Origin of the sequence: Nitrosospira sp. NRS527 (assembly GCF_018406445.1) — a bacterium.
Lineage (GTDB): Bacteria > Pseudomonadota > Gammaproteobacteria > Burkholderiales > Nitrosomonadaceae > Nitrosospira > Nitrosospira briensis.
The window spans coordinates 2,421,374-2,479,044 of the sequence record NZ_AP024515.1; the positions used below are offsets into that span (position 1 = coordinate 2,421,374).

The 57,671-nt window shown below is 52.4% G+C and carries 56 protein-coding genes, 1 tRNA gene and 1 other RNA gene (2 of these 58 running past the window's edge); 26 read left to right on the forward strand and 32 right to left on the reverse strand.

Going from position 1 to position 57,671, the window contains the following annotated elements:
- Positions 1-789, forward strand: partial view of a PA4780 family RIO1-like protein kinase gene (locus KJS40_RS10915; protein ID WP_213537719.1) — the 3' portion only. It extends 69 nt beyond the left edge of the window; the window shows 789 of its 858 coding nt (coding positions 70-858); the start codon falls outside the window, past its left edge; it ends in the stop codon at positions 787-789.
- A 319-nt stretch (positions 790-1,108) separates the two neighbouring features.
- On the opposite strand, the gene KJS40_RS10920 is transcribed toward KJS40_RS10915, so the two are convergent.
- The gene (locus tag KJS40_RS10920; protein ID WP_213537721.1) at positions 1,109-1,381 is read right to left on the reverse strand and encodes a hypothetical protein; all 273 of its coding nucleotides are present in this window, start codon (positions 1,379-1,381) and stop codon (positions 1,109-1,111) included.
- Positions 1,382-1,608: 227 nt separating this feature from the next.
- Here KJS40_RS10920 and KJS40_RS10925 point away from each other — a divergent pair, with 227 nt between their 5' ends.
- From KJS40_RS10925 to KJS40_RS10935, 3 genes are all read left to right on the forward strand, one after another.
- The gene (locus tag KJS40_RS10925; RefSeq protein WP_213537723.1) at positions 1,609-2,262 is read left to right on the forward strand and encodes a hypothetical protein; all 654 of its coding nucleotides are present in this window, start codon (positions 1,609-1,611) and stop codon (positions 2,260-2,262) included.
- Between the two features lie 83 nt (positions 2,263-2,345).
- Positions 2,346-2,852: an RES family NAD+ phosphorylase gene (locus KJS40_RS10930; RefSeq protein WP_213537725.1), complete on the forward strand. Its 507-nt coding sequence runs from the start codon at positions 2,346-2,348 to the stop codon at positions 2,850-2,852.
- A gap of 31 nt (positions 2,853-2,883) precedes the next feature.
- Positions 2,884-3,318 carry a GFA family protein gene (locus tag KJS40_RS10935; protein WP_213537727.1) on the forward strand — a complete coding sequence of 145 codons (435 nt, stop codon included), beginning with the start codon at positions 2,884-2,886 and terminating at the stop codon, positions 3,316-3,318.
- 95 nt (positions 3,319-3,413) lie between these two features.
- Here KJS40_RS10935 and KJS40_RS10940 read toward each other — a convergent pair whose 3' ends face one another.
- From KJS40_RS10940 to KJS40_RS10990, 11 genes are all read right to left on the reverse strand, one after another.
- Complete coding sequence (locus KJS40_RS10940; protein ID WP_244859558.1) at positions 3,414-4,868, reverse strand: putative sulfate exporter family transporter; 1,455 nt, start codon at positions 4,866-4,868, stop codon at positions 3,414-3,416.
- A 33-nt stretch (positions 4,869-4,901) separates the two neighbouring features.
- Positions 4,902-5,168, reverse strand: a complete 267-nt coding sequence (locus KJS40_RS10945; RefSeq protein ID WP_213537729.1) for a DUF5395 domain-containing protein — start codon at positions 5,166-5,168, stop codon at positions 4,902-4,904.
- Positions 5,169-5,172: 4 nt separating this feature from the next.
- Positions 5,173-5,376 (reverse strand): hypothetical protein, encoded by a 204-nt coding sequence (locus tag KJS40_RS10950; protein WP_213537731.1) that lies wholly within the window; start codon positions 5,374-5,376, stop codon positions 5,173-5,175.
- A 404-nt stretch (positions 5,377-5,780) separates the two neighbouring features.
- Complete coding sequence (locus tag KJS40_RS10955) at positions 5,781-6,359, reverse strand: methylated-DNA--[protein]-cysteine S-methyltransferase (protein WP_348529522.1); 579 nt, start codon at positions 6,357-6,359, stop codon at positions 5,781-5,783.
- Positions 6,360-6,641: 282 nt separating this feature from the next.
- Positions 6,642-8,129 (reverse strand): DVUA0089 family protein, encoded by a 1,488-nt coding sequence (locus KJS40_RS10960; protein WP_213537736.1) that lies wholly within the window; start codon positions 8,127-8,129, stop codon positions 6,642-6,644.
- A gap of 1 nt (position 8,130) precedes the next feature.
- A complete protein-coding gene (locus KJS40_RS10965) occupies positions 8,131-8,394 on the reverse strand; it encodes a tyrosinase family oxidase copper chaperone (protein WP_213537738.1) in 264 nt (87 codons plus the stop codon).
- A gap of 281 nt (positions 8,395-8,675) precedes the next feature.
- Positions 8,676-9,176 carry a methylated-DNA--[protein]-cysteine S-methyltransferase gene (locus tag KJS40_RS10970; RefSeq protein WP_213537740.1) on the reverse strand — a complete coding sequence of 167 codons (501 nt, stop codon included), beginning with the start codon at positions 9,174-9,176 and terminating at the stop codon, positions 8,676-8,678.
- 114 nt (positions 9,177-9,290) lie between these two features.
- The gene (locus KJS40_RS10975) at positions 9,291-10,895 is read right to left on the reverse strand and encodes an efflux transporter outer membrane subunit (RefSeq protein ID WP_244859559.1); all 1,605 of its coding nucleotides are present in this window, start codon (positions 10,893-10,895) and stop codon (positions 9,291-9,293) included.
- A gap of 283 nt (positions 10,896-11,178) precedes the next feature.
- Complete coding sequence (locus tag KJS40_RS10980; RefSeq protein WP_213537742.1) at positions 11,179-12,279, reverse strand: biotin/lipoyl-binding protein; 1,101 nt, start codon at positions 12,277-12,279, stop codon at positions 11,179-11,181.
- A complete protein-coding gene (locus tag KJS40_RS10985; protein WP_213537744.1) occupies positions 12,276-12,971 on the reverse strand; it encodes an ABC transporter ATP-binding protein in 696 nt (231 codons plus the stop codon). Before KJS40_RS10985 ends, KJS40_RS10980 begins: the two co-directional genes overlap by 4 nt.
- Positions 12,972-12,974: 3 nt before the next feature.
- A complete protein-coding gene (locus KJS40_RS10990; RefSeq protein WP_213537745.1) occupies positions 12,975-13,157 on the reverse strand; it encodes a hypothetical protein in 183 nt (60 codons plus the stop codon).
- Between the two features lie 88 nt (positions 13,158-13,245).
- On the opposite strand from KJS40_RS10990, the gene KJS40_RS10995 reads away from it, so the two are divergent.
- Positions 13,246-14,387 (forward strand): IS3 family transposase gene (locus KJS40_RS10995; protein WP_213537444.1). Its coding sequence is split into 2 segments (ribosomal slippage): positions 13,246-13,498 and positions 13,498-14,387, totalling 1,143 coding nucleotides; the frame shifts between segments, so codons are not numbered across the junction.
- Positions 14,388-14,445: 58 nt separating this feature from the next.
- Here the strand turns inward: KJS40_RS10995 and KJS40_RS11000 are convergent.
- Entirely contained in the window at positions 14,446-15,402 is a 957-nt protein-coding gene (locus KJS40_RS11000) for an ABC transporter permease (protein ID WP_213537747.1), read from the reverse strand.
- 280 nt (positions 15,403-15,682) lie between these two features.
- On the opposite strand from KJS40_RS11000, the gene KJS40_RS11005 reads away from it, so the two are divergent.
- Positions 15,683-16,732, forward strand: coding sequence for an isoaspartyl peptidase/L-asparaginase (locus tag KJS40_RS11005; RefSeq protein WP_244859562.1), 1,050 nt, complete (start codon positions 15,683-15,685; stop codon positions 16,730-16,732).
- Positions 16,733-16,838: 106 nt separating this feature from the next.
- On the opposite strand, the gene KJS40_RS11010 is transcribed toward KJS40_RS11005, so the two are convergent.
- Entirely contained in the window at positions 16,839-18,185 is a 1,347-nt protein-coding gene (locus KJS40_RS11010; RefSeq protein ID WP_213537749.1) for a cytochrome P450, read from the reverse strand.
- Positions 18,186-18,508: 323 nt separating this feature from the next.
- Here KJS40_RS11010 and KJS40_RS11015 point away from each other — a divergent pair, with 323 nt between their 5' ends.
- Positions 18,509-19,192 carry a zinc metallopeptidase gene (locus KJS40_RS11015; RefSeq protein ID WP_213537751.1) on the forward strand — a complete coding sequence of 228 codons (684 nt, stop codon included), beginning with the start codon at positions 18,509-18,511 and terminating at the stop codon, positions 19,190-19,192.
- Positions 19,193-19,702: 510 nt separating this feature from the next.
- Here KJS40_RS11015 and KJS40_RS11020 read toward each other — a convergent pair.
- Positions 19,703-20,263, reverse strand: a complete 561-nt coding sequence (locus tag KJS40_RS11020; protein WP_213537753.1) for a hypothetical protein — start codon at positions 20,261-20,263, stop codon at positions 19,703-19,705.
- Between the two features lie 613 nt (positions 20,264-20,876).
- On the opposite strand from KJS40_RS11020, the gene KJS40_RS11025 reads away from it, so the two are divergent.
- A protein-coding gene (locus tag KJS40_RS11025; protein ID WP_213537444.1) for an IS3 family transposase occupies positions 20,877-22,018 on the forward strand; the annotation gives its coding sequence in 2 pieces (ribosomal slippage) (positions 20,877-21,129 and positions 21,129-22,018; 1,143 coding nt in all).
- A 31-nt stretch (positions 22,019-22,049) separates the two neighbouring features.
- On the opposite strand, the gene KJS40_RS11030 is transcribed toward KJS40_RS11025, so the two are convergent.
- The gene (locus tag KJS40_RS11030; protein WP_213537755.1) at positions 22,050-23,225 is read right to left on the reverse strand and encodes a hypothetical protein; all 1,176 of its coding nucleotides are present in this window, start codon (positions 23,223-23,225) and stop codon (positions 22,050-22,052) included.
- Positions 23,226-23,448: 223 nt separating this feature from the next.
- Between KJS40_RS11030 and KJS40_RS15400 the strand changes: the two genes are divergently transcribed.
- Positions 23,449-23,655, forward strand: a complete 207-nt coding sequence (locus tag KJS40_RS15400) for a hypothetical protein (protein ID WP_244859563.1) — start codon at positions 23,449-23,451, stop codon at positions 23,653-23,655.
- A 32-nt stretch (positions 23,656-23,687) separates the two neighbouring features.
- A complete protein-coding gene (locus KJS40_RS11040; protein ID WP_213537759.1) occupies positions 23,688-24,146 on the forward strand; it encodes a hypothetical protein in 459 nt (152 codons plus the stop codon).
- 117 nt (positions 24,147-24,263) lie between these two features.
- Here the strand turns inward: KJS40_RS11040 and KJS40_RS11045 are convergent, their stop codons facing one another.
- Positions 24,264-25,148, reverse strand: a complete 885-nt coding sequence (locus tag KJS40_RS11045; RefSeq protein WP_213537761.1) for a DUF72 domain-containing protein — start codon at positions 25,146-25,148, stop codon at positions 24,264-24,266.
- A gap of 131 nt (positions 25,149-25,279) precedes the next feature.
- Here KJS40_RS11045 and KJS40_RS11050 point away from each other — a divergent pair, with 131 nt between their 5' ends.
- Positions 25,280-25,789: a site-specific integrase gene (locus tag KJS40_RS11050; RefSeq protein ID WP_348529523.1), complete on the forward strand. Its 510-nt coding sequence runs from the start codon at positions 25,280-25,282 to the stop codon at positions 25,787-25,789.
- A 133-nt stretch (positions 25,790-25,922) separates the two neighbouring features.
- Here KJS40_RS11050 and ssrA read toward each other — a convergent pair.
- From ssrA to KJS40_RS11075, 5 genes are all read right to left on the reverse strand, one after another.
- Positions 25,923-26,284: a transfer-messenger RNA gene (gene ssrA / locus KJS40_RS11055) on the reverse strand.
- Between the two features lie 137 nt (positions 26,285-26,421).
- Positions 26,422-27,069, reverse strand: coding sequence for an HAD-IA family hydrolase (locus tag KJS40_RS11060; RefSeq protein ID WP_213537764.1), 648 nt, complete (start codon positions 27,067-27,069; stop codon positions 26,422-26,424).
- A 132-nt stretch (positions 27,070-27,201) separates the two neighbouring features.
- Positions 27,202-27,921, reverse strand: a complete 720-nt coding sequence (gene ubiG, locus KJS40_RS11065; protein WP_213537766.1) for a bifunctional 2-polyprenyl-6-hydroxyphenol methylase/3-demethylubiquinol 3-O-methyltransferase UbiG — start codon at positions 27,919-27,921, stop codon at positions 27,202-27,204.
- 202 nt (positions 27,922-28,123) lie between these two features.
- On the reverse strand, positions 28,124-29,458 hold the full coding sequence (locus KJS40_RS11070) for a TRZ/ATZ family hydrolase (protein ID WP_213537769.1): 1,335 nt from the start codon (positions 29,456-29,458) through the stop codon (positions 28,124-28,126).
- 68 nt (positions 29,459-29,526) lie between these two features.
- Positions 29,527-30,195 carry an OmpA family protein gene (locus KJS40_RS11075; RefSeq protein WP_213537771.1) on the reverse strand — a complete coding sequence of 223 codons (669 nt, stop codon included), beginning with the start codon at positions 30,193-30,195 and terminating at the stop codon, positions 29,527-29,529.
- Between the two features lie 304 nt (positions 30,196-30,499).
- On the opposite strand from KJS40_RS11075, the gene gyrA reads away from it, so the two are divergent.
- The 8 genes from gyrA (at position 30,500) to KJS40_RS11115 (ending at position 40,380) form a co-directional block, all read left to right on the forward strand.
- Positions 30,500-33,067, forward strand: a complete 2,568-nt coding sequence (gene gyrA / locus KJS40_RS11080; RefSeq protein WP_213537773.1) for a DNA gyrase subunit A — start codon at positions 30,500-30,502, stop codon at positions 33,065-33,067.
- 277 nt (positions 33,068-33,344) lie between these two features.
- Positions 33,345-34,439 carry a 3-phosphoserine/phosphohydroxythreonine transaminase gene (gene serC / locus KJS40_RS11085; RefSeq protein ID WP_213537775.1) on the forward strand — a complete coding sequence of 365 codons (1,095 nt, stop codon included), beginning with the start codon at positions 33,345-33,347 and terminating at the stop codon, positions 34,437-34,439.
- Positions 34,432-35,631: a 3-phosphoglycerate dehydrogenase family protein gene (locus tag KJS40_RS11090; protein WP_025041176.1), complete on the forward strand. Its 1,200-nt coding sequence runs from the start codon at positions 34,432-34,434 to the stop codon at positions 35,629-35,631. Before serC ends, KJS40_RS11090 begins: the two co-directional genes overlap by 8 nt.
- Before the next feature lie 28 nt (positions 35,632-35,659).
- On the forward strand, positions 35,660-36,727 hold the full coding sequence (gene pheA / locus KJS40_RS11095; RefSeq protein ID WP_213537777.1) for a prephenate dehydratase: 1,068 nt from the start codon (positions 35,660-35,662) through the stop codon (positions 36,725-36,727).
- Between the two features lie 110 nt (positions 36,728-36,837).
- On the forward strand, positions 36,838-38,031 hold the full coding sequence (gene hisC / locus KJS40_RS11100) for a histidinol-phosphate transaminase (protein WP_213537779.1): 1,194 nt from the start codon (positions 36,838-36,840) through the stop codon (positions 38,029-38,031).
- Positions 38,028-39,044 carry a 3-deoxy-7-phosphoheptulonate synthase gene (gene aroF, locus KJS40_RS11105; protein WP_213537781.1) on the forward strand — a complete coding sequence of 339 codons (1,017 nt, stop codon included), beginning with the start codon at positions 38,028-38,030 and terminating at the stop codon, positions 39,042-39,044. Before hisC ends, aroF begins: the two co-directional genes overlap by 4 nt.
- 34 nt (positions 39,045-39,078) lie before the next feature.
- Entirely contained in the window at positions 39,079-39,978 is a 900-nt protein-coding gene (locus tag KJS40_RS11110) for a prephenate dehydrogenase/arogenate dehydrogenase family protein (protein ID WP_213537783.1), read from the forward strand.
- A 48-nt stretch (positions 39,979-40,026) separates the two neighbouring features.
- Positions 40,027-40,380: a nuclear transport factor 2 family protein gene (locus KJS40_RS11115; RefSeq protein WP_244859564.1), complete on the forward strand. Its 354-nt coding sequence runs from the start codon at positions 40,027-40,029 to the stop codon at positions 40,378-40,380.
- Between the two features lie 124 nt (positions 40,381-40,504).
- On the opposite strand, the gene lpxA is transcribed toward KJS40_RS11115, so the two are convergent.
- A complete protein-coding gene (lpxA, locus tag KJS40_RS11120) occupies positions 40,505-41,287 on the reverse strand; it encodes an acyl-ACP--UDP-N-acetylglucosamine O-acyltransferase (protein WP_213539823.1) in 783 nt (260 codons plus the stop codon).
- 258 nt (positions 41,288-41,545) lie between these two features.
- Here lpxA and KJS40_RS11125 point away from each other — a divergent pair, with 258 nt between their 5' ends.
- From KJS40_RS11125 to KJS40_RS11145, 5 genes are read left to right on the forward strand one after another with little or no spacing between them, the layout of a single operon-like run.
- A complete protein-coding gene (locus tag KJS40_RS11125) occupies positions 41,546-42,964 on the forward strand; it encodes an ABC transporter ATP-binding protein (protein ID WP_213537785.1) in 1,419 nt (472 codons plus the stop codon).
- Positions 42,965-42,972: 8 nt separating this feature from the next.
- Positions 42,973-43,842 carry a hypothetical protein gene (locus tag KJS40_RS11130; RefSeq protein ID WP_213537787.1) on the forward strand — a complete coding sequence of 290 codons (870 nt, stop codon included), beginning with the start codon at positions 42,973-42,975 and terminating at the stop codon, positions 43,840-43,842.
- A gap of 7 nt (positions 43,843-43,849) precedes the next feature.
- Positions 43,850-45,715, forward strand: a complete 1,866-nt coding sequence (locus KJS40_RS11135) for a glycosyltransferase (RefSeq protein ID WP_213537788.1) — start codon at positions 43,850-43,852, stop codon at positions 45,713-45,715.
- On the forward strand, positions 45,712-46,713 hold the full coding sequence (locus KJS40_RS11140) for a Gfo/Idh/MocA family oxidoreductase (protein WP_213537790.1): 1,002 nt from the start codon (positions 45,712-45,714) through the stop codon (positions 46,711-46,713). Before KJS40_RS11135 ends, KJS40_RS11140 begins: the two co-directional genes overlap by 4 nt.
- Positions 46,713-47,870 carry a DegT/DnrJ/EryC1/StrS family aminotransferase gene (locus KJS40_RS11145; RefSeq protein ID WP_213537792.1) on the forward strand — a complete coding sequence of 386 codons (1,158 nt, stop codon included), beginning with the start codon at positions 46,713-46,715 and terminating at the stop codon, positions 47,868-47,870. Before KJS40_RS11140 ends, KJS40_RS11145 begins: the two co-directional genes overlap by 1 nt.
- Positions 47,871-48,016: 146 nt before the next feature.
- On the opposite strand, the gene KJS40_RS11150 is transcribed toward KJS40_RS11145, so the two are convergent.
- Positions 48,017-48,304, reverse strand: a complete 288-nt coding sequence (locus KJS40_RS11150) for an encapsulin-associated ferritin-like protein (protein ID WP_213537793.1) — start codon at positions 48,302-48,304, stop codon at positions 48,017-48,019.
- Positions 48,305-48,725: 421 nt separating this feature from the next.
- Between KJS40_RS11150 and KJS40_RS11155 the strand changes: the two genes are divergently transcribed.
- Entirely contained in the window at positions 48,726-48,911 is a 186-nt protein-coding gene (locus KJS40_RS11155; RefSeq protein ID WP_213537795.1) for a CsbD family protein, read from the forward strand.
- Positions 48,912-49,210: 299 nt separating this feature from the next.
- Here KJS40_RS11155 and KJS40_RS11160 read toward each other — a convergent pair whose 3' ends face one another.
- The 3 genes from KJS40_RS11160 to KJS40_RS11170 form a co-directional block, all read right to left on the reverse strand.
- Positions 49,211-50,326 (reverse strand): Fic/DOC family N-terminal domain-containing protein, encoded by a 1,116-nt coding sequence (locus KJS40_RS11160; RefSeq protein WP_213537797.1) that lies wholly within the window; start codon positions 50,324-50,326, stop codon positions 49,211-49,213.
- Between the two features lie 242 nt (positions 50,327-50,568).
- On the reverse strand, positions 50,569-51,585 hold the full coding sequence (locus KJS40_RS11165; protein WP_244859566.1) for a restriction endonuclease: 1,017 nt from the start codon (positions 51,583-51,585) through the stop codon (positions 50,569-50,571).
- 126 nt (positions 51,586-51,711) lie between these two features.
- Positions 51,712-51,799 (reverse strand) — tRNA-Ser (locus KJS40_RS11170).
- Between the two features lie 208 nt (positions 51,800-52,007).
- Here KJS40_RS11170 and KJS40_RS11175 point away from each other — a divergent pair.
- Positions 52,008-52,703, forward strand: a complete 696-nt coding sequence (locus tag KJS40_RS11175; RefSeq protein ID WP_213537799.1) for a Bax inhibitor-1/YccA family protein — start codon at positions 52,008-52,010, stop codon at positions 52,701-52,703.
- 94 nt (positions 52,704-52,797) lie between these two features.
- Here the strand turns inward: KJS40_RS11175 and rlmD are convergent, their stop codons facing one another.
- The 5 genes from rlmD to KJS40_RS11200 form a co-directional block, all read right to left on the reverse strand.
- Positions 52,798-54,123 carry a 23S rRNA (uracil(1939)-C(5))-methyltransferase RlmD gene (gene rlmD / locus KJS40_RS11180; RefSeq protein ID WP_213537801.1) on the reverse strand — a complete coding sequence of 442 codons (1,326 nt, stop codon included), beginning with the start codon at positions 54,121-54,123 and terminating at the stop codon, positions 52,798-52,800.
- Positions 54,124-54,181: 58 nt separating this feature from the next.
- On the reverse strand, positions 54,182-54,955 hold the full coding sequence (locus KJS40_RS11185) for a 3'-5' exonuclease (RefSeq protein ID WP_213537802.1): 774 nt from the start codon (positions 54,953-54,955) through the stop codon (positions 54,182-54,184).
- Positions 54,956-55,016: 61 nt separating this feature from the next.
- The gene (locus KJS40_RS11190; RefSeq protein WP_090460363.1) at positions 55,017-55,439 is read right to left on the reverse strand and encodes a YdbL family protein; all 423 of its coding nucleotides are present in this window, start codon (positions 55,437-55,439) and stop codon (positions 55,017-55,019) included.
- A 10-nt stretch (positions 55,440-55,449) separates the two neighbouring features.
- Positions 55,450-55,701, reverse strand: coding sequence for a hypothetical protein (locus tag KJS40_RS11195; protein WP_213537804.1), 252 nt, complete (start codon positions 55,699-55,701; stop codon positions 55,450-55,452).
- Positions 55,702-55,707: 6 nt separating this feature from the next.
- Positions 55,708-57,671, reverse strand: the 3' portion of a protein-coding gene (locus KJS40_RS11200) for a hypothetical protein (protein WP_213537806.1). 88 nt of this gene lie beyond the right edge of the window; the window shows 1,964 of its 2,052 coding nt (coding positions 89-2,052); its start codon lies beyond the right edge, outside the window; it ends in the stop codon at positions 55,708-55,710.

The following is a 57,671-nucleotide window of genomic DNA, read 5'->3' on the forward strand; positions in this document are numbered from 1 at the left end:
ATGAGCGGCAAAGAGGCCATCATCTACGTGGTTAAGTGTGGTGGAGATATACGCTGTGCAAAGGTATACAAGGAGGCGCATCAACGCAGCTTCCGGCAAGCCGCGTCCTACAAGGAAGGCCGCAAGGTGAAGAATAGTCGGCAAGCGCGTGCCATGGAGAAAGGTTCGCGATACGGGCGCAAGATGCAGGAAGAAGTGTGGCAAAACGCCGAGGTCGATGCGTTATACCGTCTTGGCGCCGCCGGCGTGCGGGTGCCACAGCCTTATGGCTGTTTTGAAGGCGTGCTGCTAATGGAACTGGTGACGGACGCGGAAGGTAACGCGGCACCCCGCCTCCACGATGTGGAGCTCAATGAAGAATTGGCGCTGGACTATCATGCAAAACTACTCTACCAGGTTGTTCTCATGCTGTGTGCCGGGGTCATTCATGGCGACCTGTCTGAATATAATATCCTGATCGACCGCGACGGGCCCGTCATTATCGACCTGCCTCAGGCTGTTGATGCAGCAGGTAATAATAATGCCAGCGCGATGCTTGAGCGCGACGTCGCCAACCTGACGACATTTTTTAGCACCTTTGCGCCTCAGCTTGCCACTACCCAGTACGGCAAGGAAATCTGGGCTCTGTATCAGTCCGGGTTGCTTCGCCCCGACACGCCACTGACGGGCCGTATCGAGGTTGATAATCGACCTGCGGACGTTCGCGAAGTCTTGCGAGAGATCGAGCAGGTTAAAAAGGAAGAGGAGACGCGGCTTCGGTTTCTGCAAGAGAGGACGATGTCAAAATAGTGCTAACCTATCTCGATTTTTCGTCTTCCACGGACGTGCCGCACGCTACCAAGCTGGTCAGCAGGGAACCCGCATCGGGAATTTGAGCCGAACGTCGCCGTCTACGATTGTGGAATAGCCAAGCATACTCTGTCAGGGCGTTATCCCGACAAATCCCATTACGGCTTATCGAGCAAGCCATCGGCACTCCTTCAGCCTGTTCTGGAAGGCGAGACCGGTGTAGTGACTAACCCCGTCTCGCCGATGGGTTAAGCTCCCCCCGAAGGTTCCCTGTTGCGATTCCCGATCTTAAAAACTCATCAAGAAACCGTGGACACTATTATTGCTTATATGGCTTCTTGTCCATTACTTCCTGATCTCTGTATTCGTATTTCTCTCCCGGCGATAAATCCTTGGGAAACTGTTCTTTCATGACCTCAGAGGTTGAGCTTGGCTGCTTCCCATACTTGTCTCCATCCTTCTTATCTTGAGAAGAGCTTGGTTTAGCCATTGTTTCCTTCTTCTTGTCAGATCCATCCGATCCAGCGATTGCGCTGAAGCTGCAAACAGCCGTGAAGGCGGTGAGAATAACGGTCGATATAAGTTTTTTCATTTCAAGCTCCCAAGAGGTAGTTGCGGTGATAGATAAAAATATGTGCTTCAACATGCCTGTGTAGAAACAATTACAAACAATACGCATACCCCTCGGTGTTATCGGTACGCTACCGCACGGTAGCGGATTGTGGCGGCACAATTGTCAAGCTCAATTGAAAATTGCTTGACGAACTTGACGAACTTGATCGGTGGTGTAAACTGATATTTCGTCAGGAGGAAATCAACATGTCAACCAAAACCATGCGACAAGGACAGGAAAGCCTCGATCAGATAGTGAGCGATTTGTTCCCTAAGGAAGCGACCAAATTCTCGCGCGCGTTGAATGATCACATGGTTAACCTGGTCAATGAAATAGTTCAGGAGGTCGTAGCTGACACGCTTCAACGTACACGAGCCGCCGTCACTGAAAAGTTTTCATTGCCCGGGCATCAGACACATACGTTCGATCCCGGCACAACGATTGACTGGACAACACTCCGGCCCGTAGGTGGAGGTGTTGCTGCAGCCGAGGAGGAAGGCAGTCGTTTCAAGCAGGAAACCTGGTCGAACGATGAAATGCTGACGTCTGATGAAGCAGCGAGCCGAATGAGCATGAGCCGTGAAGCACTTAACAACCGGCGGAAATCAGGGCGGGTTTTAGCGCTTGAGGCGGGGAAGCGTGGCTATCGCTATCCTTCGTGGCAGTTCGAAGATGCGCTTATCCCGGCCATGCCCGATGTCTTGAAAGCGCTGTCGCCTCTTGATCCCTGGGCGCAATATCTGTTTTTCAAGCAACCGGAGCCTTTGCTGAAAGGTGAAGTGCCGTTGAATTTGCTTCGCGAAGGAAAGCTGGATGAGGTAACGCGAGTGGCTCGCCTACTGGTGGCGGAAGCGGATTGATGAAGGCCCTGCCAGCATCTTTTCCTGTCACGTTGCCGCTACATACTTTTACAGAGGCGGCTTTTTTTCGGATCTGTAAAACCATGTATTCAAGCAGCGAACCCGGGTTTCGTGCGGCAGGTACTTACCGTTTTGATTCGCCGGATCAGAGCTTCGGCACCCTCTATTGTGCTCGCAACTTTAAAACGTGTTTTTTTGAGACGATTGTTCGCGATCGTCCCGATCTAAAAATCCCCGCCGCTGACTACAACAATCGATCGGCGGTACAATTGCTACTGGATACCCTTAAGTTAAAGCTCGTTGCCATTCACGGTGACGGGGCTCAAACACTTCGGCTCAACCTGGCGGAGCTTGCAGGCGCCGATTACACTTACCCGCAGGCGTTAGCGAAAGCCATCCATGACCACGCGAGTGAGCCGCATGGAATGGTATACCGCTCGCGTTTCGATGATGATGCCTTGGCAATGGTATTATTTGAGCGTGCCAAACCGCATGTTCGGATATTCCCAAGCAGTACGCCGGTTGCATTATCAGATGCGAAGGAACTCGGTGACGCAATTCGCAATACCGTTCCTTTCATTCTTGTCTGACCATTCTTACAAAATTGGTAAGTACATTACGATGAACAACGGAAAAGCTTATAAAGGCAGTTGTTTTTGCGGCACGGTCCAGTTTACGGTCAGCGGTGAACCGGTTGCAATGGGTTATTGCCATTGCGAGTCGTGTCGAAGCTGGTCGGCAGGGCCTGTCAACGCCTTCACTTTGTGGAAACCCGAAGCGGTGCAGATCACGCTCGGCGCAGAAAACATCGGCGTTTACAACAAGACACAGCGCAGTTATCGCAAATGGTGTAAAACTTGCGGGGGCCACATCTTCACCGAGCATCCAGGCATGGGACTCACGGATGTGTATGCAGCAGTCATTCCGGACTTTCCGTACCACCCCGGCGTTCATGTGCACTATCAGGAGAAGGTATTCCGCATCGAGGACGGGTTGCCGAAGATGAAGGACCTTCCGAAAGAAATGGGGGGCTCGGGTGTCAGCATGGCGGAATAACATGAGTGGCGCTTCAAGCTTCATAACCCAGCAGGCGTTCCAACCGACCAGCCACCCGAAAAAACGGCGTCAAACCCCCGCTCTCCGGAAGCGTGTCAAAGAGTAGGCGGCATCATGCCGCGATGAAATATCCACGCAACACCATAAGCGATCGGGGCGATGATCCCGAACAAGGCAATTGCATAAAGTAACGCCAGTTTACCCATTCCCCTGAGTTTGCTGAAATCGGTTATGACGCCAATGCTGAGGAACGTCAGCATGAACATCATGGTTCGCATGGACCCTTCCACTGGGGTCGCAGCCTCATGCAAAGTTTTGGCAATTTCCGGTCCGGTGGAAGCAATGGCGATATATGAAAACCACACCAGGAGATAGCCCAGCACAAATTTGGGAAAACGGTGCCAGATTTCCATGAGTCCGATTTTAGATTGCCCAGGTTGACGCTCCACTTTGTATACCCATACAAGCGCCAATACAAAAGCCCAAACGCCGATAAACATATCGATCCAGATTTTAGTGGTCAGCGAAGCCATTAAAATCCAGCCTTCCTTCCATCTCACACCCAGATTAGCCTCGGCGTTTGCCCGCATTAATTCATCGAGCATCGCTCCTGCTGCTGCATCCGCGCCATCAGTTTTGACCGTCAACCCCAGAGCAGACCCATTAACGATGGGCTGGTTTGGGGCTATTGCGGTATAAAGACCTGGCAGGACGATGAGCTCGAACATGGCGAAGATTACAACCAGTATCGAGACGACGACTGGAATGACCGGGCGGGCGCGGATGGCACCGGCGGTGGCAATGGCAGCTGATACGCCGCAAATGGAAATGCCGGAAGCGAGTACGGCCGAAGCATCGCGTGATAGATGAAACACCCTACGGCCGAGCGCATACACAATGGGCCAGAACAACATGTACGCAACAAAGGTAGCTGCAACACCGGTCACGACCAGCTCGGTAATGAAACCGGCCGCCTCGATGGACATGACACCAATTTTTATACCCAGAAACACGATTGCTGTTTTGATAAACCATTCCGGTTTCGCAGCTTCACTGAGGAACCCGGCAGTACCCTTGAAAAAATTTCCGATAATCAACCCAATCAAGAGGGCCAGTAGATAAGAAAATCCACCTCCGAGAGACAATCCCCAGGATAAGCCGAATTTGGCGAACTCATTAACCGATACCTTGAAATGGGCTTCCTGTCCAACGATCCATATTGCCCAGGTCATCACAAAAAGGATGGTCCATCCGGCGAGGAACCGTTTCAGATCGAATTTCATCGCCCACGCCGCCACACAAGTCAACGTGGTAAATACCAGATAGGTTACCAGCCATGAAAGTGTCGGATGCCAGCCTAGTTTGCCGCTGGATTTCAATACACCTTCAAGAGAAAATTCTCCCCATACCCAGGTGCTGGGTTTCGCCATCCAGCCGGTCAGGTCCAATCCCCAGAGTGAACTGACGCTTGCCAGAAACATGGTGAGCCCCAGCCAGACAGCCCACCAGTCTTCTGTTCCTGCCATGCCGGAATACCATTTTCTATTCATTTCACTTATTTCCTGCTCCGGTTTACTGCGCTTTCAGTATGTTGATTTCAAATCCAGCCGGATGTAGCGGTTGAAGTAATGAGAGGCGTACTGCCGTATCCAGGTCGGGATACAGTTATAGTCAAAAACCATGAATACGGTAACCTGACTATTCTCGGGAAATAATTGCTTATCCAGCAGGCATCGGGTCAGTTCCTGGTCCAGTTTGAGCAAAGTCTCGCCACAAGCTTCGAAACTTTGATGGTATGCGATCCAGTTGACGCCATCATGTACCAACCGGACCTCCAGATCGGCTTCCATCGATTTATCCGGGGAGCAGAAACAAGTCCACCAAAACACCCAGGATTACAAGTCCCGCGATACCGATGCCTATGCTCCACAAGCACAGCTGGGTTTCCCACTTTTCCCAAGGTTCCGGTTCCCCGAGAACCGACTGATTGGATAATAACTTGCCGACATTCTCAAAAGATTGATCGGCAACCGCATTTTTTTTATCATTTGTTGTCATCGTGTTTCTCTATAAGGACCTCTTTTTTATTCTAACGCAGGTCAAGAAGAATACCGATAACGCCAGCACAGAGCTATCTATAGCATCGCCCGAGCAACAGGTAAAAGAGAAGCATTAACAGTCAGCGATACTCTATGAGCGATCTTGCTCAAGAGTTACTTCTCCAGCTAGGTTTCAGGAGTAATTCCGTTCGTGGCTCCGTGCATTGGGTGACCGACGAAGGGAGTTCAGTCAAGGATATTTGACAGAAATATCTTGATCAGAAAGTAAGGAAATGAAATCGCGGGGGATCTATGGGGGCGGGACTCGATTGATCCTGAATTGTTCTGACCACCTACTTAAGCCCGTGCGGACATGTCCTACTACCACCATCCCTCAACTCGTGGTGTAGCTGGGCGACGCGTTCAAACCACGGTTTGCCACGTATCACCACTTTCCAAAGTGAGCAGCAGCTTTTTTGTTCCGAGTCCTCCGGCAAATCCTGTGAGATCGCCAGATGTACCTATTACGCGATGACAGGGAGCAATAATTGAGATCGGGTTTTTTCCGCTTGCAGCACCGACTGCCCGAACTGCCTTTGCGTTGCCGATTTGTATCGCGATTTCACGGTAGCTGCGGGTTTCTCCAAAAGGAATCGTCAGCAGCGCTTCCCAAACCTTTCTTTGAAATTCTGTCCCGACGAAGTCGAGCTCAAGCTCAAAATAGTTTCTTTTCCCTGCAAAATACTCATTCAGTTGCCGTTCCGTCTCTGCCAGAATCGGACTATCTTTCTCTTCGTGCATCGGGCCAAGCCGTACTCGATTTGGTTTATCCTGTTCCCACAAGATTGCGGAGAGCTTTGATCCGTTTGAGACAAGCTTTAATTTGCCAATGGGCGAATCCACGATCTTGTATACATATGACATATGCCGCCTCCTTGTGATTGAAGAAGTGCCATCTACCAGCGATTCATGGCGATTTTTTGTCCTTTGCAAGATACGCATTCACTATATATCCATGTTCAAAAGCAAGAAACGTGTTTCTTGCTTTTGAATTTTTATTGTGTAAAGCAGCCACAGTACCAGATTTTTGGGCCTCACCATCTCACGCGCTGGCCGGCGCCGGCAGTTGGACGGGGTGGAGTGAGCGGTTTTGGGGGTGCAGAGCAAGGCGCAACGACGCGGAAGGCGTCGATTTCTCCTCGGCGGATGGCCGAACTTAGCCTGTGCTGCTCGCTGCAAATGCAGAAAGGATGAGCTCTATCCAGGATAATGCGGAATGCGGGATCAGTCTCTCACCGAAATGCTGTAAGAACCCGTGCCGGTTGGGCTGTAGTGCCTGACCTGGGCATAGTAAACGCCAGACGCAAGGTTGACGGCAATCCTTGAATTGGTTCCGGGACCGCTATCATCATCCTGGGTGATGAATGTGACCGGATTATCGGGGCCAAATAATGTAAGGAAACAGTCGGTGCTGCCAGCGGTCTCGATTGTATAGGTGCCGGGATTCATTACCGTGAATGTATACATATCCCTCTCATTTGCAGCAGCGATCGTTCCCTGCACTGCCGGACCGTTCACCTGAATGGTTAGGATACCTGGCTGGGGTGCCGATCCGCTTACCGAGATACTATAGTTCCCGACTGATGAGCCGCTGTAGTGCCGCACGCGTACATAATACGTACCCGCCGACAGATTTCTTTCAATCCGCGAATTCGCGCCTGGTCCGCTGTCGTCATCCTCAGCAATGATTGCTGCCATGTCGTTGGGGCCATACAGGGCCGTCACCACATCGGTTGAACCTTGCGTCCCAATGACATGGCTTCCTGGCGTAGTCACGACGAAACTATATATATCGATTTCTCCTGCCTGCCCTATCGAGGCCGAGGTAGCCGGCGCGCCCACGGTAAGGGGCACGACCTCTGGAGACACCACCCCCTCATCGTCATACGTATAGCCGAGCGCATGATGATCGAGAACGCTTAGCGGCGTAGGCGGTGACGCCTCATTGTCCCACGGCGGCATGGGATCGTCCCTGCCGTGACCCGCCACCACATTGGGAGTACCGCTGGGCGGCAAATAAATTGCCGCAGGATTTTCCCTTTGCCATTCCGCCCATAGCCGATCGATATTGCAATGGTGCAGCCAGAACACCGGGTCATTGGGAGATGCCATAGCCATCATCGACCCGCCAACCCACATGTGCCCCGGATTGTGAATGACCGATTCCAATCGATTACGAAAACTTGTGTTAGTGCTGCTATTGGAGTTCCAGGGTGCGGAATCATACGGAACCACATTCAGGGTGGCACTGACACCCTGCTGAGTCGGCAGCGATCCCATTGCGCCAAAAGCGCGCGTAAGAAAAGTGGTTGTATCGCCGGGATCACGGACCGTAAGCGTCCATTCTCCGGTCGAAAATGCAAAGGGGCCGGTGGTAACCTGCCGGCTGGCGCCCGTTCCATTGCCGCCCATGAAATTCGAGGCCCAAAGCGAGGCTCCCGCCGTCCTGTCGACTGTCCAATCCCAGTAGGGTATGGAAACACTTGAATCGATCTGCTGGAGAGCAAGCTCGAACCTGCGAAGATACTCCCGGTGCCACGGCAAAAATGCTGGGCCGCGGTGCGCAGGATCATTGGGGCTGGCCATAAAGGCGGCGCGATGTTGAGCAACGAACATGTCGTAGTCGCCGTTTGCCTTCAGCGCTTTCACCGCAGCAACGAATGCTGCTTTCTCGGCAGTTGTCAGGCTGGACTGGTTTTTTCGGATCCCCATGTTATTCCCCCGTTTCCCTGTAGTCGATAATCTTCCTGGCTAAATCGACTGGCGAAGGTTGGGGGTCGAAGGCAAAGCCGGATGCAATATATTTTCCACCTGCATCACGCACCGTGAAGATTCGCTCCCCATCGATGTATAGTTCAGTCCCCTCGGCGCCCGCTTCGTCTTCTCTGATCCCTGCCGTAGCTCTCGCGGTAGAAGCTTCCGCTCCGGTTCGAAGGATAATCTCCCGACCCTTATAGGTTTCACGTTGCTCCGCCATTTTTCCCCCTCGCAAATATGAGTTCCAAACCAGATCAAAAACCCAACACGTCACATGAACTGGCTATTTTTAATATAGATCATCTCATTGAAAATGCCAGGAAAGCTGATGCGCCGAATCGCCCCAGATCAAATATAACCGAAAAAAAGGGGAATCTATGGAGGGGAATCTATGGGGTCGAACTCGATTGATCCCGAATTGCTCTGACCACCTACTTAAGCCAGCGCGAACATGCGCTACCGGCATATTCCTCCAGCTCGTGGTGTAGCTGGGCGACACATTCAAGCTACGGTTTGCAACGTATCACCACTTTCCAAAGTGAGCAGCAGCTTTTTTGTTCCGAGTCCTCCAGCAAATCCTGTGAGATTGCCAGATGTACCTATTACGCGATGACAAGGAGCAATAATTGAAATCGGGTTTTTTCCACTTGTTGCACCAACTGCTCGAACTGCCTTTGCGTTGCCAATTTGTATCGCGATTTCGCGATAGCTGCGGGTTTCTCCAAAAGGAATCGTCAGCAGCGCCTCCCAGACCTTTCTTTGAAATTCGGTCCCGACGAAGTCGAGCTCAAGCTCAAAACAGTTTCTTTTCCCTGCAAAATACTCATTCAGTTGCCGTTCCGTCTCTGCCAGAATCGGACTGCCTTTCTCTTCGTGCATCGGGCCAAGCCGTACCCGATTTGGTTTATCGTGTTCCCACAAGATTGCGGAGAGCTTTGATCCGTTTGAGACAAGCTTTAATTTGCCAATGGGCGAGTCCACGATCTTGTATACATATGACATATACCGCCTCCTTGTGATTAAAAAAATGCCGTCCACCAATGATTCATGGCGATTTTTCATTCCTTGCGAAGTATGGGTCTCTCACTCTCTACTCCTGGCCGGCCTCCCGGCGCACTAACGTGCTTTATCTATTTCTTGCGGCGGTTCGAGATTGAATAATACATCGCCGCTTCGTGACAATTGCTCCTTTCCGCCGGCATTCCACCAGCCGCCACCCAGAGCGACGAAGAGGGCCGAGGTATCCTGGAAACGCTGAGTCAGTGTCTGAAGATAGCTTATCCTCGCCTGAAAGTATTGGCTGTTGGCAATCAGAACCTGCAGATAATTAACCAGACCTGCCTGGTAGTTGGTCTGTATCAAATGCATCGTTTCCTGCGCCAATTCGAGTTCTTGCGATTGACTTCGCAACGCCTCGGCATCGTGTTCCAGCGCCAGCAGGATGTCGGCCACTTGAGCCAAGGCATCAAGGGCAGTCTGGCGATAGTTCGCCAGGGATTGCTTATAGGCGTCGATCGCCGCCTTCCGATGCAACCACAGCGTCCCGCCATGAAATAACGGTGCAACGAAGTTGGCGCCTGCACTCCAGAAGTTGCCGCTCCTCATGAAAACATCCAGGAGAGTCCGGCTATTCTGACCATAGGTGCCGCTCAGCGTGAAGCTGGGAAACATTTCCGCTGTTGCAACACCGATATTGGCGCTGTATTCATGCACCTGAGCCTCGGCCGACAGAATATCGGGACGCTGGCGCACTAATTCGGAAGGCAAGGTCACTGGCAGTTTCGTTGGCAGCGAGAGATCAGCCAGATCAATCTCTGAAGCTATTCCTTCCCCCGGAGCGTGGCCAGTCAATGTGGCAAGCAGGTGCTCAGCCTGGCTGCGCTTCTGCTCAAGCGGGGGAAGCGTGGCTTCAAGAGCCGCCAACTGGGTTTTAAGGCTGACCAGATTCACATATGCAACCGTGCCTGCCCGTGTTTGCGTTTCGGTAATCTTGATTTGTTCCTGCTGTAAACCAATCAGTTGCTGCGTCGCCTGAATCTGAGCCTCATAACCCGCTCGGGCAATCACAGTATTCACGATATTACCGGACAAGGTTAGATACGTGCCCAGAACCGTATAACGTTGAAGATCCCTCTGAGCACCCAGGCCCTCTACCGCCCGCCTTTGGCCCCCAAATACGTCGAGCGCATAACTCACCGTGGTCGATATTGTAAAGAGATTGAAGATGGTGCTGGTATTGGCGCCGAAACGAGCGGCCGAGAACCGCTGGCGGGCAAAACCTCCAGCAAGATCCACCTGCGGATAAAACACCCCATAACCGGCCCGCAAATTCTCTTGACTTTGCCGCAAGCCGGCCTGTGCCGCTTGCAGGCTTGCATTGTTGACGATTGCCCCCTTCACGAGGGCATCCAGCTTGGGGGATTTGAACAGATGCCACCAATTTGCCGCGATCTTCGCACCTTGTTCAAAATGTTGCGCCTGCTCCTCTACAGAAACGGTCACGTCCGGTTGCGCGTCGGGCACGTAACGTTCAGTCGCCGGTGGTTTCGGGCGGACAAAATCAGGTCCAACGGCGCAACCCGCCGACGCCAGTAGCCAGATTGTGCAAAGTCCGCCCAACGTGCGCTTCCCCCAGAAAGAAAATAGCCAACATACGTTCGCAGAATCGACCTCCTTTCGACGATTCCATAACGTGCGCGCCTTCCTTCCGGACTCCATCATTTTTCGTCATCCTCGATGCATCGGAAATGACTCGGCGATATTTTGCCAGATGCAAATCATGTAACAAGCTACGGCCTGATAATGATACTTGACCATGAGACCAAGAAATTTAACGTAATGGGCGCATTCAATGTGCTGCTTACCTATGAGGCGGGCTTTAAAGGCAGCCCAGGCAACTCTGCCTGGTCAGGTTGCTGTGGAAAGGAATCGACTACATACCATTGCGTCCTTTCCCCCGATGCCGCTGCAGCCACAGTCCGCCCTACTGAGCAAACCGGACGGCTTATTCAGAGACATCCTCCTTCTCACCGATATAAACGTCCACTAACTGGCCAGGATACACCTGCACATCCTTCGGCTTCTCAAAGCGGAAGAGTACCGGGAGTACCCTGACATCTACTCGTTCCGTTCGCTGGTTCGATAACTGTATCTTGGGCGAAACATAGGGTTGCAATCGAACATATTCCAATGGAATACGAATGTTTGTGCCGCGAATAAACATTTGTGCATGTATTTTTGAGATATCAGGAATCCGATGAATCAGGATCTCATCAACATAGCATCTTACGGCGAGATTATTTTCCGGATTTCCCATCACGACAATCGGATTGAAATCCTCCGTATAAGTACCATAAACGCCCTGCGATGAAATATAACTGCCCACCGTTGCTTTTACGGACAATATGACACCATCGGCCGGCGCCCTGATGACATATTTTGCCAGTAAGGCGCTTCCAGCCATATAAGTGTTGGACAATGCGGTATATTGCCGCTCTTGGTTTTGGATATCGTATTTCCAGGCTCCAGCTTTCGTCAGATTGTAGTTGCTCAAAGCAACCTCGAGATTGGCTTCCGCCGCCTTGACAGCATTGATCGCATTATCCAGGCTATCCTTGCTCACGGACTTGGGATCAGCGTCATAAGAGTTTTGCAGCTTTTCCAGCTGAACCTCGACGGTTTTAAGATTGGCCCTCGCATAATCCAGTTGCGCTTTGGAAACAGCCAGAACCTCTTTTCTTGGTTGGGCCTTCAGTTCTTCCAGTAACGCATGCGCCGCTTCGGATTGCGAACGCTGCTGTTCTACCGTCGCGCGTTGAACCGAGTCATCCATTTTGAGTAAAGGTGTTCCCTGCTTGACTGCCTGTCCTTCAGTCACCAGAATCTGGATAATCACTCCTGCTACTTCCGGATAGATGTTGATGTTTTCTCCTGTCGGTTGATAGCTTTCAATAATGCCGCTCGAATAGATACCCTGCGCATAAGGATTTGGTGCTGGATTGAAAACAGGCGGCTGAGGCTTCTTTTGCTGCCCTGACAGGTAGGCGCTTGCCAAACCGGTAATAATGCCGACGATGGCAACGGCGATCATGATCTGGTTTCTCAATGACCAGCCCCCTTTTCAATGCCGACTATCTTGCCATCCTCCATTTTCATGATCCTGTGGGCATACTCGAAGATGCGGCTATCGTGGGTAACAATCAAAATACAGCGCTTGTCGCTGAGTATGCTGGTTTTTACGAAATCCATGATGCGTCGCCCGGTATCTCCATCCAGCGACGCGGTAGGCTCATCAAAGATCAGGATATCCGGTTGACTCACCAGCGCTCTCGCAATGGCAACCCGTTGTTGCTCTCCGCCACTCAATTTCATCGGCGGAAGCTCGACCTTATTTTTGAGTCCTACTATCTCCAGATAATGCGTTGCTTCCCGAATGGAATCGTCCCAATCCCGCTTCTTCAGGATGAGTGGAATGGCGACATTCTCAGCTGTGGTCAGGCGCGGAAAAAGATGATAATCCTGGAATACGAAACCAACCTTATTTAACCGGAATTCAGCGATCTGATCGGATTCCAGTTTCCATATATCGATACTGTCTACGGTTACAGTCCCTGAATTTGGGCGCAGGATGCCGGAAATCATGCTTAATAAGGTTGTTTTCCCACTCCCGGAAGGGCCTACGATAAAAAATATCTCGCCGAAATAGGCTTCGAAACTCACATCCTTTACCGCATAAGTTTTGAGATCGCCCTCCCCAAACCACTTGGCCAATTCACTGGCTGAAATTGCAGGATTCACATCCTAGCCTCTGAAGATATCGAAAGGCTCAATCTTCAGCACCTTTCTTATCCCGATATAGCTTGAAATTCCAGCGATAATCAGAACCATGAAGAACGCAAACGCCAGGGTGGTATAGGTTATATTGGCGGAATAGTCGGGGATTCTGAGCTTCGCGATCGCGATGATGAGAGTGCAGAGACCCACTCCTAATCCTGACCCTACCCCAATAAACAGTACCGATTAAAAGTAGAATTTCCGGCATGATTTTAACCTTGATGAAAGGAGTCATGACGTGAAGAGAAGCAAGTATACGGAGCAGCAGATCGCGTTTGCCCTGAAGCAGGCAGAGCTTGGCACGCCGGTTGAAGAAGTCTGCAGGAAGATGGGCATCAGTGATGCGACGTTTTATAACTGGAAGAAGAAGTACGGTGGGCTGGGGCCGTCCGAGCTGAGACGGCTGAAGCAACTGGAAGAAGAAAATACCAAGCTCAAGCGGCTGGTCGCGGACTTGAGCCTGGACAAGGCCATGTTGCAGGATGTGTTGTCAAAAAAGCTCTGAAGCCTTCCTGCAAGCGCATCCTGATTGATGAATTGCGCAACCGTTACCGCGCCAGCTTGAGGCAGACCTGCGCATTGCTCAAGCTGTCGCGCACGGTGTACGTCTACAAGTCTCGCGCCCGTGATTCATCATTGCTGCTCATGCGCATCAAGGAAATTGCCGCCGCCCGCGTGCACTACGGTTACCGGCGCGTGCATGTCCTGTTACAGCGGGAAGGCTTTAGGGATAATCACAAGCGTGTTTACCGACTCTACCGGGAGGAAGGGCTGTCATTACGGCTCAAGCGTCCGAAACGTAACAAATCTGCGCGGCTGCGCCAGCCCAAGCACCACGTTACTGCCATTAATCAGATCTGGAGCATGGATTTCGTCGCAGATGCGTTGTTCGATGGCAGGCGGCTGCGAGCACTGACTGTAGTGGATAACTATACGAGAGAGAGTCTGGCCATCGAGGTAGGCCAGAGCCTGAAAGGAGAAGATGTCGTGAACACGCTCAACCGCATTGCAACGAGGCGGGGGTTGCCCAACATTATCAAAGTCGACAATGGCAGCGAATTCATTTCCAAGGTCATGGATAAGTGGGCCTATGAGCGCGGCATCGAACTCGACTTCAGCCGTCCCGGCAAGCCGACCGACAATGCCAAGGTGGAAAGCTTCAACGGACGATTGCGGCAGGAGTGCCTCAATGCGCATTGGTTCTTGTCTTTAGAAGACGCCAAGCGCAAGATTGACGAGTGGCGGCAGTACTATAATGAGACGCGCCCCCACTCTGCATTACAGTGGGCAACACCCGCTGAATTCGCCCGCCAGGCAAAGGAAAATGCCTTGCCCGGCAGGCCTACTGAGTCGGAAATTTCCACTTTAGACCGGTACTGATTTCGGGGTCAGGTCATGAGTCGGAAATTTCCACTTTAGACCGGTACTGATTTCGGGGTCAGGTCAATCCATATCCTACCAGTGACGTAAACATGGCCTGAAAAAGGATCATATAAACCAGCTCACGTCCTTTGGCGCCAATCGCTTTCAATGCACCAAATTTTTCAAGATTTTCCAGTATGAAGGTATAAAATGTCTGTCCTGAGATTGATAAACCAACCAGAAAGCTTACGACGGTCATGATGAGAATGTTGGTCCCCAATCCGGTTTGATATTTATAGTAATTGGAGATTTTCTGCATGAGTTCTTCTTGTGTAAGCGCCTGGTAACCCAGGAGCCTGACCTGCTCTTGGATATGCAGGATTGCGTCGCGGCTTTTCGGCTCAACAAGAATGTAGGAAATCGTAAACCGCGTTGACGGGATGTATTGAATCGCTCGGCTGTATGTCGTATAGAGAGTGGGAATCCCGAACAGTCCGCTGGCCGTTACCTTGGCAATCCCCACGATGACCCCGCGATGATCGTTGAGCTCGAAGTCTGTGCCTACACGCGGATTCCCCAGCTTGCGAATTTCTTCGTCCTGAACGACGATAAAGGCATTTTCCGCATAGATGTCCTCGATCTTGCCCTCAACAAGCTCGGGGCGGCCGAACAGGCTGTTATCATCCAGGCCCATAACAGTCACGGATTGAAACACCCCGCTTCTAAGCTTGACGAGCGCGCCTCCCGAATATAGCGGGACAGCAAATTTGACGCCATTGATGCTTCGAACGGCATCCAGGACATAGTCCGGCAGAGGGATACTGTTTGCTACGTTATTCACCGCTGGATCCATCACCCAGACTTTAGCCCCCACATTAATGACAGTAGATGAGGATTTGTGCAGAATGCCAAAAAAGATGGATGTCATCTGCACCATCAAAAACACGGCAAAAGTAATTCCCACCAATAAGGCAGCATATTTGCCTTTGTCGTTCACGAGTAGTTTAAAAGCGATCTTTAGAATCCCTATCATTGCGCACGTAACTACCTGGTCTGGAGCGTATTTAGGTATCCTTCGAACTCTCGCATTGATGATGGCCTCTTGAAATAGATCTACTTATGGACGGCTCCATATTTCATCTTAGTCCAGAAACAATGTAGTGTTTAGCCCACGATATCCTGGTGCAGGTTGATGATAAGTTCGCCCGGATTTTTTAGACCATATTTTGCGGATATATTTTCGTAAGGCGTGAGGTCCTTCAAGGTCTTCAGACGCCAAGCGAAGCTATAGGCCATCAGAAAGGTATGCAAGCGTGAAAGTACGAACAAACACCGCTGGGGTGGATACTTCACCGATCCGACTGGTGATTCACGGGGGCGCCGGCACCATCACGCCCAGCAAGCTGACAAAGGAACTCGAGCGGGCTTATACACAGGTGCTTGCGCAATCGCTGACTGCCGGCCATGCAGTGCTTGATGCAGGCGGCAGCAGCATCGATGCCGTGATCGCAGCAATCGTGGTAATGGAAGATTCGCCTTTATTCAATGCCGGCAAGGGCGCCGTGTTCAGTAATGCCGGTCGCATTGAACTGGATGCATCCATCATGGATGGTTCGACTCGCATGGCAGGTTCTGTTGCCGCCGTTACGACCATACGCAACCCCATCCGCGCCGCGAACGCCGTGATGACGAAAAGCGCGCATGTAATGCTGATGGGCCAGGGCGCCGATGCCTTTGCCGCCGAGATGGGCCTGGAGATCGTTGATCCTTCTTATTTCCACACCCAATTCCGGTGGAATCAGCTGCAAAAAGCCATTGCCGAAGAACGCCTGATGCAGGACCATGACGTGGTTCCCGATACGCCTCAGCCCCAGATGGACGAAAAGGTGGATGAAAAGGTGGATGAAAAGCGTGGAACGGTGGGAGCCGTGGCGCTGGATCGCCATGGCAATCTCGCCGCCGGCACATCGACCGGCGGGCTTACGAATAAGCGCTTCGGGCGCGTAGGGGATTCTCCCGTCATCGGCGCCGGAACCTACGCGGATAATCGTTCGGTTGCGGTATCCGCGACTGGCACCGGAGAAATATTCATTCGCACCGTAGCTGCATTCAACACGGCAGCACAGGTACGGTTGCAGCACATTCCAATTATCGAGGCGGCGGATAATACGCTGGCGGAAATCGCTGCCCTCGGCGGCGATGGCGGCTTGATCGTGCTGGATGCAAAAGGTAATTATTCAATGCGTTTCAACACCAGGGGTATGTTCCGTGGCTCTATCGGCAGCGACGGCATTGTGCAAGTGGGCATGTTCGCCGACGACGATAGAGCAGTATTTACATCCAACTCACACGGTACTCGATAAAACCAAGCCGCCTGCGGTCAGCGCAAAGAGGTCAGCCAAAAGGCAATTTCCCCAACACTTCCGGACAGCTTTTGTGGATAACAGAACCAAGAACTGAAGATTGATTTTATCGCCACTTCACCCGGACTGGGATTCCACCTTTGGGGCGCAGGGTTACCGCCATCTCAATCTCGACTTCGTCCGTGTCAAGCAACTGTAACTCACAGTGCTGAACGATCATGCTGAGCAAAAGCTGGCTTTCCAGTAATGCAAAATGACTACCGATGCAGATGCGTTCGCCTGTCCCGAAAGGCATAAACGAAAACCTGCGATTCTCAGATATTAAAAACCGTTCAGGGTCGAACTGCTCCGGTTGCGGCCAAAAATCAGCGTGATGATGAAGATTGAAAATGCTGAATATCGCAAGTCTGCCAGCCTTTAGCATATAGCCATCAACCTGGGTATCCTTATTGACTCTACGCAGCATAATGCCGGCAGGTGGACGGAAGCGCATCGATTCATTGAGTACCGCTTTAGTATAAACAAGCTGCTGCAGATCTGCCGCGTCCGGTATTTTTCCTTGCAGCAGGCCGTCAAGTTCCTGACGCAGCTTAGCGAGTACATCTGGATGCCGGGCTAGTAAATATAAGGTCCAACTCAACAAATTCGCGGTGGTTTCATGGCCTGCACCAAAAATGGTAATGACTTCATCCCGAAGCTGCCTGTCAGTCATCTTTTCACCGGTGTCGTCATCGCTTGCTTTTAACAGCATATCCAGCAAGTCGTTGTGCGTGGATGGCGTAGCGCGACGCTCATTGATGATTCCGTAAATTACGCCATCGATTATTTCCAAAGCCTGTTTGAATTTTTGATTGGCCGGGGTAGGTACATACAACGGGAGCATCAATGGATTCACGATAGTTTTAGCGGCGTACCTGAGCAAGATATCCAGAGATGGAGATATCTGTTCTATTCTATCGAGGACGCTGGTGCTGAACATGGTCTGGGTGATCCCCTCCAGCGTCAACTGCGTCATTTCCCTGGACAGGTTAATCTCCGCACCTTCGCCCAGCTTTCGCCATCTATCCAGCATATTGCTGCCAGCGGTGGCGATTTGTGGCAACAGCGTTGTTATATTGCTTCTCTGAAAAACCGGCTGGATCAAGCGCCGTTGCCTTTGCCATAAATCGCCTTGGCTTGTTACTAATCCCTGCCCCAAAACCAATTCCAGGCCAGTCGGTTTTCCGTCACCGTGTATTTTTACAAAAACATCGCTTTGCTTGATCAGGGCTTGTTCAAACAGCTTCGGGTGACCGAAGAGATAAATTTGGCGGGCAGCTAACCTGAAGCTGACCAAGTCACCGTAATCCCGCTGCCAGTCACAAAGGGCCCGAAACGGATTCGCGATCATCTGGCTTAAATTGCCCAGCAGAAAGTCGCCTTTGACCTGCGGAACTGTTTTGTTATGCGGCATCGTCAACATCGTCAATACGGTTAGAAGTTTCGATCATGAGTTCATCAGCATTCAATCTGCGCACGCATTCCATCAGATGCAGCAAGTCAAACAAAAGCAAACTCACTATATGTGCTTGTCCAGTTTTCGCCAATAGGTCCTGATAGAAAGGGGTGCTGCGATCAAACGATCCATCCGCTTGACCATGTTACCGGGATTCAACATGAATTATTTTGAACATCATTGATCAAACGATAGGGTAAGCGCATGATCAACCTGTGCCACCAATAAGCCGTCATTAGACTGTTACCATTAAAGTTGTTTTTTTACTGATACTTCCCGCCATGCTTTATCTGATATTGGTCTGTTTTATCGCTCTCCTGGTTGTCGGGCCTTCCTACTGGGTCAAACATACCATGGAAAAATATAGTGAACCGGCTGATCGCTATTCATTCACGGGAGCACAACTGGCTCGCAAGTTGCTGGATAAGGCCAATTTACAACATATCGCGGTGGAGGCAACCGAATCGGGCGACCACTATGATCCGTTAAAAAAAGTGGTTCGCCTCACACCGGATAAATTCAACGGCCGCTCGTTGACAGCCATCACCGTTGCAGCGCATGAAGTCGGCCATGCGATCCAGCATCAGGATAACTACCCGCCTCTTGCCTTGCGTACCAGGTTGGTGCAATGGGCTGCGCCTGCGGAGAAGCTAGGCGCTGGTATCCTGATGCTGTCTCCCGTGATTATGGCGCTATTGCGCTCTCCCGCGGCGGGATTGCTATTTCTTGTCGGGGGTATCCTGACACTGGGAAGCGCGACGCTTGTGCACGCACTGACCTTGCCGATGGAATTGAATGCGAGTTTTGCCCGGGCCTTGCCAATTTTGGAGCGAGAACGTTATCTGATCGACGGGGACATGCCGCATGCCCGGCGATTGCTCAATGCCGCGGCATGGACTTATGTTGCGGCTTCCCTGATGACACTCCTCAATATGGTGCGTTGGTTGGCGATTCTACGCCGATGATTGAAGTTAAATATGCGGATGTTGATGTCAGAATGGGCGGTCAGCCCAGGAATCCGAATTTCTCTATTGGTGAATAATAGGTCGGACACGCTCACCCGTACAGGGGGCGGTGTGAATAAAAAGGCCGCACCTGATCCATTACGTGCGGAAAATGGAATTCGACGAAGGAAGAGGCGAAGGAAGATCAGGTGACTGATCGCGTTTACCAAATTCGGCAGACCACATGCCTGTGTATAAATCTGCCGTCCACAATGAAATTTGCTGTGCTGTCGACGTTAAGCTCGACCAATCACTTGTGGGCAGTAAATTTATTATGACTATAAGTTTATTTAAAAACAAACAGTTACGAACGGGATTGGCGGAAGCGGTGTCCACCATCAAACCTCTTAGACCCGCATGGAGGCTTATTCTTGCTGCCAGTCCATTTTACTCTACAAGCAAATATACAAGATAGAATCTCTGCTTTTGTATCCGGGTTCGCCTCACAGCATATTTGCAGTGCTAGGAGCATTACCATACTCGTTTATCAGCAGGACCGCTCCATTTTTCGTAGTTGGTCACTAGAAACAAAATAAGACTGTCGTTAAAAATGCTGGCTCCAGCTCCAAATTTTTCTAATTTACCTTGTTCGTTAATTCTAAGATTACACTCAGCCAACACAACTTCCTTAATTAAGGGATGTTTTAGCCTTTTAAAAATGTAGTGTTGCCAGGCTTTCCAAGTGCCATTCATGAACGGCAGCTTTGTTTCATGAACGTGAAGCATCTCCTCAAAAAGATTTAGGTAGAAATAGACGAGCGATTTAAGCTGTACATGTAAGGTATCTACGGGCGTAGTTTCAAAATAATCTGCCTTTGATCGATCCGCTTGTTTCAAAAATGCTTCATATACGTTGGGATTACTAACTATCAGTTTATTAATATCATAAAATCGATCATTGAATTTAGATGACAATGATTTTTTATTGATTCTGTAAGAAAAAAAAGCGGCAATGGCAGAGAACATTGCCGCAATGGCACTATACGTGGAGGGCTCACTGATCAGAAGGAAAGACGACGTTGTCGTGCTCATTAATTACTCCCTGTTGTTAATTCTATATAAGGACTGGGTTGATCGACTGGTCTTGCGGATACTGAAACTCATCGATATTCTAGACATTAACGGGAAAGGGCGGGCTGCCACTTGGGGAGTAATCATAGGGGGTCGTTGCTGCGGACAACTACGTCTACCTGGTGCCGTTTGCCGAGGAAGAAGACTACCTCTTCCTCAAGACCATCATCCCGAGTCCAAAGCGACAAGGGATTATTTGAATCAAGGTGAGCCTGATGCCGAAGATTGATGCGTACGAGCAGGAAGTTCTTGATACTTTCGAGAAAGGGCAACTCAAATCGGTTACAACCAAGGCAGAGCTTGTTAGGCTCAAGGCAGCGGGTCACGGCACCGATGGGGTCACACGGCACCGATGGGGTCAGACTCGATTGGTCTTAAATTGTTCCGATCGCCTATCTCCACCCTTGGCCGCAGGCTCTACCCGCCTCTTCAGTTTCCCCTGAATACTTTGCTTGAACCGGTCGTTTCCCAATACCCAAGCCTTGTTTGTGGCCTTGACCCTACCCCAATAAACAGTACCGATTAAAAGTAGAATTTCCGGCATGATTTTAACCTTGATGAAAGGAGTCATGACGTGAAGAGAAGCAAGTATACGGAGCAGCAGATCGCGTTTGCCCTGAAGCAGGCAGAGCTTGGCACGCCGGTTGAAGAAGTCTGCAGGAAGATGGGCATCAGTGATGCGACGTTTTATAACTGGAAGAAGAAGTACGGTGGGCTGGGGCCGTCCGAGCTGAGACGGCTGAAGCAACTGGAAGAAGAAAATACCAAGCTCAAGCGGCTGGTCGCGGACTTGAGCCTGGACAAGGCCATGTTGCAGGATGTGTTGTCAAAAAAGCTCTGAAGCCTTCCTGCAAGCGCATCCTGATTGATGAATTGCGCAACCGTTACCGCGCCAGCTTGAGGCAGACCTGCGCATTGCTCAAGCTGTCGCGCACGGTGTACGTCTACAAGTCTCGCGCCCGTGATTCATCATTGCTGCTCATGCGCATCAAGGAAATTGCCGCCGCCCGCGTGCACTACGGTTACCGGCGCGTGCATGTCCTGTTACAGCGGGAAGGCTTTAGGGATAATCACAAGCGTGTTTACCGACTCTACCGGGAGGAAGGGCTGTCATTACGGCTCAAGCGTCCGAAACGTAACAAATCTGCGCGGCTGCGCCAGCCCAAGCACCACGTTACTGCCATTAATCAGATCTGGAGCATGGATTTCGTCGCAGATGCGTTGTTCGATGGCAGGCGGCTGCGAGCACTGACTGTAGTGGATAACTATACGAGAGAGAGTCTGGCCATCGAGGTAGGCCAGAGCCTGAAAGGAGAAGATGTCGTGAACACGCTCAACCGCATTGCAACGAGGCGGGGGTTGCCCAACATTATCAAAGTCGACAATGGCAGCGAATTCATTTCCAAGGTCATGGATAAGTGGGCCTATGAGCGCGGCATCGAACTCGACTTCAGCCGTCCCGGCAAGCCGACCGACAATGCCAAGGTGGAAAGCTTCAACGGACGATTGCGGCAGGAGTGCCTCAATGCGCATTGGTTCTTGTCTTTAGAAGACGCCAAGCGCAAGATTGACGAGTGGCGGCAGTACTATAATGAGACGCGCCCCCACTCTGCATTACAGTGGGCAACACCCGCTGAATTCGCCCGCCAGGCAAAGGAAAATGCCTTGCCCGGCAGGCCTACTGAGTCGGAAATTTCCACTTTAGACCGGTACTGATTTCGGGGTCAGGTCACCATTACATGTAACATTAATCTCCAAAAAAAGGCCTTAGCTCGTCCTCAAACGGTTCGTTGTACAATAATTTATAGAGCCTATATTCGAGCAAACGCCGACTTAATACTTCAATAGCGGTTTCGACAATTTTTACCAACGAATCGTTATCTCCAATCGATAATTTCGCAAAAGCTCCGAAGCTTAAGCCTGCCCCCCCCGCACTACGGAGAGTTGTTCCTAAAACCATCTTTGATCCATCGGCTATATTGCTGGATATATGTCTCATTGCCTTCAACTCAATCTCTGATATTCCAAATTCTTTTTCAGCGACTAACGGAGGTCCATTAAAAAATTTATCCTTTAATGTTAAAACCGTGGGTTGAAGATTAGATTCAGTGAGATAGTCAGGCTTATCCTCTTCTTTTAGATAAAGTAATTCATACAGAGGCAACAATTTTTTTGGATCCTCTTTGGATGCTATCGTTTTTGATGTTTGGTTATAGGATTGCTTATAGCTTATCTTATTCGTTGAGTTCGTCGTGACGGGAGTAGGAAATGCAAATTCAGATAACGCCTCAAGAAAAACTGTGGTAAGACCGATCAAAGCGTCGTTATCGGTCGACACGGTGAAAACCCCTTCTTGATTAAATCCGATGCTCTTGGATGGTTTCGCTAGCTTTGTTCCGTCCCGTAGAACAAAATCTCCTTTGTAGTAAGTTTTGGCATAGGTTAATAGTACTTTGCTGAATACAAGTTTGTCGTCCGCGTCTTTTATCTTTTGTTTAACTTTGTTATCTGAAGAAGCTCTTACATACTCTTTATGCATCGCGTCTATAAATTCACGCATTCCAGAATACCCCATACTCATATCTCCATTTTCCCCGCACTGACTCTTCATCAGTTCTTTCATAGTACCTGCGCTCGCCATCTCATCTGAGAGTGGTGCCTTATCTTCGTAGTATTTTGGTCCTGGAGCGGGTTGGGGATTATTAGAACTATTTTGACACTTATGACCTTTACCAAGCACCTGATCCGCCAATATTCTTAAACCTTGATTGTTTTTGTTATCTCTCGGAAGTTTTTTGAAGAAGATGCTGTTTTCCGGTTCTGTTAAGTTTTTGGCAGGTTCTATAATTGATAGTGAGCTGCATCCAGATAAAAAGATAACAATCCCAGAAGCCAATATGGAGAAAAGCGATTTTTTATTCATTTTTTTACCTTTCAAAAATGAAAAGATCAATTAAGAATGAAAGTCACCCTCATGCTTGTATGGGTATTTTAAGTATAGTGACGGAACTAGGATTTACAAGAAATTGACGTTCTTCCGGAAAATTGATACAGGTTAAAACTGGAGGTAGGATTGCTTCCCGAGGCCCCGAACGGGCAAGGAGAAGTGATGAAGAAGTCGAGATTCACGGAGGAGCAAATCATTTATGCGCTGCGGTTGGCTGACAGCGGCAAGGCGGTGGTTGATGTGTGCCGGCAGCTTGGCGTGTCGGAGGCCACATGCGGACCTGGGTGTGAGCGAGCTGCGCAAGCTCAAGCAGATCGCGGATGAGAATGCAAGGCTGCGACGCATCGTGGCCGACCTGACGCTGGACAAGCAGATCCTGCAGGAGGTAGTGCGAAAAAAACTCTGAAGGCTGCCAAGCGGCGCGAGCTGGCAGCCTGGATGCAGGAGCGTTTTAAAATCAGTGTGCAGCGATCATGTCACCTGGCGCTGCTGCAGCGCTCGGTGTGGTATGCCAAGAGTATGGCGCTTGATCAAAGCGCATTGTGCCAGCGCATTCGCGACATCGCCATGAATCGTCCCAGGTTTGGCTACCTACGGGTGCTAGTGATGCTCAAGCGCGAAGGTTGGCAGGTGGGCAAAAAACTCGTGTACCTTGCAAACCAGTCGGGCGACACCGGATTCGGATATACCTATTTATCGACTTTGGCGGTTGAAAGGGTAAATCCTGCATCGTGTAAAGTTTTGGCGGCTGCTTCAGCATTTTCTTCCCACAGGTCGACTAGCAGAACATGCTTACCTGCACTGACCCTTCTTGCGATAGCTAGCCCAATTGAACCAGCGCCGATTAAAACATTTACGTTCCCCATGCAAATTTTGCTCTTTATGATTTGCCAATAACATAAAGCTGACGCTACATAATGGCAACCAGCCCAACGGTAAACAGAATATGACCCACTCTTAGGACAGAGTCCCGCCGTGGCGTATCCACCCACCCGGCATCCCGCGCTCTAGACCTCATAGCTTGGTCTTGAGCAAACGCGCCAACACCTTCGCATTTCTGATCGCGTTGCCACCAAAATCGTTGTTGAAATATACCCATATGGTTTTGGCTTTTGCGTTCTTAATTCGCTCGGCCCATTCCTTCAGTTCGTCCTCGGTGTAATCATGGCGATACCATGCCTTTTTGCCGTGGAAGCGAATGTAAATATCGTCTGCTGTCTTAACCAGTTCGTCCGGCAGGCGCGGGGCACTGCACGAACAAAAGATGAGGTCGGCCTCTTTCAGGGCCTTATAGACCTTTTCATTCCACCAGCTCGCGTGGCGGAATTCGATGACGTTCCTCTGACCATTCTGAAGCTGGCTCACAATCGCCTTGAGCCTTGCGGGGCTATAATGGTAGCTGGGAGGAACTTGATACAGAAAGCACCCCATCCGGCCGTCGAGGATGGTTGCGATGTGGCCGAAGTCCTTTACCAGCTCCTTCGTCCCTATGAACTTCTTCGTATGTGTAATCAGTTCGCATGCCTTGACGGTGTAGACGAACTTTTTGCCGCCAGCCTGTTTAAGCCAAGTCTTCACAGTGGCCTCTGTCGGCCATGAATAGAATGAAGCGTTGATCTCAACGGTCTTGAAGGCCTTAGCATAATGGACGAACCAGTCTTTGGTCGCGAGGCCTTCGGGATAAAAGGCATTTCGCCAGTGCCAGTAAAACCATCCCGAACAGCCGATATGGTAGGTGGTCGTTTTTGCGGCTTGTTTTTTCGTCTGTGCCGGAGCATCTGCGGTCAGGCGAAGCTTGTGCATTTTGGACGCCCTAAGCACGTTGTTGTCCCGTTGCTTTTGGCGCCGGGCTTCGCGTTTCGCTTTACGTTCTTCCTTGGTGAGAACGGGTTTGTCCATAGCTATAAAATGGTCAAGGCTCAGATAGTGGGCGGTGTGTTCCCGTAACCATTATCCTCGGCAAACTGGAAGGACAGGCCCGGAATATGTTTCAGTTCGCATTCTGGTCCGGCTTAAGGACGTCTGAGCTGGTGGCGCTAGATTGGGGCGATATCGACTGGCAGCGGAAGGAAGTCTACATCAGCCGCGCCATTACCCAGGCAGCGAAGGGCAAGGCGGGCACCACAAAGACGCTATCAGGGAAACGATGGGTAAAGCTGCTGGACCCGGCGCATCAGGCGCTGGTGGCGCAGAAGGCGCATACGTTCCTTGCTGGCAAGGAGGTATTCCAGAATCCCCGTACGCTTGAGCGCTGGGCAGGCGATCAGCCTATCCGACGCACTTGCTGGGTGTATGCCCTGAAGGCAGCAGAGGTTCGGTATCGGCGACCGCACCAGACACGGCACACATACGCTTCCATGATGTTATCCGCCGGCGAGTCGCCTATGTGGGTAGCCGCTCAGATGGGGCACGCGGATTGGGGAATGATTCGGAGAATCTACGGCAAGTTCATGCCCGACGCCATCCCGGATGCAGGGGAAAAGGCAGTCGGGATTTACGGTAATAATGACGTTCGTATTACGGGTACCGGATCATCGTAACGTCAATAATGACGATGTATTACGTAATCATCATTCTTTAAAAAGCTGGCACAAATGCTGGCAAAAGTAGACTAAAACAGCCCCTTTCCAGCCCCACACTGATTTTTTTATTCCTTTAAAATCAGTCACTTATTGGTGGAGGCGGCGGGAATCGAACCCGCGTCCGCAAATCCTCTACAGACAGTTCTACATACTTAGCCATGTTATTTAATTTAACCTGGCATGCGTCAACTGGCAGACTAATGACAGGCGAGTCACCTATTTTTTAGCGTTCTGTAAAGTGACCCTACCGAACGCGATCCTCGTTAATGGCTCCGCTGCCTGTTGCCAGACCCGGCGTTGAGGCCCACCGGTGCGGAGTCCAGCCGGATTTAAGCGGCTAGAGCGTAACTATCGTCGTTTGCGACTATTGGTTTCCAGATGTATTTACGAGGTAACTGGTCCTCGGTATGCCCTGCACTGCTTTGTAATCCACGTCGAAGCCAGGTCGCCCCCGGCATTCTGTATTTACCTCTATTAGATAACGGTGAACCGGAAGAGTTCAATCGCCCTCCCCCTACGCTGTTGGCTCAGGCATCTTCTCAAAAGAACTCAGCCACTGCTTTTGATATGCTACCAGATATCGAGGAACATTACAGATAAGCGAGCAACTCTTGCGGTTGATCGATGAGGTATCTCGCTCCCCATGACTCAGGCGGTGCCGCGTTGCCAAGGTAGCCGTATTTCGCTACGATGGGTTCCATGCCTGCCGCAAGGCTGGCCTGCACATCACGCAAGTCGTCGCCCAGGTAGACGCATTCGGCCGGCGAGACATCCATCGTGTTGCTGGCTGCAAGTAACGGCTCTGGATGGGGTTTGGAGTGCGCGGTGTCCCCGCCGCTGATGATGCACGCGAAACGATTGCTCAGGCCTAGCGCCTGCATCAACGGGATGGAGAAACGCGCCGGTTTATTGGTGACGATGCCCCACGGTAGCCCGCGAATATCGAGTTGATCGAGTAATTCAGTCACGCCTTGAAATAGAGATGTTTCATCGCATAACCGTTCGGCATAAAAATCAAGGAATTCAGCGCGCATCGCGTCATAATCCTTATCGCCGGGTTTGATACCAAACCCAAGACCAAGCAGGCCGCGCGCGCCTGCCGAGGCTTCGGTACGGATACGCTCTATCGGCAGGACCGCAAGGCCGCGCATGATGCGCTGCCGATTGAGGGCATGACCCAAATCGGGGGCGGTATCGGCAAGCGTACCGTCGAGATCGAATAGAACGGCTTTGATCATGAATGAGTGATGACTGGGCTCAATGGCTGAATCAAGTAATTCAGACGCGAGAAAGAAATTGATGAGCCGGCGCAGAAAGCAGGCAGAGGCTACGGCTCAGCCTGGTATCGCTATGGGACTTCAAGCACGAATTCAAGCACGGAACGCCATGATGTAGTTGACGTCCGAATCCTGCCCCAACGCGTAAACTTTTGTGATGGGGTTGTAAGTCAGGCCAATGATCTCCTCGACGGCTAGCCCTGCATCACGGCCCATGCGGGCCAGTTCGGATGGCTTGATGAATTTTGCGTAATCGTGGGTACCTCTGGGCAACAGGCTCAGTACATATTCGGCCCCGATGATGGCAAAAAGGTACGATTTTGGATTGCGGTTGATCGTTGAGAAGAAAACCCAGCCGCCGGGCTTGGCAAGCTGGGCGCAGGCTTTCACGGTGCTCGCCGGGTTGGGCACGTGCTCCAGCATTTCCATGCAGGTAACCACGTCGTAATGATTGGGCTGTTCTTTGGCAAGTTCTTCTACGGCCACCTTGCGGTAATTCACCTGCTTGTGGCTTTCCAGCAGGTGCAGCTTTGCAACTTTGAGCGCTTTATCGCCAAGATCGATACCCGTGACGTGTGCGGCGCGGTCTGACATGCTTTCTGACAAAATGCCGCCGCCACAGCCGACGTCCAGTACCGTTTTGCCTGCAAAACCCGCAAGCTGGTCGATATAATTCAGCCGCAAAGGGTTGATTTCATGCAATGGCTTGAATTCACTGGTCGGGTCCCACCAGCGGTGCGCGAGCTGGCTGAATTTTTCCAATTCAAGCAGGTCAACGTTTACGTTGTCACTTTCCGTCTGTTTACTCATCATGCCTCTATGCGGTTTTTGTTGGCATTGCGGAGTGAAGCGCGACCTATCATCCGGCTTATCTTACCTGTCTCCATCCGCTCTCCATATAACTCTACTGTTTATAGGGCTAACTCTTCAGAAAAATAAAGGGTTTTGATGGTGACCCCGCGCTTCAACCATCCTGCATACCATATAACCATATAGGATGACTTCCGTTACGCTGCTAATTCTTCAGCCCGGTTGCCATCTGCTCTCGCCAGAATTCAGCCCTGAGCAACAACTCCTGCTCATCCAGCGTGGTCAACTCTCCGCAATTCAGCAGTATCTTACCATTTACCCACACATGGCTCACGTGTTCTCGCCCCGCGGCATAGACGAGATGGGAAACAGGATCATAACAGGGCGAGAGTTCGAGGCTGGAAAAATCCACGGCAATGATGTCGGCCGCCTTGCCCGCCACCAGCGAACCGGTAAGCGCGCCCAAACCCAGCGCCCGAGCGCCATTGAGTGTAGCCATCTGCAGTGCCTGCCAGGCGGGGAGCATGTTCGCGCCGCCGCTCTGGCCTTTGGCAAGCAGCGCGGTAAAACGCATTTCTTCAAACATATCGAGTCGATTGTTGCTGGCGGCACCATCCGTTCCAATACCGACGTTAACGCCCGCATTCAGCAGTGAGACTATGGGCGCCAAACCATTGCCCAATTTCAGATTGGAAGAAGGACAATGCGCCACAGTGCAACCTTGCTGCGCCAGCAATTCGATTTCGCCGTTATCCAGATAAACCATGTGCACGGCAATTAGATTGGGACCGAGCAGACCGAGCTTGTGCAACCGTTCTATGGGACGTACCCCATGAATTTTCACGCTATTGCTGATTTCATCATGGGTTTCATGCAAGTGAATATGGATGGGCAGATCGAGTTGCTCCGCATAGGTGAGAATTTTATTGAACACCCTATCGCTCACCGTATAAGGCGCGTGGGGCGCGAAGCAGAACGACAGCAACGGATGTCGACTATATTCGTCGCGCAGTGCCAGACCTTTGGCCAGATAATCGTCGGCATCGCTGGCATATGCGGTAGGAAAGTCGATGGCGATCATACCGATGCTGGCGCGTATACCCGATGCGATCACCGCCCGAGCGGCCGCTTCGGGATAAAAATACATGTCGTTAAAGCAGGTGACCCCACCTCTCAGCATCTCGGCGCAGGCTAACCGGGTGCCATCAAAGACAAAGCCCGAATCGACGTGCCTGGATTCCGCAGGCCATATGTGATTGTTAAGCCACTCCATTAGTGGCAGGTCGTCCGCAATGCCTCGCATCAGCGACATCGCAGCATGAGTGTGGAGATTCACCAGGCCGGGCATCAGCGCATGATTCTCAAGAACAATATGTTCCTCTGGCGCGAATCGGGCATAGGCCTCGGCATTTGGGACAATTGCGCGGATCATGCCTCTATCGATTGCAATGGCATAGTCGCGCAGCGCCACTCCGGCGGGTTCCACTGGAATTATCCAGCGAGCCTCCAGCAATGTATCAATTTTTTCGGAACAGATCATTATGTGAAAGCTTAGCAAAAAAAAACCCTGCGCGATGGCAGGGTTTTAGTTTTCAGTTTGAAGCAGGATTATTGTACTGTCGCCCGTGTGCCGGCCACTTCAACTTCAACGCGACGATCGGGTTGCAGACATGCGATCAATGCCTTGGTTTTCTTATCGCCCTTGCAGGTATCGCCGGTTACCGGATTGGCTTCTCCCTTGCCATCGGTAAAGACGCTATCGGCCGCTATGCCTTTTTCGTTGACCAGGTAGCTTTTGACAGATTCAGCACGACGCATGGATAATTTCTTGTTATAGGCATCAGAACCGATACGGTCAGCATATCCGATTACAACGATCGTGTCGTATTTGACACCTTGAAGCTTGGAGACGAGGTCATCCAGGGCTTGCTTGCCCTCGGGTTTCAGATTGGCTTTATCGAAATCGAATAGTTGATCGGAGGAAAGCGATATTTTTTCGGGTTCGCCATAGTTGGCAGGAACCGGGGCTGGAGCGGGTTCGGTAGCTTCGACCGTCTTCACGGGTTTCGGCAGCAATTCGGGATCGCATTCGTAGGTCGCCATGGCGGGCGTCCAGTAGCCTGTGCGCCAACAGTCGCCGGATGAATCTCGGGCTGTAACACCGCGTGCATCACTTGCATATGCCTCGGGTTGTTCCTCAGCCATGGCAGCTCCTGCAAACAACATTGGCACCACCATCGCGCCAAGCAAGAGTTTTCTCGTTACCGTATTTTTCATCTATCGCCCCTTTTTCAGAAAAACTTCAATTCAAGATCAAATCATCCCTAGGTCATGCAAATAACAAACAAAGCCATTTTATTTTGGCCGCGGCACATTATTGCATATTCGCGTGCCGATTATCTAGTTATATGTCCGTTCTTGTCAAATCATGTTGTTGCAAACGGCATGAATGCTGGAATGCAGGGGTGACTTGAATACAATCGGCATGCTAAAATAAATAGTTTTATGTATCGCTATCCGGGGTGACACTCAGGACGACATTTAGGCTTTAAGCTACTGTTTATCCTGAATAAAATAAGTAATGGATCAATTCGCTAAAGAAACACTGCCCATCAGCCTCGAAGAGGAGATGCGCCGCTCTTATCTTGACTACGCCATGAGCGTGATTGTAGGCCGGGCATTGCCGGATGTGCGGGACGGCTTGAAGCCGGTACACCGCCGGGCACTATTCGCCATGCACGAACTGTCCAACGATTGGAACCGTCCCTATAAAAAGTCGGCGCGTATCGTCGGCGACGTAATCGGTAAGTACCATCCGCATGGCGATACCGCGGTATATGACACCATCGTGCGCATGGCGCAGAACTTTTCGCTGCGCTACATGCTGGTGGATGGCCAGGGCAACTTTGGCTCGGTAGACGGCGATAACGCGGCGGCAATGCGTTATACCGAAATCCGGATGTCGCGGATCGCTCATGAACTATTGGCTGATCTCGACAAGGAAACGGTGGATTTCGGCCCGAACTACGATGGGTCGGAGAAAGAGCCGCTGATTCTACCCGCGAAAATTCCCAATCTGCTTATTAACGGCTCTTCCGGCATCGCGGTCGGCATGGCGACCAACATCCCTCCGCATAACCTCAATGAAGTGGTTGATGCCTGCCTGGCGCTGCTGAAGAATGCCGACACAACCATTGAAGAGTTGATAGAAATCATTCCTGCGCCGGATTTTCCAACTGCCGGCATCATTTACGGCGTCGCCGGGGTGAAGGAAGGCTACCGTACCGGGCGTGGCCGCGTGGTGATGCGCGCGCGCACCCACTTTGAGGATATGGAAAAGGGCAGCCGCCAAAGTATCATCATCGACGAGTTGCCATACCAGGTAAACAAGGCCAATTTGCTGATCCGTATCGGCGAACTGGTGCGCGACAAGAAAATCGAGGGTATTTCCGATTTGCGCGATGAATCGGACAAATCCGGCATGCGCGTGGTCATCGAGCTCCGGCGCGGAGAAGTACCCGAAGTAGTACTGAACAATTTATACAAAGAAACACAAATGCAGGACACCTTTGGCATGAATATGGTGGCCCTGCTGGACGGGCAGCCGCGCCTGCTGAATTTGAAGCAGATGCTTGATGCATTCTTGCGCCACCGCCGCGAAGTGGTGACGAGACGCACCGTATTCGAATTGAAAAAAGCACGTGAGCGCGGGCATCTTCTGGAAGGCCTGGCGGTAGCGCTTTCAAACGTAGATGAAGTGATAGCCCTCATCAAGGCGGCACCTACGCCCGCAGTAGCAAAAGAAGCGTTGATGTCGAGGATATGGCGTTCCACACTAGTGGAAGAAATGCTGGTTCGCGCCTCGGTCGACGTGAAGGCATTTCGACCTGACGGACTGGCGCCTGAATTCGGTTTATCCGGTGATGGATACCGCTTGTCGGATGCGCAAGCGCAAGCGATTCTCGAATTACGCCTGCAGCGGCTGACTGGGCTGGAGCAGGACAAGATCGTGAGCGAATATAAGGAGGTAATGGAAAAAATTGCCGACCTTCTCGACATTCTCGCCAAGCCGGAACGTATCACGACCATTATTACCGAGGAGCTTGTTGCAATAAAGCAACAGTTCGGTGATAAGCGCCGCAGCGAAATCGTTATCGATACTCAGGATTTGAGTATGGAGGATCTGATCACCCCTGAGGATGTGGTCGTGACGCTATCGCATAGCGGCTATATCAAGTCACAGCCGCTCGATGACTACCGGGCTCAAAAACGGGGCGGACGCGGAAAACAGGCAACTGGCACCAAAGAAGACGATTTCATCGATAATCTTTTCATCGCCAATACGCATGACTATATCCTGTGCTTTTCCAGCCGCGGACGTGTTTACTGGATCAAGGTCTACGCTGTGCCCCAGGGTGGTCGCGCCTCGCGCGGCAAGCCCATCGTCAACCTGGTGCAACTGGAACGGGACGAAAAGATCAATGCCATTCTGCCCGTAAAGGTTTTCGAAGAGAATCGTTACATATTTATGGCCACTTCTTTTGGAACCGTGAAAAAAACACCGTTGTCGGAATTTTCCCGCCCTCGCGCCAGTGGCATCATCGCAGTAGGCCTGGATGAGGATGATTTCCTGATCGGCGTAGCCCTGACTGAAGGCAAGCATGATGTGATGCTCTTTTCCGACGGCGGCAAAGCAGTGCGTTTCGATGAGAATGATGTGCGTCCGATGGGGCGCGGCGCGCGTGGCGTACGTGGGATGAAATTGGGCAGCGGTCAGAAAGTAATATCCCTGCTGGTGGCCGAGAGTGAGGAATTGGCGGTCCTGACCGCAACGGAAAATGGCTATGGCAAGCGTACCCCGATAGGTGAATACACTCGTCACGGCCGCGGCAGCCAGGGCATGATTGCGATCAAGACCACTCAGCGCAACGGCAAGGTCGTGGCGGCGAAGCTGGTCAGGCAGGATGATGAGATCATGCTTATTACCACGGGCGGCGTGCTGATTCGCACTCGCGTCAATGAGGTGCGCGAAATGAGCCGCGCGACCCAGGGCGTAACGTTGATCAACCTGGACAAGGGCGAAAAACTCGCTGGACTGGAAAGAGTGGTCGAGGCGGACGAGGAAAAAGACCTGATCCAGAATGTATAAGATTTAGGCGCGCTTTTAAAAATTGAAGGTTGCGGGTAAGCTCATTTATAAATTGCCTGAATGGGAGCGCCGCTTGCGTAGGGCGGGTGAAGCGTAGCGCAACCCACCATTGGTTATTGTCAGCCGCCTTCGCACCGGTATCCGGTCACGGTTAATGTGTTGTGTTGCGTCGTCTTGATGGGTTGCTGACCGCAAGGAGGCGGATTTTTGAATTATCGGGAATAAAAGCGCGAAATATGATTTTCAGTGCATGTCCTGTAGAGATAAAGGGGTTTTAATGGAGCATATATACAACTTCAGCGCAGGCCCAGCGGTATTACCGACGGAAGTTCTGCAACAAGCGCGCGATGAAATGCTCGACTGGCATGGCAGCGGCATGTCTGTTATGGAGATGAGCCATCGCGGCAAGGAATTCATGTCCATTGCGGCTAAGGTTGAAGCCGATTTGCGCGAACTGGCAGGCATCCCTGCCAACTATAAGGTTCTGTTCTTAACCGGCGGCGCGTCCACTCAGTTTGCCACGGCGCCCATGAACCTGCTGCGCGGAAAAAAAAGCGCCAACTACGTCAATACGGGTGAGTGGTCCAAGAAGGCCATTAAGGAAGCGAAGAAATATGCTGCCGTGAATGTCGCGGCCACATCCGAAGATGCGAATTTCACCTACGTGCCGCCACAGGATACGTGGAATATCGATCCTAACGGGGCCTATTTGCATTACACACCCAACGAGACAATCGGGGGAGTGGAATTCAACTGGGTTCCGGATTTATCGCACATGAAGGTTGACATGCCGCTAGTGGCAGACATGTCCTCCAGCTTTATGTCACGCCCTATCGATGTGGCCCGGTTCGGGGTGATTTATGCCGGTGCGCAGAAAAACGTCGGCCCGGCCGGATTGTGCATTGTCATTGTCCGCGACGACTTGCTGGGACAAACCATCCCTGGCACGCCGACCATGTTCGACTATAAAATTCACGCTGATTCCGACTCGATGTATAACACCCCACCGACCTACGCCATGTATATTACCGGCCTTGTGCTGGAGTGGTTGAAAAAAAACGGCGGGTTGGCTGCAATGGAAAAGGTAAACGTTGCCAAGGCCAATCTGTTGTACGGTTTGTTGGATACCACCGATTTTTATCATTGTCCCGTAGCCAAAGCCGACCGCTCGCGCATGAATGTGCCGTTCACGTTAAAAAATGCCGCGCTCGATGACGAGTTTCTGAAACAGGCCAAGGCACGCGGCTTGATCCAGTTGAAGGGCCATCGTTCAGTGGGAGGGATGCGCGCTTCGATATACAACGCCATGCCCCTCGAAGGGGTAAAGGTCCTGGTTGAATTCATGAAAAAATTTGCGAGTGATCATGCCTGAACGCGCACATAAGATCTTCCGGATACTTACGCTCAACCAGATTTCACCGCTGGGCCTGAAGCTGTTTGACACGCATCATTACACCATTGGGGACGATATAACCGAGCCGGATGCAATCCTGGTGCGTTCACACAACATGCTGCAAATGGATATCGCACCCAGCGTAAAAGCGATAGGCCGCGCAGGTGCGGGCACCAACAACGTTCCGGTGAAAGACATGAACCTTCGTGGTGTACCGGTCTTTAACGCACCCGGTGCAAACGCCAATGCGGTGAAAGAACTGGTGCTTGCCGGCTTGCTGATGGCGTCACGCAACCTAGTCCCGGCGATTCGCTTTGCCGAGGATTTGCAGGGCGATAATGCGACGCTGCACAAACTGGCGGAGGCCGGCAAGAAGCAATTCGCGGGAATTGAATTGCCGGGTCGCACGCTCGGGATCGTAGGCCTGGGTGCGGTAGGACGTCTGGTGGCGGATGCGGCGCTCCGGCTTGGCATGAAAGTGATGGGTTACGATCCGAATATAACGGTGGACGCAGCCTGGAATTTATCGGCGGATGTCAAACGCGCCGAGAGCATGGAAGATCTGCTGCGCAATAGTGAATTTGTGACGTTGCATGTGCCCCTGCTGGACGCCACACGGCACCTGATCAATCACAAGCTCGTGTCAAATATGAAAGCCGGCACGATTCTGCTCAACTTCTCCCGCGACGGTATCGTCGACGAGAGTGCGGTACTCGAAGGAATCGACTCGGGCAAAATAAAATATTATGTTTGCGATTTTCCCAGTCAGTTACTACGGCACCGAACGACTGTGATCACGCTGCCGCATCTGGGCGCATCGACGATGGAAGCAGAGGAGAATTGTGCGGTAATGGTAGTGAACCAGATAGTTGATTATCTTGAAAACGGAAACATTACCAACGCGGTCAATTTCCCCAACATAACAATGGAACGCGGATCTCCTTTCCGTCTGGCGGTAGCAAATTCCAACGTGCCCAATATGCTGGGGCAGATTTCCACCGGTATGGCCAAAGCAGGTCTTAACATTCTTAACATGGGCAATAAATCCCGCGGCGAGATGGCCTACACGCTGGTTGACGTCGACAGGCCCGTACCGCAAGAAACAATAGACGAGATTGCGGCAATTCGTGGCGTATTAATGGTGCGCTACGTGCCGATACTGGCTAAATAATTATAGCCACTATAAGAATTCATTCTCGATGACCGGTCAACTCAAACAGCTGCGCGATAAGATAGATGCGATTGACAGCAAGTTGCTCAAGCTAATGAGCGACCGCGCTGGTCTCGCACGAGAGATCGGACAGATCAAGAACGGCACGGCATATCGCCCCGAGCGGGAAGCCCAGGTGTTGGCCCGGTTATGCGAGCTAAATCCCGGACCGCTGGACAACGAACATATTGTGCGATTATTTACGGAAATCATGTCACTGTGCCGATCCATGGAAGAACCTTTGACGGTAGCATATCTGGGTCCCCGGGGAACCTTTTCGGAAGAAGCCGCGCTAAAGCGCTTTGGTGGCGTGGTAACGACTCTGGCCTGCACCTCGATAGATGATGTATTTCGAAAGGTGGAATCGGGTGCAGCCGGTTATGGGGTCGTGCCTGTGGAGAATTCCACCGAAGGTGCAGTGGGCAGGTCGCTGGACTTGCTGCTGCAAACCCCGTTAAAAGTATGCGGTGAAATTGCGTTGCCTATACATCAGCTTCTGCTTGCGCGGCATGTTGATCTCGCACGCATCACAAAAATTTACTCTCATCCTCAATCATTCTCTCAATGTCATGAGTGGCTTAACGCTAACCTGCCCCATTTGACCGGACAAGCGCGGATCAATGCGGCGAGCAATGCAGATGCGGCGAGACTGGCCGCAGAGGATGAAAATGCAGCAGCGGTAGCCGGGAGAAAAGCGGGAGAGGTATTCGGGCTCACCGTCTGTGCTGAAAATATCGAGGACGATCCTAATAACACCACGCGTTTTCTCGTAATCGGCGCACAGGAAGTAGCGCCTTCGGGCAAGGATAAAACCTCACTGGTCATGTCGGCCCGGAATCTTCCGGGCGCGATACATGGGTTGCTGGCTCCGCTGGCGGCTCACGGGGTCAGTATGAGCCGCCTGGAGTCGCGGCCTTCTCGCGCGGGTTTATGGGAGTATGTGTTTTTTGTGGATATCGAAGGTCATCAGCAAGATACAAAAGTCGCGAAAGCGCTACAGGAATTGCGGGAGAAGGCAGCCTTCCTGAAAGTACTCGGCTCCTATCCCGCATTATAACTGTATCCTGAATGATCAATTTCGGGAATGGAATTCCGTACTGCTAATCCACCCGCTTTCAGTTTTTATCATCGTTTTGCTGTACTTCGGCAATTTATGGATTTGAACTTATGAATGTTTGTGATTTGGCTCCTGAATATATTCGCGCCATCAGTCCCTATCAACCCGGCAAACCCATCTCGGAACTGGCGCGAGAGATGGGTATGGATGAGCGTGCCATCATCAAGCTTGCATCTAACGAAAACCCCCTGGGAACGAGCCCGCTGGCGCGGAAGGCGATGAGCAAGGCGCTGGATGAGGTGTCGCTTTATCCGGATGGAAGCGGCTTTGAGCTAAAAGCAGCGTTATCCCAGCGTTATGGCGTAGCCAGCGATCAGATTGTGTTAGGCAACGGTTCCAATGATGTTCTGGAGCTGGCGGCCCGGGTATTCCTGAAGCCGGGCGCTTCAGCGGTATATTCGCAACATGCCTTTGCTGTCTACCCGCTGGTGACACAGGCGGCAGGCGCAAGCGGCATCTCGATTCGAGCCAGAAATTATGGTCATGACCTCGATGCCATGCTGGATGCGGTCATGCCTGAAACCCGCATGGTGTTTATTGCCAATCCTAACAATCCCACCGGCACGCTGCTGGCTGCGCCTGATGTATTGCGTTTTCTGGAACGGGTATCGTCAGATGTGCTGGTAGTCCTTGATGAGGCTTATAACGAATATTTGCCGAATCCCCTCAAGGCGGACAGTATCGAGTGGCTGAAGCGTTTCCCCAATCTGCTGATCACCCGCACTTTTTCCAAGGCTTACGGCATGGCGGGTGCACGCGTAGGCTTCGGGCTGGCGCATCCTGATGTCAGCGGCCTGATGAATCGGGTACGCCAACCGTTCAACGTGAATAGCATTGGCCTCGCCGGCGCAGCAGCCGCGCTGGAAGATGTAGAATTCGTGAAACGCTCTTACGCGCTCAACCAGGCAGGAATGCTCCAGATTACCACCGGACTGCGGCAACTCGGCATCGAATACATTCCGTCCTACGGTAATTTTTTGAGTTTCCGGGTGCGGGGAAATATCAAAGTGGTGAATGAGAGCCTTCTGAAACAGGGCGTCATTGTACGCCCCATTGGTATTTATGAAATGCCGGAGCATCTTCGTGTCACTGTTGGACTGGAATCAGAAAATCAGAGATTTTTGAAATCCCTTGAGATGGCACTTGACGCAGCCCAAGACGTAATTCCCGAAGCCACGTCTGCAATGCCCCCAAAAACGACCCGCGAGGCAGTCCCTGCAATAGAAACCGGAGGATCAGCTTGATCATTGTTATGAATAGTGGCGCCAGCGCCGAGCAGATTGACACAGTGGTAACCAAGATTCAAAGCTTCGGTCTTGACGCAAATGTTTCCCGCGGCACCGAACGTACGGTTATCGGCGCCGTCGGCGACGAACGCAAACTCACCCCGGAAATGTTCGATTCCTTGAGCGGCGTCGAATTTTCAATGCACATCCTCAAGCAGTACAAGATCGTTTCGCGCGAATCGCACAAGCACGATTCGATAATAAACGTGGGTGGGGTGCCAATTGGCGGCAACCAGGTGCAGGTGATCGGGGGCCCGTGTTCAGTGGAAACGCAGGAGCAAATGGATCTGGCGGCGCAACAAGTTTCGGCGGCGGGTTGCAAACTGATGCGTGGCGGCGCATTCAAGCCGCGCACCAGTCCGTATACGTTTCAGGGAAATGGTGAAGAAGGTTTGAAAATGTTCCGCAAGGCTGCGGATAAGCACAACCTGGGCATCGTTACCGAGCTGATGGATGCACGCATGCTCGACACCTTTCTCAAGTATGACGTGGATGTGATCCAGATCGGTACCCGCAGTATGCAAAATTTCGAGCTTCTGAAAGAAGTGGGGCGCGTCAATAAGCCGGTGATACTCAAGCGCGGGATGTCCGCGACTGTCTCCGAATGGCTGATGGCTGCTGAATACATTGCCGCCGGCGGCAACCACAACATCATTTTTTGCGAGCGCGGCATACGCACTTTTGAAACAGCCTACCGCAATGTGATGGATGTAACCTGCATCCCGGTACTGAAAAAAGAAACCCATTTGCCTGTGATCGTCGATCCTTCTCACGCCGGGGGCAAAACCTGGATGGTGCCCGCACTTGCACGCGCAGCCATCGCTGCGGGGGCTGACGGCTTATTGGTAGAAATGCACCCCAATCCATGCGAAGCCTGGTGTGATGCCGATCAGGCGTTGAATCCGCAGGAATTCCATGGCCTCATGGGCTCACTGAAAGGAATTGCGGAAGTAATCGGACGAAGTTTATAGTTCGAGTTCGTTCCGATAAAAGTCACTTCTTATTATGACAAACGTCGTGATCAACAAACTGGTGATTATCGGCGTTGGCCTGATCGGCGGTTCTTTCGCGCTGGCGTTACGCAAGGCAGAGCTGGCCGGGCATATCATCGGTGTAGGTCGCAGCCGGGAAAACATGGCGCGCGCCCTGAAGCGGGGGTTGATAGACGAGATTGCCGGAGACCTTCCATCGGCGTTGAAGCGTGCAGATATCGTATTCCTTGCCGTACCCGTCGGCCAGACCGGCGAAATCATGGCGAAGATTTCCCCATACCTTGAACCTGACTCAATAGTGACCGATGCCGGCAGCACCAAACAGGATGTCATCGCGGCGGCGCGTTCTCATCTGACTGGAAACCTGCAAAATTTCGTTCCGGGTCATCCCATTGCCGGAGCGGAACAAAGTGGTGCAGGCGCGGCTCGCGCCGACCTGTTCCGTTCGAAAAACGTGGTATTGACGCCTCTGGAAGAAACCAGCAGCAACGCGGTAAATCGGGTAAAAGAATTATGGCAGGCTTGTGGCGCATGCGTCTCTCTGATGAGTGCCGGCCAGCACGACAAGATTCTTGCCACGGTAAGCCACCTTCCCCATTTGTTGGCATTCACGCTAATGAATCATGTCTACCGCGCTGGTCATGGGCCGGATGGTATGCCGCGCCCGAATGATCCGCTACACTTTGCCGGCACCGGATTTCGCGATTTTACCCGCATTGCCGCGAGTTCCCCCGAGATGTGGCGCGATATATGCCTCGGCAATCGCGAAGCCCTGGTTGATCAAATCGACGCTTATCAGCGTGAACTGGCTGCCTTACGCGAAACGCTGGCGCGCGACGATGGTGACGCACTCGAAAAAGCTTTCGCCAATGCACGTGAAGCGCGGCAACAATGGCTGAAAAATACGTCCTGAATCCGGTATATCATACTGAATGCGTGAGTTTATAACTGGAGAGGATAAATGATGACCTTGAAAGAAAAGCTGGACGACTTGAACAATATGATCCTGAAGGGTCAAATCCTGGAATCCATGGACAAATATTACCACCCCGATTGCGTCGTTATGGAAAAGAACGACGTAGTGGCAACAGGGCTACAAGAAGCCAAAAACCGGGAAGCGGAAATTTTCAAGGGCGTCGAAGCGTGGCTGAAATCAGAGATTATAGCGACCGCCGTGGGTGAAAACGTCACGATGACCGAATGGCACTATGAATACAAGCACCGGGACTTCGGGCATAAAAAATTCGACCAGGTAGCTGTTCAGCACTGGAAAGATGAAAAGATCATTCGCGACCGGTTCTACGCCCTTTACTGAGGGGTAGCTCAGCAGTTCAGGTTGCCTGCTCTTTCGTAATTCATAAACAGGCTTATGCCTGCCTTGCAGCATGAACTCTCATTTCTGTCGTGCTATTTCAAAAGCGCTCTGGTGTCTCTGGTATTTAGCGAATAATGCCTCGGCCGCGAACGGAAAGAAAATCAAGAAAATTGCGGACTTCCGATGCCCCGGGCGCTAGCGGCATGATCCGAGCTTCTGCTTCGCTCAGAGAAAGGCCGGATCGATAAACCAGCCTATACGCATGCTTTAATGCATGGATGACTTCCGTCGAAAAACCTCTGCGCTTGAGCTCCCTCAGGTTGAGGCCATGGGGCCTGGCTGTATTGCCCGCCGCTAATACATAAGGAGGCAGGTCTTGAGTGAGTATGGTGCCCAGGGCGGTAAAGCTATAGGCGCCTATACGAACAAACTGGTGGACGGCGGTGAATCCGCCGAGACCCGCGTAATCCCCCACCTGTACATGCCCAGCCAATGAAGCGTTGTTAACGAACGTAGTGAAATTGCCTACCTGACAATCGTGTGCCAGATGAACATAGGCCATCAAGAAGTTATCATTTCCCAGGCGGGTTATGCCCGCGCCATGGCTGGTGCCCCGGTTAAAGGTGCAGCACTCACGGATCGTATTGCGATCGCCTATTTCCAGCCTGGTCGGCTCACCGCTGTATTTCTTGTCCTGCGGTTCATCGCCTAGCGAACAAAACTGGAAAACGCGATTGTCGCAGCCGATGCGTGTATGACCCTTGATGACGACGTGTGGCCCGATCTGGGTATTGTCGCCAATTTCCACGTGCTCGCCGATGATTGAATAGGCTCCGACGGCAACACCCGAGCCGAGATGGGCGCCTGGATGAACGATCGCAGCCGGGTGAATAAGATTTTCCTTCATGTGCTCGGAGATGGAAACCGCAAAATAAAAGCTCATATATACATATATACATATATACATATATATAGATATACAACTGGCTTGTCGTTTGCTTCAGCCAGACAGTAGCTAGCACTCTAATTCTGCGCTAAGATAAATTTCGATAAGCTTGGCGATGAGCTGCGGTTACCCATCCTTCGTTCGCAATCGATAGGTATCCCGCAACGCGTATGCAACAACATGAGCAGTGTTAGCGGTCTAACGAAATAGAACCACATAATGCCACCCTTGTCCCAACCCGCCCTCGGCGATGCCATTGACAGTGTAGATATCGCACTTCGCGTTTCGAACCTGTCAAAAACATACCGTATTTATGATCGCTCACAAGACCGGCTACTGCAGAGCTTATGGGGCAGCCGCAAGCAACTTTACCGCGAATTCATGGCACTGGACAGCATCTCATTTGATGTCTATCGCGGCGAAACCGTCGGCGTCATTGGCCTCAACGGTTCAGGCAAGAGCACATTGCTGCAACTGATCGCCGGAACATTGACGCCCACTAAAGGTGAAATATCCATCAACGGCAAAGTATCGGCATTGCTCGAGTTGGGAGCCGGTTTCAATACCGAATTTACCGGACGCGAAAACATCTATCTGGCGGCATCGATTGCGGGGCTTACCAGCCTCGAGGTCGAGCAGCGTTATGACCGAATTGCGGCGCATGCTGATATCGGCGGCTTTATCGACCAACCTGTTAAGACATATTCCAGCGGCATGTACGTGCGTCTTGCATTCGCGGTAGCGATATCGGTCGAACCCGACGTGCTGATTATAGACGAGGCGCTCGCGGTAGGAGATATGGAGTTTCAGACAAAGTGCATGGTGACGTTGAAAAAGATGCAGGAACGGGGCACCACCATCTTGTTCGTCAGCCATGATATTGGCGCCGTCAGCGCACTATGTCGACGCACGCTTTACCTGAAGCGGGGACAGGCACGTGAGTTTGGACCTACCGCAGAGGTGGTTGCGCGTTATATTCGTGAGGTGCAGGAAGCAAACAACCGGACGATTACCGGCGCTATCGCTGACGCTGTCACTCAAGCCACAGAAACCACCGGGATCACTGAAGCCGCCGGAATCCCTGACGCTATTGAAAATACCGGAACCGCTCGAACCGCTATAACGATGAGCAGCCTTCCACCTGCAGGGAACGAGCAATTCGCGCGCTTTGCCGAAAAGGCGAACCATTGCCGTTCAGGTACTGGCGATATAAGAATCATGTACGCGGAGATGCTGGACGATAAGGGGCTGCCCGTTCGCTCAGCGGAGTTTGGGCAGGAGGTATCCATACGAATTATCGTCGAAGCCGTCCGCACCTGTACCTTTTCCGTCAACTACAAGATTTGCGACAAGAACCGTACGCCGGTCATCGGGGCCGATTTTTTGATGCAAGGCCAGGCGCTGCTGACGTTGGCGCCAGCGCAGCAGGCGGAAGTCGTTTACCGGACATCCCTTCCCCTGACCGATGGCAGATACAGCCTGAGAATCTCGCTGACACACCCTATCAAGGCGCATCAACAGGCATTGTTTTTCGACATAGTGGAGATTGGGCATGTGTTCGAGGTACTGCCAAACCCGACAGCCAAGTTCTGGACGCAGGTTTACCTTCCGAATGCGCTGGATATCAAAGTGTTATGAGGAGTATCATGCGACCCGCGCCTGAAAGGCGCAGTTTGCTGGTAATCGGCCACCCTGGCCATGAATTGCGCGTCTACGGCTGGATTGGCCAGGTACGGCCCATCGTCTGCATTCTTACCGATGGTTCCGGTAGCGATGGCACGGCCAGGCTGGATAAAACGCTGGAAATCCTGCACGAATCAGGTGCGGAGATCGGACCGCTGTGCGGGGAACTCAGCGATCGGGAAATTTATGAGAAAATCCTGCGTCATGAATACGATCCGTTCGATATCCTGTGCGAACGGCTGGCCAGGCTCATCACCACGCGAGATATCGATCTGGTCGTCAGCGACGCTATAGAAGGTTACAATCCGGTCCACGATTTGTGCGAGGCATTGGTTCGCACGGCGGTCGGTATCGCCAGGAATGCCAATGATGCTGACAGCAACGAAAATACCGATAAAAAAAGCAATGGAACACCTCGCTCGATCCGGCATTACACCATTCCCCTGATGAACGATCCCCGTCCAGCTACAGGCAGCATGGAAGCCGCGCACCATGCAATTGAATTGACACCGCTGCGGTTCAAGCAGAAGCTGGAGGCGATGCGGAGCTATGCCGCCAGCGCGGGAGGAATCCTGCAGCAGGAAGTGGGAGAGGCGTTTCACAACTTTGGTGAACAGGCTTTCGCTCGTGAGTACCTGTTTGCGGCTGCCTCGCCAGGGCAGGAACCGGAACGGCGTTTCTCGCGACAAAAACCCTTTTATGAAACCTATGGCGAACAAAAAGTTGCTGCCGGTCGTTATCAATCTGTCATTCGTTTCCACGAACATGTTCTGCCAATTGTGAATCACCTTCGCAAGAAGGTATCGGACACGCGGGCGGATGCGCAGGGATGAAGCTGCAATGAGGGTGCTGATCACCAATAACACGCTGGATAGCCGCGCCGGGTCCGAGGTCTACGTGCGTGATCTCGCGCTCGCGCTGTTGCGGCGCGGCCATAACCCGGTGGCCTATAGCACCCGGCTCGGAATGGTCGCCAATGAGTTGCGCGAGGCAACCATCCCGGTAATCGACGACCTCAGGCTGCTGACAGCGGTTCCGGACATCATCCATGGACAGCATCACCTGGATGCAATGACCGCCATGTTGCATTTCCCTGATACGCCGGCCGTCTATTTCTGCCATGGTTGGCTGCCCTGGGAGGAGATGGCGCCACACTTCCCCACTATTCAGCGCTATGTCGCGGTCGACGACCTCTGCCGGGAGCGCCTGCAATGCGTGCACGGTGTCCCCGGCGAGCGCATCCGGATGATTCGCAATTTTGTCGATCTGCGGCGTTTTGCGCTGCGCGGCGATCTGCCCGCGACCCCTCGTCGCGCGCTGGTCTTCAGCAATTACATAAACGAGGATGGTTGCCTGGGCATTTTGCGTCAGGCTTGTGCCGGCCGCGGCATCGAGCTGGATGCCATCGGTCTTTCCGTCGGGCATAGTGAAGCCCGGCCCGAGCAGATTCTCGGCCAATACGATATTGTATTTGCCAAAGCGCGGTGTGCGCTTGAGGCGCTCGCCTGCGGGACGGCACTGATTGCTTGCGATGCCGCCGGCCTGGGTGGCATGGTCACGCCGGGCAATTACGAAAGATTTCGCGCGCTGAACTTCGGCATCCGCACCTTGCGTGATCCCATTACTGTCGAAGCCATCACCAGGGAAATCGATCTGTACGATGCAACCAGCGCCCGCGAAGTCACTCAACGTGTACGATCGGAAGCGGCCATGGAACCGGCAATCGATGAGATTATCGATGTGTACCAGGAAGCAGTCGATGCGCAGCTTGCCGCTCGAGCTACGAAATATCCGGAAAAAGAAACTGACTACCGTCCCCATTTCCTGACTGCCAGCGATTATCTTCGCGGGGTCGCAGATTTCACCAAGGGCCGTTACCGAGCCGAGCAAGAGCGGGACCAAGCCCGGGTCGAAGCGGCGGCGCAGCGTTTGCGTACAGAACAAGCCGAGTCCGAGCTGGCGAGAATTCGCAACTCGCGTCTCTGGCCTGTCGTGACCTCACTCTACCGCTTGAAGAACGCCGTATGGAATCGTCCTGTGGCTACGCTAAAAATACGTCAGGATAATCGCCGCGATGGAGATAATCAGGGCATTCATGGTAGCCATGCTTTAGACGACCATCCCCGAATATTCGAACAAATCTACCAGTATAATTCATGGCAAAGTGCTGAATCCCGGTCCGGACCCGGCTCGACCCTGGAGCGAACCAAGGCGTTGCGACAGGAGTTACCCGCAGTGCTAAGCAGATTGGGCGTCCGAACGCTGGTCGATGCGCCATGTGGCGACTGCAATTGGCGCCAGCACATCGAAATCGACCTGGATGCCTACATTGGCGTCGATATCGTTCCTGCATTGATCGAGGACAATCGCCGGCGCTACCGGAATTTCAACTGGAAGTTCGAAGTTGTCGACATGATCAAAGATCCGCTGCCCCCGGGCGATGCCGTACTCTGCCGCGATGCCCTGATCCATCTGTCACTTGCAGATATCGGCCGGGCTCTTTCCAACATTCGCCGCTCAGGGGCAAAATATCTGCTGGCAACCAGCCATGAAGCAATTAGCGTGAATACCGACATCGCTACCGGCGGATGGCGTTCAGTGAACCTTATGCTGGCACCCTTTAATCTTTCGGCCCCGCTGGAACGCATTGTTGAAAACCCGCAGACCGGCAAGATACTGGGCGTATGGGCGCTGGGCAAACCATGACTCGGCCCGTCCGCGATCTCGAATTGCCGAGTGGCGTCCAGGACCAGGCGCGTCCCATCGATACCGCCGTTGTGGGAGTGGGCTATTTCGGCAGCCTGCACGCGCTATGTTACTCGAGATTGCCGGGCAGCCGGCTGCGGGCGTTGGTCGACCCTGATCCAATGACCGAATCCTTTGCCGACTACCTTGGCGTAAGCTGGTTCAGTCATCTTGCCGATCTCCCATCCACGGTGCGTGCGGTATCGGTGGCGACACCTGTCGCCACGCACTATGCGCTGACAAAAGCCCTGCTTCAGCGTGGGTTGGATGTGCTGCTGGAAAAACCGATTGCAGAAACCGCGGCACAGGCAGCGAAACTGCAGATCATGGCGGATGCAAAGCGTTGTGTTCTGCAGATCGGCCACATTGAGCGCTTCAATCCCGCGTTTGCCACCGGCCCGGCCTTGCTGTGCCGGGCTCATACCATCCAGACGGTACGCACTACGCATCGCAAGCCACGTGCGGGTGCGCTGGATGTGGTGATCGATTTGATGATTCATGACCTCGACCTGGTTCTGCACGGGGTAGCCTCCCCCGTGGTCGAATTTCATGCCTCGGGCAGCAGTCATCATTTGACCCCTATCGATGAAGCACAGGTTGAGCTAACCTTCGCTAACGGTTGCCGCGCGTCCCTGCGCGCACACTGGGGCTCAGCCGCAAGAAAAGAAGACCGGTGCATGACTGCGGAACTGCACGACAATGAAACCTGGACCATTGATTTTCGGCGCCGAATCACCTACCGTAATTTCCCCACGGGTCTCTCGCGCCCCGGCGATACCCACAACCCTTCCCTCCCCCATTCTGCGCCCGGCGTACAGCAGGACGCGCTGAGCCTGCAACTCACCGCTTTCCTGGACGCTTCGCGCCACCGCGCAGTACCGCGGGTCACTTCGGGAGAAGGCCATGCAGCGCTTTACCTGGCGCAACAGATCCGACAACGGATACTCGACGGCGCCTGATGATCGTACCGCAATTGGATCTGGGTTCAGAGTATGAGCAATTACGCGTCGAGATCGATGCTGCGGTGCAGCGGGTACTCGCAAGCGGCAACTTCATCGGCGGTGCTGAAAATGATGCATTGGAACGCGAGTTGGCCGACTATATCGGGGTTGCTGAGGTGGTCTGCGTCAACTCCGGTACGGATGCACTGCTGCTCTCGCTCAAGGCGCTGGGCATAGGTGCAGGCGATGAGGTCATCGTGCCGGGTTTCACTTTTTTCGCGACAGCGGAGGCTGTTTGCCTGACCGGCGCCCAACCGCGTTTCGCCGACTGCTCAGCCCGGCACTATAATATCGACGTGGGTAGCGTACGGCAGGCTTTGATGCCTCGGACGAAAGCGGTTATTGCCGTCCATCTTTTTGGGGAACCGGTTGACCTCGCGCCACTGCAGCAATTCTGCGAAAGCCATGGCTTGTGGCTGATTGAGGATGCGGCGCAAGCAATCGGTGCACGATATCGCGGTCGCGGCATCGGATCATTCGGCGTCACCGGCGCCTTCAGCTTTTATCCTACGAAAAATCTTGGCGCCTACGGAGACGGTGGCGCAATTACCTGCAACGATTCGGCCTTGGCCGCACGGCTGCGCAGCCTCAGGAATCACGGTCGCCAGAACCGCTATCAACATACCGAAATCGGTTGCAACAGTCGTCTCGATGAGATCCAGGCAGCCATTCTACGAGTCAAGCTTCCTTACCTGGATGAGTGGAACGCGCAACGCCGGCAACTTGCCACTCTTTATCAGGAGGCCTTGCGCGATACGGCCTGTGGCTGGCCAATAGCGATAAAGGATAGTATTCCTGTCCATCACCAGTTTGTCGTTACCCATCCCCGGCGCAACGCACTGCAAATATTCCTGGCTGAGCGCGATATCGCAACTGCCGTGTTTTATCCTATCCCCTGCCATCTACAACCGGCCTTCTCCATATCGCATGCCGGGGTATCACTGCCGCTGGCCGAGCGCCTCGCCGATCAGGTGCTGGCCCTGCCCATCTTCCCCGCGCTGCCGGTAGAAAAAGTGGCGCACATCGCGAAAATGATACGGGTCTTTGAGCAGCGCTTCCCAATTGACGTGGAATATTCGCCTGTCCGAAAAGCGGCGCCAGCAATTAGCGATTAGATAGAAAGCAGTTCAGCCCGGAAAAGCCTAGGCGCTATCCGTGATTGATTTATAGCTGCATGAGTATTAGGCAGCTCATCATTAGTGGATCTGCCTGGCTATCCTGAAGAATTCACGAATAAGTCCTCAGGAAGCGCCTGCCTGCTCTAGTCGTGCGTAAGCGGCTTCTCAGTGAACAGATATTCTTTCAGTTCGGAGGAAAACTTCGCATCCCTACGCCGGATCCATTCAAGCACCATCGAGGCATGCTCCTTCTCCTCATCACGATTATGCGTGAGAATGGCTTTGAGTTCCTCATCCTTGCACGCGTTTACACGCTGGTTGTACCAATCGACAGCCTCCAGCTCTTCCATCAGCGACACGATTGCGCGGTGCATGTCCCTCGTTTCATCGGACAATTCTTCAATAGGTTCATGGTAACCAACACTTGACATTGCTTGCTCCCTTTTTGTGGACAATAAATTTCAACATTGGATGCTTTTATTGGTTCAGGTGAAATTTGCGTGGACACCTATGTTAGCAAATGATGCTGTGGTCGAGACTTTATAAATGTAGGTCGGGCTCCGCCCGACGATCACAAACGATGTCGGGCGTAGCCCGACCTACTTGCTCAAAATTAAGCGTAACACACGCTGATGCGTGCGCCACAAGCCGTCAATATCCAATCGATTTTTCTATCAAGCTATGTCGGCCCTATGTGATTCACCGCACAGTATGAGCCGCAACCAAGGTGTTAATCTGATAACTCTTGCCGCTTCGTATCTGTAGCCGCTGATAACTCTAATGTTGAGAATATCAATTCCGGCCTACTCGTGAGCAAGCAATATGAGATTTTTTTGATAGGAGATTCAAATCATGAATAAAGACCAAGTCAAAGGTACCGCAAAAGACATCGCTGGAAAAGTCCAGGAAAAGGCTGGAAACTTGACAGGAAGTAAAGAACAAGAAGCCAAAGGGCTTGCAAAACAAGTAGAAGGAAAAACGCAAAAGAAGGTGGGAGATGCGAAGGAAACTGTCAAGGATGCAATTGATAAGCTTTAACAGTCGGATGCCAAGTCTGGAAACCCGATAAATAGGGAAGACTCCGACGAAGCATAAGCATCCGCAACGCCCCGGCCCAGGTTACTGCGAGCCGGGGTTTTTATTGGCTGCCTGCTCAGATAACATGCCAGCGGCAAACACGGTCTGGAAAATAGACCGCCCAGCTCATTGGAATCGGACAGACCGTTTTTAACAGCCGGCGTATTGTTTGTGGCTCATAAAGTCGGCATTAACTACATTGTGGTTCGCAGAATGTCTTTTTGTGCGCCACAAATTATCTTGTTGCTCATTCATGATCCTCAAAAGGCGTCTCGTCCTTCGGCAATGTTTAACAGCATCGGGAAGCAAAAAATTGCCGCTCGGCGTCCGCTGGCCCCCATCAGCACACGCAAAATACCTGCCTCGCGAAGGTCAGGTAAGATGCGCTTCGCTGTTGGGTGAGGAATACCTGCGCTTGTCACAAAATCCGAACTTTTGAAAACCGGCCGCTCGAAAATCCAGTCCAGCGCATGGATGGCGTACTGCGAGCGTGTCAAATCCGCCACCTGAAGCTTCATACGCTCATACAGATCAAGAATGGCCCTCGCCTTTAGTTGGTTTTCTTCAGCTTGGGTTTTTAGCGCCCCGAGAAAGAACTTGCACCAACCCGTCCAGTTGCTATCACGCGAAACCGTCAGCAGCCGATCGTAATATTCGTCGCGATTGGCCTCAAGAAAAGCGCTGACGTAGAACATGGGTCGCTGAATCAACCTAGTTTGCCACATGAACAAAGACACCAACATTCGCCCGAGTCTCCCGTTGCCATCTAGGAATGGATGCAACGATTCAAACTCGGCGTGCAGAAGCGCCAACTGTACCAGTCGGTCAGGCGCATCCTCATGGATATAGCTTTCCCAGGAACTCATGGCATCAGGTAATTTGTCGGCAGAGATTGGTACAAATCGCGCCTGTTCAATCGTGCAACCCGCCGGACCGATCCAGTTGGGGATCCGCCGATACTCGCCTGGTGCTTTGCCCTCCCCCCGTACACCGGATAATAGTACCTTGTGCGCCCCACGAATCACCCGCTGCGATAGCGGAATGTCAGTGAGCATTCTCTCGGCAAAGCTCATGGCTTTGCGATAGTTGAGCACCTCATGAATATCCGCACGGCGCTCTTCACTCAAACCCTGTGTATTGCCTTCAGCCTCAAACTCCAGCACCTCGCCCATTGTCGCCTGTGTACCCTCGATGCGCGAGGACAGCACCGCTTCCTGCGTGGTCAGCGGCGAGAGCAACACGGCCGCATTCGGAATCGCCGCCAGTGTGCCGTCGTAGCGCGCTATCGCCGCAGACGAAGATCCCAGCAAGGGAATCAATTGTGACCAATCCAATTCCCTCGGTGGGAATTTCCCTAAATGGTAAAAAACTGCCATCAATTCTCCTCTAGAACTGAAACACTAACACAACCATTAGCATAACTCCGGAATTGATGGGAAGTCCGACAGGCTGCTAGAGCTACATATTGAGGACGCACCAAACGCGCCCATATGAACTATCGGAAATGGGCCGCGTAATGGGCGGCGGGGGTCGGCAATCAGTACAGGGGTGCAAGGCATTGGCGCGGGTGCTGCGCGGGCCTGCAGTGACATTATGTGCGTGCGCTGCCGTGACGCTGTCAGGCGAGTATTTGAAGATACGGGTTCTTCTCAATGATCGCCGCATGTGATTTCTTCTTGAGAAATGAGAGCAGATCATCCTGCCGTTGAAGCAGCATCACGATTTCCCGCAAGGAGCACAGGAACATTGTTTTCTGGTTCAGCGCGTTCGCGCATTCTTTTATGACTGATTCCGTATATTCGCTTGTCGATATGAAGATGCCACTAGCGTTAGCCCTACTGAACAATCTAACAAGATGGGGCGCGAACTCGGCTACACCCACAGGGTCTTTGAGCCACTTCATTTCAACAAGGTGAACTGTTCCTTCCAGTTCGATCACACCGTCGATCTGTTCCAACACGACCGCGCTGTCAGGGTCTTTCCTGCGGAAGTCTTCCCGGACGTGGATACCATACACTTTAAATAGGTCATTAAGCACCGCCTCAAGTAACTTGCCACGTGCTTGTGGTTGGTTGCCCATATTGAATAGGGCTGCAAGTCGAGAACTTATGTCCTCAATCTTGGCTCGTTTTTCGGCTGCTACGGATTGCTCGGCTCGCGCACGAGCTAGCGTCTGCTCACGCTCGGTGTCGCGCTCCTGCTTCATGCGCGTGAAAGAGTCCTTCACGTTGACAACACCACGCAGGCTTGCAACCAAGCCTTTCGCCTTTAGCTGGTCATTGGGCCAGCACGTAGAGAACTCTTCGAACTCTACAGCGCGCTTGATGATTTCGCGGCGCGGGCGCAGACCACTATCACCCCGAGCATTCACTTTCGTGAGAACGGTTCGGGCAATTTCGTACTTGTTAATTGAGGCAGCGTTGGTGCGAACAGTACGGGAAACTTCGGCAAGGTCTTCTTGGGCCACACCTGCACCTTGCAGGAACAGAACAACATCCTTCTTGCTCCGGCACAGCAGAGGGATCGTATCCACCAGCAAGTTTAGCACCTCTGGCGGGTAGTGAAACTGTTCTGCCATGTAGCTAATTTCCCTTTGCCCGCTTCGTGCAGTCTTTAAATCGGGCTTGCTAAACATGCGCTAAACGGGCGTTTTGTTCGTTGCGCTGATGTCGCTGATTTTGCCCTGTATGTGGTCACTTACAGAGCTTCTTTTAACCCACTTTTACCTAACGCAGAAACTGCGCTAAATTTTTGTTTCTATTGGCGGAAGCTCAGGGATTCGAACCCTGGATACCTTTCGGTATGCTGGTTTTCAAGACCAGTGCAATCGACCACTCTGCCAAGCTTCCTATACGTACCTACAACAACAAATTTCAAGACTGCTGCCTTAAACCGCTCGGCCACGCCTCCAGCGTTGGGCGAGAATAATACCTTTTTAAGCTTGATTTTGCCAGCCGCCCGCAGGAAAAGGCGGGCCCATCGGAATGATAAGATTGCAACTTTCACTAAACATGAGTAGTCTTATGTGTTGTATAGTTCGTCAACCAAGGAGACGTTATGCAACCTGAACTACGATATTCCGGCTCGGCCGCGCAAACGGGACTTTCAGCCGTTCGCAACAAGGTATTGCGCAATACTTACTGGATGCTTGGCTTGACCATGATCCCGACGCTGATCGGCGCTTCGATCGGGCTGAGCACCAATTTCGCGTTTCTCGCACAAGCGCCCATTGTGGGGCCATTGGTGATGTTGGCGGTAATGATGGGGCTGTTGTTTGGTGTCAGTGCGACTCGAAACAGCCCGATGGGGATCGCGTTGCTGTTTGCGTTTACCTTCGTAGCTGGCTGGTGGCTAGGCCCCATGCTGCAATACGCGCTTCATTTCAAGAACGGCGCGCAACTGATAGGAACTGCTGCCGCTGGAACGGGCATAATCTTTTTCACGCTGGCGACGATCGCTACGGTGACCAAGAAAGATTTCGGCTTCATGCAGAATTTCCTGTTTGTGGGGCTTGTGCTGCTAATCCTCGCTTCCGTTGCTAATCTGTTCTTTGCCATGCCGGCTGCCTCGCTCGCTATTTCGGCAGTTGCGGTGCTGTTGTTTTCCGGCTTCATTCTATTCGACGTAAGCCGTATTGTTAACGGTGGGGAAACAAATTACGTGATGGCAACGATGGGCATTTATCTGAGCCTCTATAACCTCTTCACGAGCCTGTTGCACCTGCTCCTGGCTTTCTCAGGTGAAAGAGACTAGCACTCGAAAATATTCTGGTACATCGAAAAAGGGCGACTGTTACCAGTTGCCCTTTTTCATTTCCGCCCCATATCCGTTTCAAAACCGTGCTATTTCACTGCCGTGCCTCAGCGTCATCTTTCTCGAATAATGCGATGGATTCGACGTGCGCGGTATGCGGAAACATGTTTACGACACCTGCCGCTTTTAGCACATACCCGTTGCCATGCACCAGTACCGCTGCATCGCGAGCCAGCGTAGCCGGGTTGCAGGATACGTAAACGATACGTCGGGGCGCTGCCTGTTCTTTTCCCAGGGCGGTAACCGCAGCGATTGCCCCTTCGCGCGGCGGGTCAATCAGCATTTTGTCGAAATACCCCTGTGCTTGCATCCAGACTTCATCTATTTCAAACAGATTGGTCTCGACGAATTGCGTATTGCGCGCAAGCCCGTTGCGCTGCGCATTTTCGTCGGCGCGGCGCACCACGGCCGCGCTGCCCTCAAAACCTGTGACCTGCGCGCCACGCCTGGCAATCGGTAAAGCAAAGTTTCCCAACCCGCAGAATAAATCCGCAATGCGTTCTCCAGGCTGAGGATCCAGCAGGTTCAGAGCGCGGCGTACCAGTACGCGGTTCATGGCGGGATTTACCTGGGTAAATTCGGTAGGATGAAACGGCATGACGATATCGAACTCAGGCAGTACATAGTTCAATTCGGCCGCGTTTTTTGGGTAAAAAGGATAGGCTGTTTGCGGCCCGTCGGGTTGCAAAAAGAACTGGATATGATGCTGATCGGCGAAAGCCCGAAGCAACGCTTCATCCTGATCGATCAACGGCTTCAGGATGCGCAACACCAACACGTCCACATTTTCACCCAACGATACCTCGATCTGCGGGATATGTTGACGGATAGACAAGCTGCCTACCAACTCTCTCAATGGCATGATGAGCCGGGAAATGCGTGATGGCATGATTTCGCAAGCCCGCATGTCGACGACGAAACTGCTGCGCTTCTCATGAAAACCTACCAGAACCCCACCCTTTTTGGCGACATAGCGCACGGACAATCGCGCGCGATGGCGATAGCCCCAAGCTGCGCCATAGATCGCCGGCAGTATCAGTTCGGCCTCGACCTTGCCGATATGCTTGAGATTATCTTCAAGAATGCGCTGCTTCGCCGCCACTTGGGCGCGTGCATCCATGTGTTGCAGGCTGCATCCGCCGCATATCGCAAAGTGATTGCATTGCGGCGCCACTCGGCCAAAGCCCGGCTTGAGTATCTGCCCCGCCTGCGCCATTTCGAAGCTTTGTTTCTTGCGATAGGAGTTATAAGTAACCACTTCTCCCGGCAATGCACCTTCGATAAAGATGACCTTGCCTTCTGAGTGGGCGACCCCACGCCCTTCCTGATCCAGGGACTCTATGGTGACGGGCGCAATCATATTTTGCGGTGCAGGATGGCTCCCGCGATGGCGAGAGAACGAGAAAGCGTAATGGTGGCTATGCCCACTGGCCCAGGAATTCCTGCCAGTGAGGTTCAGAAGATTTGCTCAAGGTAAAACGGACCAGCTCGCATTCGCGCTGATACTGTTCGTTATCAAAGACACCACGCATGAGCTGGAATCGTAAAAACACCAGATACGTATTCACCACATCGGTTTCGCAGTAGTCGCGGATTGCGGCAATTTCACCATTCTGGAATGCATTCCAGACCTGGGAACCGTCCATTCCCAGTTTTCCGGGAAAACCCATCAGCTTTGCCAACTCATCCAGCGGTACATTTGCGCGCGGCTGATATAGCGCGAGCATATCCATCAAATCGAGATGACGGGTATGGTAGCGGCTAAGGTAATTATTCCATTTGAAATCGCGGTCATCCTCGCCCATATCCCAATAACGGCGCGCCTGCAAACCATGAATCAGGCTGCGATAATGGAGTACCGGCAAGTCGAAACCACCGCCATTCCAGGAAACCAGTTGGGGGCTGTATTTGTCCAGTCCTTCGAAAAAGCGGCGGATGAGCTCCGCCTCCGAATCCAGGGGCGTCCCCAGCGACCATACGCGAAAATCATTTTTATCCCGCAATACGCATGAAATTGCCACCACCTTCTGCACATGCAATTGCAGGAAATCGGTGCCGACAGCCTGTCGGCGCGCCTGAAACGCCATGTCGGCAATACCGGCCGGCGCAACCTCGGGAGGCAGATTGTAAAGCCTGCGTAATCCCTCGGTATCGGGAACGGTCTCGATGTCAAAAACCAGTACGGGTATCAATGCTAGGAGGATCCCAAACGAATTTTGGAGCTTGCAAGGTGCAATTTACAAAATTGCGGTGTTACTTTCTGACCCAGGAGCCATTTGCCGCTTGATACCACCACCCCGGTCTGGCCAGATCGATCCAGCGCTGACCGAAAGTAGCGCGAATATCGGCTTCCCACTCGGGATGGCTGTTGGCTCGGGCGATCTCGCGGTACAACGCATTTCTGTCCTGGTTTTCAGCCGCGATCAGGGCATTGACCGGCTGGCGCGCCGCCAATGGCAGTGCATTGGCATCACGCATGGCGACAAGACCATCTCGTGTAAGCCCTACCGCTCCCCTTTCATAATAAGGCTGGAGCTGGCTGTGGCGCTGCTGCATGCTTTGCCTGAGGCTGGAAATTGCTGGCGTATCGATTTCGATATTGGCTTGCGTGTAACCAGGACCCGACACCGATAACAGCAGCATCAGCAATATAAAGCGGTAGACAGGATTACGCATGGTAGTCACCTTAATTTTGTGGCTGCGCCGGCTGCACGGGTTGTTCCGGTTGCGGGATGGGTTGAGAAGGTAAGGGGCCATCCACACCCGGTGCGCCCTGTGCACCGTCTTCGGGTTTTTTAAGTTGCCACACGCCCTCTATTATCTTGTCCGCTGCTTTTTCAGCAGCAGCGGCAGGAAAATAAATGTTGATAGTGACGCACCCTGACAGCAACGCGCCCGTCAGCGTCAGCAAACTTGCGTAAAAAAAAGAATTCTTCATATTCCTCTACTGAATGACGGGTTTGGCTTCTACCTGGGTGATCCGTTGCAGACGGTTCACCAGTTCCCACCAATCCACATCGCGATTATAGCCTATCACTGTAATGGCCGGAATTCCGCCGCCCTTGACGATGAGATAACCATGCGGCAACGGCTCCGATTCTATCCCGCCCATGTGGCAAATTCCGTTACGTAATGAACAGCTCCAGCCGATCTTCGAATAGCCGAACTGCTCGAAAAAGCCCAGAAAACTTCGCTGGATCGCAGCAGCCGCTCCCGATCCGCCAAGAGAGGAAATATTCTGCACCGCAGCCTGGCTGATGCGGCGCGGATAGCTGCCCGGACTGCTCTTGAGGCTGGCATCAAACTTTACCGGCTTCCAATTGAAGAGTTCGAGGCCATGGACCGCAGCATCAACGCGCCCCTGCATGTTGCCGAACGAAAACGTGCCGGTGAGCAGGTTCAGATCGAGATTGCGCATATCCAGGTCGGCCAGAAGTGATGGCGCAGGCCCCAACGGATCCAGCAACTTCAAATTCCCCAGCTCTATGGTGCCATCGAATATCCTGAAAAGGAGCGCACCATCCACCACGACGGTTGAGCCATTGTAACTCACCCTGGGTATCTCACCTGACAGCGTACCCTTCATTGGCTGGGTTCCCAAAGCTTCAGTCAGTTTTTGCATCGATATGGGCGAGAGTCCACCGCTGAATTGCCATACCCAGCCCTGAGCTTGCCGCGATGCGCTGAAATTTTCGAGCGTAAGCTCACCGTCAAGCACCGGCAACGTCAAACGCGGAATGCGAAGATTCGACCCGTCAATTTCCAGAGGAATGTCTACCTGGCCTATAGGTATCTTTCCCAACCGGCTGCTCTGGATACGGATAGCCGCTTTTGTCGGTTCCACGTTTCCCTGGTTCCCTGGCGCTTGCCAGGGAATACTGGCGTCAACGCCGCGAAATGCAAAGCGCCCATGCCCATCTTCCACCGAAGCATCGCGCAAATCGACCTGAAGGAATTCGTGGGCACTATTCCGGTAACGCCATTGGATTCCCGCATGTCCGGCAGCCTTTAGCTCAGCAACCGGGGTATTGACAAGAAAGGGTTTCAGCACTTGACTGAACAGGGTGGACAATTCGAGATTGTCGGCGCTCAAATCAAAATCGCGCAGCGTGTTCCCTGGCCGGTCGATCAACCCCGATAAATTCATCTCCCCGATATTCGAAAGTACAAGCTTTCCCGTGCTCAATCGTATGGTGCTTTCATCCAGTTCGCCGCTGCCGCTGAAACGATGGCCTTGCGCAGCAAAATAAACCGGTTGCCAGAACACTTCGCCACTCGGCCAATTCACATCGGCGTGCCACGCCCATGCATTTCCTTCCTTGCGCTCGTCACGCGTCGCCATCGCGTTAACTTCGACGCTGATATTCTCGCCGGCATGTAATCCGCTGGCGTCGCTGAACGTCAGTCCATCCACCGCCAGATGCGCTTCAATTCCAGCAAGTCCGCCGGCTGCGCCCCGCAGTTTGATCGTGCCGTTCATGTTTCCCTTTGCGGGCACGGGCAACAAATTCTTTTCTGCCTCTGGCAAAAATTCGGCAATACGTGCTACCTCTCCGTTTGTTACGGTCAGCATGCCTTCCCAAACCGGCTTCCCCCACTGCGCGGATAGTCTCCAGCCCGCAACGGCTCCTTTGGCACCAGTCGTAATTTTTAGATCCAGTGTTTTGTTGCGGGAAGAAAAATCAAACGATACGGGTAGGGGCGCCGATCCGGATAGCTTCAGCACGCCATCCTCACAGCGAATCCAGTCATTGGCGACCTGAAATTTGTGGCAGGAAAAATGCAAATTGCGCCAGACTTTTCCCTGTATCGCGACCTCGTCCAGTCTTACTTCAAGCAGTGATGCTTGCGGACCAGTCAGGCTGACCTGAACCCCTTTCGCATTTAAAAAAGGGTTATGAACATCAT

Coding starts and splice junctions, on each gene's coding strand:
- KJS40_RS10945 (WP_213537729.1), bottom strand. CDS start 5,168: ATGGAAGCCGATCTGGAGGTCCGGTTGGTACATGATGGCGTCAACTGG.
- lpxA (WP_213539823.1), bottom strand. CDS start 41,287: ATGAAGGAAAATCTTATTCACCCGGCTGCGATCGTTCATCCAGGCGCC.
- KJS40_RS11175 (WP_213537799.1), top strand. CDS start 52,008: ATGCAACCTGAACTACGATATTCCGGCTCGGCCGCGCAAACGGGACTT.
- KJS40_RS10950 (WP_213537731.1), bottom strand. CDS start 5,376: ATGACAACAAATGATAAAAAAAATGCGGTTGCCGATCAATCTTTTGAG.
- rlmD (WP_213537801.1), bottom strand. CDS start 54,123: ATGATTGCGCCCGTCACCATAGAGTCCCTGGATCAGGAAGGGCGTGGG.
- KJS40_RS11000 (WP_213537747.1), bottom strand. CDS start 15,402: ATGATAGGGATTCTAAAGATCGCTTTTAAACTACTCGTGAACGACAAA.
- KJS40_RS11040 (WP_213537759.1), top strand. CDS start 23,688: ATGCAGGAGCGTTTTAAAATCAGTGTGCAGCGATCATGTCACCTGGCG.
- KJS40_RS10975 (WP_244859559.1), bottom strand. CDS start 10,895: ATGATGGAGTCCGGAAGGAAGGCGCGCACGTTATGGAATCGTCGAAAG.
- KJS40_RS10930 (WP_213537725.1), top strand. CDS start 2,346: ATGTATTCAAGCAGCGAACCCGGGTTTCGTGCGGCAGGTACTTACCGT.
- KJS40_RS10935 (WP_213537727.1), top strand. CDS start 2,884: ATGAACAACGGAAAAGCTTATAAAGGCAGTTGTTTTTGCGGCACGGTC.
- KJS40_RS11070 (WP_213537769.1), bottom strand. CDS start 29,458: ATGATCTGTTCCGAAAAAATTGATACATTGCTGGAGGCTCGCTGGATA.
- KJS40_RS11135 (WP_213537788.1), top strand. CDS start 43,850: ATGAGGGTGCTGATCACCAATAACACGCTGGATAGCCGCGCCGGGTCC.
- KJS40_RS15400 (WP_244859563.1), top strand. CDS start 23,449: ATGCGCTGCGGTTGGCTGACAGCGGCAAGGCGGTGGTTGATGTGTGCC.
- KJS40_RS11190 (WP_090460363.1), bottom strand. CDS start 55,439: ATGCGTAATCCTGTCTACCGCTTTATATTGCTGATGCTGCTGTTATCG.
- ubiG (WP_213537766.1), bottom strand. CDS start 27,921: ATGATGAGTAAACAGACGGAAAGTGACAACGTAAACGTTGACCTGCTT.
- KJS40_RS10970 (WP_213537740.1), bottom strand. CDS start 9,176: ATGTCATATGTATACAAGATCGTGGACTCGCCCATTGGCAAATTAAAG.
- KJS40_RS11110 (WP_213537783.1), top strand. CDS start 39,079: ATGACAAACGTCGTGATCAACAAACTGGTGATTATCGGCGTTGGCCTG.
- KJS40_RS11165 (WP_244859566.1), bottom strand. CDS start 51,585: ATGTTTAGCAAGCCCGATTTAAAGACTGCACGAAGCGGGCAAAGGGAA.
- KJS40_RS11015 (WP_213537751.1), top strand. CDS start 18,509: ATGCTTTATCTGATATTGGTCTGTTTTATCGCTCTCCTGGTTGTCGGG.
- KJS40_RS11115 (WP_244859564.1), top strand. CDS start 40,027: ATGATGACCTTGAAAGAAAAGCTGGACGACTTGAACAATATGATCCTG.
- KJS40_RS10955 (WP_348529522.1), bottom strand. CDS start 6,359: ATGCGTATCTTGCAAAGGACAAAAAATCGCCATGAATCGCTGGTAGAT.
- KJS40_RS10920 (WP_213537721.1), bottom strand. CDS start 1,381: ATGAAAAAACTTATATCGACCGTTATTCTCACCGCCTTCACGGCTGTT.
- pheA (WP_213537777.1), top strand. CDS start 35,660: ATGACCGGTCAACTCAAACAGCTGCGCGATAAGATAGATGCGATTGAC.
- KJS40_RS11155 (WP_213537795.1), top strand. CDS start 48,726: ATGAATAAAGACCAAGTCAAAGGTACCGCAAAAGACATCGCTGGAAAA.
- KJS40_RS11140 (WP_213537790.1), top strand. CDS start 45,712: ATGACTCGGCCCGTCCGCGATCTCGAATTGCCGAGTGGCGTCCAGGAC.
- KJS40_RS11150 (WP_213537793.1), bottom strand. CDS start 48,304: ATGTCAAGTGTTGGTTACCATGAACCTATTGAAGAATTGTCCGATGAA.
- KJS40_RS11030 (WP_213537755.1), bottom strand. CDS start 23,225: ATGAATAAAAAATCGCTTTTCTCCATATTGGCTTCTGGGATTGTTATC.
- KJS40_RS11090 (WP_025041176.1), top strand. CDS start 34,432: ATGCCTGAACGCGCACATAAGATCTTCCGGATACTTACGCTCAACCAG.
- serC (WP_213537775.1), top strand. CDS start 33,345: ATGGAGCATATATACAACTTCAGCGCAGGCCCAGCGGTATTACCGACG.
- KJS40_RS10925 (WP_213537723.1), top strand. CDS start 1,609: ATGTCAACCAAAACCATGCGACAAGGACAGGAAAGCCTCGATCAGATA.
- KJS40_RS11010 (WP_213537749.1), bottom strand. CDS start 18,185: ATGCCGCATAACAAAACAGTTCCGCAGGTCAAAGGCGACTTTCTGCTG.
- KJS40_RS11195 (WP_213537804.1), bottom strand. CDS start 55,701: ATGAAGAATTCTTTTTTTTACGCAAGTTTGCTGACGCTGACGGGCGCG.
- KJS40_RS10960 (WP_213537736.1), bottom strand. CDS start 8,129: ATGGGGATCCGAAAAAACCAGTCCAGCCTGACAACTGCCGAGAAAGCA.
- KJS40_RS10940 (WP_244859558.1), bottom strand. CDS start 4,868: ATGAATAGAAAATGGTATTCCGGCATGGCAGGAACAGAAGACTGGTGG.
- KJS40_RS10965 (WP_213537738.1), bottom strand. CDS start 8,394: ATGGCGGAGCAACGTGAAACCTATAAGGGTCGGGAGATTATCCTTCGA.
- gyrA (WP_213537773.1), top strand. CDS start 30,500: ATGGATCAATTCGCTAAAGAAACACTGCCCATCAGCCTCGAAGAGGAG.
- KJS40_RS11075 (WP_213537771.1), bottom strand. CDS start 30,195: ATGAAAAATACGGTAACGAGAAAACTCTTGCTTGGCGCGATGGTGGTG.
- KJS40_RS11160 (WP_213537797.1), bottom strand. CDS start 50,326: ATGGCAGTTTTTTACCATTTAGGGAAATTCCCACCGAGGGAATTGGAT.
- KJS40_RS11020 (WP_213537753.1), bottom strand. CDS start 20,263: ATGAGCACGACAACGTCGTCTTTCCTTCTGATCAGTGAGCCCTCCACG.
- KJS40_RS11130 (WP_213537787.1), top strand. CDS start 42,973: ATGCGACCCGCGCCTGAAAGGCGCAGTTTGCTGGTAATCGGCCACCCT.
- KJS40_RS11045 (WP_213537761.1), bottom strand. CDS start 25,148: ATGGACAAACCCGTTCTCACCAAGGAAGAACGTAAAGCGAAACGCGAA.
- KJS40_RS11125 (WP_213537785.1), top strand. CDS start 41,546: ATGCCACCCTTGTCCCAACCCGCCCTCGGCGATGCCATTGACAGTGTA.
- KJS40_RS11145 (WP_213537792.1), top strand. CDS start 46,713: ATGATCGTACCGCAATTGGATCTGGGTTCAGAGTATGAGCAATTACGC.
- hisC (WP_213537779.1), top strand. CDS start 36,838: ATGAATGTTTGTGATTTGGCTCCTGAATATATTCGCGCCATCAGTCCC.
- KJS40_RS11060 (WP_213537764.1), bottom strand. CDS start 27,069: ATGATCAAAGCCGTTCTATTCGATCTCGACGGTACGCTTGCCGATACC.